39 protein-coding genes, 1 tRNA gene and 1 riboswitch (1 of these 41 only partly in view) are annotated in these 57671 nt (G+C 45.9%); of the genes, 23 read left to right on the top strand and 17 right to left on the bottom strand.

The genetic code is table 11. From position 1 onward, the window contains the following. The 7 genes from GA0116948_RS03830 to GA0116948_RS03800 all read left to right on the top strand — a co-directional run. A protein-coding gene (locus GA0116948_RS03830; protein WP_089709208.1) for a methylglyoxal synthase crosses the window boundary here: on the top strand, nt 1-108 show its 3' end. The gene continues 348 nt to the left of window position 1, outside the view; the window shows 108 of its 456 coding nt (coding positions 349-456); its start codon lies beyond the left edge, outside the window; its stop codon occupies nt 106-108. 182 nt (nt 109-290) lie between these two features. Continuing rightward, nucleotides 291-1829: a glycoside hydrolase family 10 protein gene (locus GA0116948_RS03825; protein ID WP_089709206.1), complete on the top strand. Its 1539-nt coding sequence runs from the start codon at nt 291-293 to the stop codon at nt 1827-1829. 380 nt (nt 1830-2209) lie between these two features. Beyond that, nucleotides 2210-6727, top strand: a complete 4518-nt coding sequence (gene gltB / locus GA0116948_RS03820) for a glutamate synthase large subunit (protein ID WP_089709205.1) — start codon at nt 2210-2212, stop codon at nt 6725-6727. A gap of 45 nt (nt 6728-6772) precedes the next feature. After that, on the top strand, nt 6773-8248 hold the full coding sequence (locus tag GA0116948_RS03815) for a glutamate synthase subunit beta (RefSeq protein ID WP_089709203.1): 1476 nt from the start codon (nt 6773-6775) through the stop codon (nt 8246-8248). Nucleotides 8249-8707: 459 nt separating this feature from the next. Beyond that, on the top strand, nt 8708-13792 hold the full coding sequence (locus GA0116948_RS03810) for a translocation/assembly module TamB domain-containing protein (protein WP_123891749.1): 5085 nt from the start codon (nt 8708-8710) through the stop codon (nt 13790-13792). 62 nt (nt 13793-13854) lie between these two features. Continuing rightward, entirely contained in the window at nt 13855-16155 is a 2301-nt protein-coding gene (tamL, locus tag GA0116948_RS03805) for a translocation and assembly module lipoprotein TamL (protein ID WP_089709200.1), read from the top strand. Nucleotides 16156-16604: 449 nt separating this feature from the next. After that, complete coding sequence (locus tag GA0116948_RS03800) at nt 16605-16988, top strand: septal ring lytic transglycosylase RlpA family protein (protein WP_089709559.1); 384 nt, start codon at nt 16605-16607, stop codon at nt 16986-16988. A gap of 137 nt (nt 16989-17125) precedes the next feature. Here the strand turns inward: GA0116948_RS03800 and GA0116948_RS03795 are convergent, their stop codons facing one another. Further along, nucleotides 17126-17683, bottom strand: a complete 558-nt coding sequence (locus GA0116948_RS03795) for a type 1 glutamine amidotransferase domain-containing protein (protein WP_089709198.1) — start codon at nt 17681-17683, stop codon at nt 17126-17128. 252 nt (nt 17684-17935) lie between these two features. Continuing rightward, nucleotides 17936-19195 (bottom strand): NAD(P)/FAD-dependent oxidoreductase, encoded by a 1260-nt coding sequence (locus GA0116948_RS03790; protein WP_089709197.1) that lies wholly within the window; start codon nt 19193-19195, stop codon nt 17936-17938. A gap of 274 nt (nt 19196-19469) precedes the next feature. Here GA0116948_RS03790 and corA point away from each other — a divergent pair, with 274 nt between their 5' ends. After that, nucleotides 19470-20561: a magnesium/cobalt transporter CorA gene (gene corA, locus GA0116948_RS03785; protein ID WP_089709195.1), complete on the top strand. Its 1092-nt coding sequence runs from the start codon at nt 19470-19472 to the stop codon at nt 20559-20561. A 138-nt stretch (nt 20562-20699) separates the two neighbouring features. Here corA and GA0116948_RS03780 read toward each other — a convergent pair whose 3' ends face one another. Together GA0116948_RS03780 and GA0116948_RS03775 are read right to left on the bottom strand one after the other, a co-directional pair. Next, entirely contained in the window at nt 20700-21203 is a 504-nt protein-coding gene (locus GA0116948_RS03780; protein ID WP_089709193.1) for a DUF2480 family protein, read from the bottom strand. A gap of 88 nt (nt 21204-21291) precedes the next feature. Next, on the bottom strand, nt 21292-23391 hold the full coding sequence (locus tag GA0116948_RS03775; protein ID WP_089709191.1) for a peptidylprolyl isomerase: 2100 nt from the start codon (nt 23389-23391) through the stop codon (nt 21292-21294). Nucleotides 23392-24156: 765 nt separating this feature from the next. On the opposite strand from GA0116948_RS03775, the gene nadA reads away from it, so the two are divergent. Then, nucleotides 24157-25164 (top strand): quinolinate synthase NadA, encoded by a 1008-nt coding sequence (gene nadA, locus GA0116948_RS03770; protein WP_089709189.1) that lies wholly within the window; start codon nt 24157-24159, stop codon nt 25162-25164. A 513-nt stretch (nt 25165-25677) separates the two neighbouring features. Here the strand turns inward: nadA and GA0116948_RS03765 are convergent. Beyond that, on the bottom strand, nt 25678-25914 hold the full coding sequence (locus GA0116948_RS03765; protein ID WP_089709187.1) for a FeoA family protein: 237 nt from the start codon (nt 25912-25914) through the stop codon (nt 25678-25680). A gap of 144 nt (nt 25915-26058) precedes the next feature. On the opposite strand from GA0116948_RS03765, the gene ybeY reads away from it, so the two are divergent. From ybeY to GA0116948_RS03750, 3 genes are all read left to right on the top strand, one after another. Further along, entirely contained in the window at nt 26059-26487 is a 429-nt protein-coding gene (gene ybeY, locus GA0116948_RS03760) for an rRNA maturation RNase YbeY (protein ID WP_089709185.1), read from the top strand. 1111 nt (nt 26488-27598) lie between these two features. Continuing rightward, nucleotides 27599-29467 (top strand): tRNA uridine-5-carboxymethylaminomethyl(34) synthesis enzyme MnmG, encoded by a 1869-nt coding sequence (mnmG, locus tag GA0116948_RS03755; RefSeq protein WP_089709183.1) that lies wholly within the window; start codon nt 27599-27601, stop codon nt 29465-29467. Nucleotides 29468-29946: 479 nt separating this feature from the next. Beyond that, complete coding sequence (locus tag GA0116948_RS03750) at nt 29947-30495, top strand: hypothetical protein (RefSeq protein ID WP_089709182.1); 549 nt, start codon at nt 29947-29949, stop codon at nt 30493-30495. 70 nt (nt 30496-30565) lie between these two features. Here GA0116948_RS03750 and cls read toward each other — a convergent pair whose 3' ends face one another. Beyond that, on the bottom strand, nt 30566-32047 hold the full coding sequence (cls, locus tag GA0116948_RS03745; RefSeq protein WP_123891748.1) for a cardiolipin synthase: 1482 nt from the start codon (nt 32045-32047) through the stop codon (nt 30566-30568). A gap of 93 nt (nt 32048-32140) precedes the next feature. Continuing rightward, nucleotides 32141-32209: riboswitch (Fluoride riboswitch) on the top strand. Between the two features lie 32 nt (nt 32210-32241). Here cls and GA0116948_RS03740 point away from each other — a divergent pair. Next, complete coding sequence (locus GA0116948_RS03740; RefSeq protein ID WP_089709178.1) at nt 32242-33576, top strand: voltage-gated chloride channel family protein; 1335 nt, start codon at nt 32242-32244, stop codon at nt 33574-33576. Nucleotides 33577-33628: 52 nt separating this feature from the next. On the opposite strand, the gene GA0116948_RS03735 is transcribed toward GA0116948_RS03740, so the two are convergent. After that, on the bottom strand, nt 33629-34921 hold the full coding sequence (locus tag GA0116948_RS03735) for an MFS transporter (protein WP_089709176.1): 1293 nt from the start codon (nt 34919-34921) through the stop codon (nt 33629-33631). A 178-nt stretch (nt 34922-35099) separates the two neighbouring features. Here GA0116948_RS03735 and GA0116948_RS03730 point away from each other — a divergent pair, with 178 nt between their 5' ends. The 3 genes from GA0116948_RS03730 to GA0116948_RS03720 all read left to right on the top strand — a co-directional run bounded on the left by GA0116948_RS03730 (nt 35100) and on the right by GA0116948_RS03720 (nt 38145). Beyond that, nucleotides 35100-36227: an acyltransferase family protein gene (locus GA0116948_RS03730; RefSeq protein ID WP_089709174.1), complete on the top strand. Its 1128-nt coding sequence runs from the start codon at nt 35100-35102 to the stop codon at nt 36225-36227. A gap of 68 nt (nt 36228-36295) precedes the next feature. Beyond that, a complete protein-coding gene (locus GA0116948_RS03725; protein WP_089709173.1) occupies nt 36296-37618 on the top strand; it encodes a hemolysin family protein in 1323 nt (440 codons plus the stop codon). 11 nt (nt 37619-37629) lie between these two features. Continuing rightward, the gene (locus GA0116948_RS03720) at nt 37630-38145 is read left to right on the top strand and encodes a DinB family protein (protein ID WP_089709171.1); all 516 of its coding nucleotides are present in this window, start codon (nt 37630-37632) and stop codon (nt 38143-38145) included. Between the two features lie 57 nt (nt 38146-38202). Here GA0116948_RS03720 and GA0116948_RS03715 read toward each other — a convergent pair whose 3' ends face one another. Continuing rightward, nucleotides 38203-38763: a methyltransferase family protein gene (locus GA0116948_RS03715; protein ID WP_089709170.1), complete on the bottom strand. Its 561-nt coding sequence runs from the start codon at nt 38761-38763 to the stop codon at nt 38203-38205. 102 nt (nt 38764-38865) lie between these two features. Here GA0116948_RS03715 and GA0116948_RS03710 point away from each other — a divergent pair, with 102 nt between their 5' ends. Further along, nucleotides 38866-39303: an ORF6N domain-containing protein gene (locus tag GA0116948_RS03710; protein WP_089709168.1), complete on the top strand. Its 438-nt coding sequence runs from the start codon at nt 38866-38868 to the stop codon at nt 39301-39303. 280 nt (nt 39304-39583) lie between these two features. On the opposite strand, the gene GA0116948_RS03705 is transcribed toward GA0116948_RS03710, so the two are convergent. Continuing rightward, a complete protein-coding gene (locus GA0116948_RS03705; protein WP_089709166.1) occupies nt 39584-40702 on the bottom strand; it encodes a serine hydrolase domain-containing protein in 1119 nt (372 codons plus the stop codon). 68 nt (nt 40703-40770) lie between these two features. Between GA0116948_RS03705 and GA0116948_RS20960 the strand changes: the two genes are divergently transcribed. After that, on the top strand, nt 40771-40950 hold the full coding sequence (locus tag GA0116948_RS20960) for a hypothetical protein (RefSeq protein WP_123891747.1): 180 nt from the start codon (nt 40771-40773) through the stop codon (nt 40948-40950). 102 nt (nt 40951-41052) lie between these two features. Here the strand turns inward: GA0116948_RS20960 and GA0116948_RS03700 are convergent, their stop codons facing one another. The 5 genes from GA0116948_RS03700 to recQ all read right to left on the bottom strand — a co-directional run bounded on the left by GA0116948_RS03700 (nt 41053) and on the right by recQ (nt 48780). Then, nucleotides 41053-44067 carry an AAA domain-containing protein gene (locus GA0116948_RS03700; RefSeq protein WP_089709164.1) on the bottom strand — a complete coding sequence of 1005 codons (3015 nt, stop codon included), beginning with the start codon at nt 44065-44067 and terminating at the stop codon, nt 41053-41055. Between the two features lie 399 nt (nt 44068-44466). Next, complete coding sequence (locus tag GA0116948_RS21745) at nt 44467-44673, bottom strand: Fic family protein (protein WP_205686096.1); 207 nt, start codon at nt 44671-44673, stop codon at nt 44467-44469. Between the two features lie 919 nt (nt 44674-45592). Further along, nucleotides 45593-45665 (bottom strand) — tRNA-Phe (locus GA0116948_RS03690). 74 nt (nt 45666-45739) lie between these two features. Further along, nucleotides 45740-46525, bottom strand: a complete 786-nt coding sequence (locus GA0116948_RS03685; protein WP_089709162.1) for a DUF3050 domain-containing protein — start codon at nt 46523-46525, stop codon at nt 45740-45742. A gap of 53 nt (nt 46526-46578) precedes the next feature. Continuing rightward, a complete protein-coding gene (recQ, locus tag GA0116948_RS03680) occupies nt 46579-48780 on the bottom strand; it encodes a DNA helicase RecQ (protein WP_089709160.1) in 2202 nt (733 codons plus the stop codon). Nucleotides 48781-48961: 181 nt separating this feature from the next. On the opposite strand from recQ, the gene GA0116948_RS03675 reads away from it, so the two are divergent. From GA0116948_RS03675 to GA0116948_RS03665, 3 genes are all read left to right on the top strand, one after another. Further along, the gene (locus GA0116948_RS03675) at nt 48962-49921 is read left to right on the top strand and encodes a KpsF/GutQ family sugar-phosphate isomerase (RefSeq protein ID WP_089709158.1); all 960 of its coding nucleotides are present in this window, start codon (nt 48962-48964) and stop codon (nt 49919-49921) included. Beyond that, nucleotides 49921-51012: a mannose-1-phosphate guanylyltransferase gene (locus GA0116948_RS03670; RefSeq protein WP_089709156.1), complete on the top strand. Its 1092-nt coding sequence runs from the start codon at nt 49921-49923 to the stop codon at nt 51010-51012. The genes GA0116948_RS03675 and GA0116948_RS03670 overlap by 1 nt, the downstream gene beginning before the upstream one ends. 89 nt (nt 51013-51101) lie before the next feature. Continuing rightward, nucleotides 51102-52250 (top strand): methionine aminotransferase, encoded by a 1149-nt coding sequence (locus GA0116948_RS03665; protein ID WP_089709154.1) that lies wholly within the window; start codon nt 51102-51104, stop codon nt 52248-52250. 134 nt (nt 52251-52384) lie between these two features. On the opposite strand, the gene GA0116948_RS03660 is transcribed toward GA0116948_RS03665, so the two are convergent. The 3 genes from GA0116948_RS03660 to GA0116948_RS03650 form a co-directional block, all read right to left on the bottom strand. After that, complete coding sequence (locus tag GA0116948_RS03660) at nt 52385-53056, bottom strand: carbonic anhydrase family protein (protein ID WP_089709152.1); 672 nt, start codon at nt 53054-53056, stop codon at nt 52385-52387. A 20-nt stretch (nt 53057-53076) separates the two neighbouring features. Continuing rightward, nucleotides 53077-54714, bottom strand: a complete 1638-nt coding sequence (locus tag GA0116948_RS03655) for a SulP family inorganic anion transporter (protein WP_089709150.1) — start codon at nt 54712-54714, stop codon at nt 53077-53079. 187 nt (nt 54715-54901) lie between these two features. Beyond that, nucleotides 54902-55186: a hypothetical protein gene (locus tag GA0116948_RS03650; protein ID WP_123891746.1), complete on the bottom strand. Its 285-nt coding sequence runs from the start codon at nt 55184-55186 to the stop codon at nt 54902-54904. A 349-nt stretch (nt 55187-55535) separates the two neighbouring features. On the opposite strand from GA0116948_RS03650, the gene GA0116948_RS03645 reads away from it, so the two are divergent. Then, nucleotides 55536-55868 carry a PadR family transcriptional regulator gene (locus tag GA0116948_RS03645; protein ID WP_089709145.1) on the top strand — a complete coding sequence of 111 codons (333 nt, stop codon included), beginning with the start codon at nt 55536-55538 and terminating at the stop codon, nt 55866-55868. Nucleotides 55869-55898: 30 nt separating this feature from the next. Beyond that, nucleotides 55899-57653: a PspC domain-containing protein gene (locus GA0116948_RS21655; protein WP_089709144.1), complete on the top strand. Its 1755-nt coding sequence runs from the start codon at nt 55899-55901 to the stop codon at nt 57651-57653. Nucleotides 57654-57671: the final 18 nt, after the last annotated feature.

Below are 57671 nucleotides of genomic sequence, written 5' to 3'. Positions count from 1 at the left end.
TGCAACCGTGCGACCGCCGACTTCCTGCTCACCTCCCCACTCATGCACGAGGCTTACGAGGTATTGCTGCCAGACTACTCGCAATATATTTCACGTAAACTTAAATAAGCGCAAGCCATGATGTAAGGAATATTGGTGCCAGATAGCACAGCAACCTCATTATTTATTCACGCACACTTTGCTTCAACTTGGGCAACGCCTTACTTTGCGTCTGCACAACCCGCTGAAAACTAAGCGCTATTTCCTATTTTCGCAGTTTTAGAAATGTTTACGGATTAAAGCATCGTTGAATGTTGAAGCAATTTCTGGCTATTGTAATATTCCTATGGATGAGTGTGGGTTTGGCTTGGGGGCAGGTTTCGCCCAAGCGGGAGCTAAGAGCGGTATGGATCGCCACAGTAGCTAATATTGATTGGCCTTCTTCTAAAAACCTTTCAAGTTATCAACAGCAGCAGGAATTTATTCGCCTCCTGGATCAGTTTAAAAGCAATGGTTTCAACGCCGTAGTGGTGCAGATACGCCCCGCAGCCGATGCGTTTTACGCCTCCCAACTGGAACCCTGGTCGGAATACCTGACCGGCGTGCAGGGAATGGCCCCCAATCCTTATTACGATCCCCTTTCCTTTATGATCGAGGAGACTCATAAACGCGGCATGGAATTCCATGCCTGGTTTAATCCTTACCGCGCCGCTATGAACGCCACGGGCAATGTATCACCTACTCACATAACCCGCCTGCACCCATCCTGGTTTATCACTTACGACGGCCGCAAGTATTTTGACCCCGGCATTCCCGAAACGCGAGTGTATGTTATGCAGGTAATCAGCGATGTGGTAAAACGCTACGATATAGACGCCGTACATTTCGACGATTATTTTTACCCATATCCTGTACCGGGGCGTGACTTTAATGACAACGCGAGCTACCGCCAGTTCGGCCATGGGCAGCCTCGAGATGAATGGCGCCGGGCAAATATTGATTCTCTCATTACCCGTGTGAGCGCCAGTATTAAGGCTATTAAGCCATATGTAAAATTTGGCATCAGCCCCTTTGGTGTATGGCGCAATCACGACCGCGATTTTGATGGTTCCTTCACTCACGGGGGCCAAACCAACTACGATGATCTTTACGCCGACGTGTTGTTATGGCTTAAAAAAGGTTGGATAGACTACGTGGCGCCCCAGTTATATTGGGAATTCAACCACCGCCTGGTGGCCTACGATGTGCTGGTGGCCTGGTGGGCACAGCATGGCTATGGCCGCCAGATATATATTGGCCACGGCGTGTACAAACTAGGCACTACCGCCCCTTGGAAAAATCCGAACGAACTGCCCATGCAGATCAAGGCCGCCCGTTCTCTCTCCACCGTGCAGGGCAGTATCTTTTACAGCGCGAAATCCTTTGCTGGCAACCCTTACGGCATACAGGACTCGCTGCGCACACACCTGTATAAATACCCGGCACTGCGCCCGGAAATGGCCTGGATAAAGTACCCCCTGCCCATTGCGCCTTATTTTAGTGACGCATTTGAAAAACCAGGTGGATTGGAAATACACTGGGCAGATAATGATACTTCCGGGCTCACCCAGCAATATGTGCTGTACCGTTTTGAAGAAAAAGAACCAGTCAATTTTAACGACGCTTCTAAAATTCTCGCCATTGTTCCGCAGATGCCTGACCCGGTTTGGATGGACGCCTCTTACGTGAAAGGAAAAAATTATACCTACTATGTTACAGCACTGAACCGCCTGGAAAATGAAAGCTCGCACGACCTGCCTCTGATGGTGACAGTGGATGCCAATGGCCGACGGAAATTCATCTTTGAGTAGCTCTTTCGCCTGGCGTAAAGGCCCCCCGACCAACTTTTCTCTAGATGCTTTTTCCCGGATTTTCTGCACTAAATCCAGTCTTCAGGATAATTTACAATAACACTCCTGGCAACTCTATTTTATCGCTTGGTCTAGCAACAATTTACAATACCATTTACCCTTGGCAATTTTGGTTACCCAATACCCCCTTGATTTTGGTATTCTTTAAAGAACTAGGCCATAATTTTATAACTTTTCTAAAGTTTTGACGTATAACCTCCGTTTATATAAAATTTACCACCTTTTATTAGTATCTTTAAAGCGTTCCCAGAACAACGATGGTAATTCCACCTGAGTGGCGCTAGCTGCCGGGAGTAGTGTAGGGTTAAAATCTAATCGAAATGCAGGAAGTGAGTCAAGGGCTTTACCGCCCAGAGTTTGAACATGACGCTTGTGGTACCGGTTTCACAGCCCATATTAAGGGCCGTAAATCACACCAGATTGTACGTGATGCACTTACCATGTTAGAAAACATGGAGCATCGCGGCGCTTGCGGATGCGAACTTACCACCGGCGATGGAGCTGGTATCCTATTCCAAATGCCCCACGAATTCCTTTATGATGAATGTCTGAAAATAGGTATTCGCCTGCCGGAATTTGGTAAATATGGAGTAGGGATGGTTTTTTTCCCGAAAGATCCACGCTGGCGCGAAGAGTGCCGCGAAATTCTTCAACGCGCAGCGGAAAAGTTAGGCCTCGAAATTTTAGGCTATCGCAAAGTGCCGGTGCGCCCCGATGGTATTGGTGAATCTGCCCTGGCTGTGGAGCCGGAAATAGAACAGGTGTTTGTTGCCGCTCCTTATCACATCAGCAGCCCGGACGCGTTTGAGCGCAAGCTGTTTGTGCTGCGCAATTACGTTTCCAAAACCGTACGCAACGCTATTCCCGGCGATAAGGCTTCTTTTTATATAGCGTCGCTTTCCTATAAAACAATCGTGTACAAAGGCCAGCTTACCACTTACCAGGTACGTCATTACTATCCTGATCTAAGCGATGAGAAACTGGTGTCTGCCTTTGCCCTGATTCATAGCCGCTTTGCCACCAACACTTTCCCTAGCTGGAAACTGGCCCACCCTTACCGCTATATTGCGCACAATGGGGAAATCAATACCCTGAAGGGAAACCTGAACTGGCTGCGCTCCGGGGAACGCGATTTTGTGTCCCAGTTCTTCTCCCCTGAAGAAATGGATATGCTATCACCCCTCGTGGCAGATGGGCAGTCGGATTCTGCGTCGCTTGATAATGTGATTGAACTGCTTACCCTCTGTGGTCGCTCCCTGCCTCATGTAATGATGATGCTCATCCCCGAAGCATGGGACGGCAACGAAACCATGGACCCACAGAAAAAAGCCTTTTACGAATACCACGCTGCCCTGATGGAACCCTGGGATGGCCCGGCTTCCATTTCTTTTACCGATGGAAAAATTATCGGCGCCACGCTAGACCGTAACGGGCTGCGTCCCAGCCGCTTCGTGGTAACCAAAGACGATCGGGTGATTATGGCATCTGAAGCAGGTGTACTGCCCATCGATCCCAAAAATGTAAAAGAAAAAGGCCGTCTCCAGCCTGGCAAAATGTTCATCGTAGACATGAGCGAAGGCCGTATTATTGGCGACGAAGAATTGAAAAAACAGATCACTTCCCAGCAGCCTTACAGCGAGTGGATCAATAAATACCAGATCCGCCTCGAAGAACTGCCGGAGCCGCGCGTTACTTTTTCCCACCTGGAACACGATCAAATATTTAAATACCAACGTGCCTTCGGTTATTCTACTGAAGACTTGGACACCATCATCGCGCCCATGGCCCTTGATGGCAAAGAGCCTATTGGTTCTATGGGTACAGATGTGCCACTGGCTGTACTGAGCGATCAGCCTCAGCACTTGAGCAGTTATTTTAAACAACTATTTGCTCAGGTAACCAACCCACCCATAGATCCTATCCGTGAACGGTTAGTGATGTCGCTGGCCACCTTCGTGGGCAACAATGGCAACCTGCTGGATGAAGATCCGCTGCACTGCCATAGCGTGGCGCTGCGCCATCCCATCCTCACGAACCATGAGCTGGAAAAAATCCGCAGCATCGATACCGGTATTTTCCAGGCCAAAACCCTGCACACTTATTTTAAGGCAGACGGTAAACCAGGTTCGCTGGAAAAAGGCCTTGCCCGCCTGTGCCGCTATGCTATAGATGCTGTAGAGGATGGTTTTGAAGTAATTATTCTTTCCGATCGTTCCATCGATTCCGAGCACGCTTCTATTCCTTCCCTGCTGGCCGCTTCCGCTGTACACCACCACCTTATCCGCAAAGGTTATCGTGGCCAGGTTGGGCTTATCGTAGAAGCGGGTGACGTATGGGAAGTACATCACTTTGCCTGTTTACTAGGCTTTGGCGTTACCGCCATTAATCCATACCTGGCCATCAGCACCATCCGCGACATGAAGTTGCAGGGTAAGCTAGGCACTGAACTGGATGTGGACACGCTGAAAAAGAATTACATCAAAGCCGTATGCGACGGCTTGCTGAAAGTATTTTCCAAGATGGGCATTTCCACCTTGCAATCTTACCAAGGTGCCCAGATTTTTGAAATACTTGGCATTAACCAGGCCGTCGTGGATAAATATTTTAATGGTGCCGTATCCCGCATTCAGGGTATTGGCCTGGACGAAATAGCCCGCGAAACCCTGGCTAAGCACTGGGTAGGTTATGGTCGCAAAGAGTCTCCTGTGCAGCGTTTGCAGGTAGGCGGCATTTACCAGTGGAAACGCAAAGGCGAGTTCCATTTGTTTAATCCGACCACCATTCACTTACTGCAATACGCTACTCGCCAAAACGATTACGCTACTTTCAAGAAATATTCCCGCAGCATTAACGACCAGGACGAACGTGCCTGCACGCTCCGCAGCCTGCTCACGTTTAAACGCACCCGCTCGTCTATCCCCATTGAAGAGGTAGAACCAGCCAGCGCTATCCTGAAACGTTTTGCCTCCGGTGCAATGAGTTTCGGCTCTATTTCTCACGAGGCCCACTCTACTATTGCCATCGCCATGAACCGCATTGGTGCCAAAAGCAATACTGGCGAAGGCGGTGAAGACGAGATCCGCTACCAGGAATTTGCCAACGGCGACTCCATGCGCTCTGCCATCAAACAAGTAGCCTCTGCCCGTTTTGGGGTAACTAGTTACTATCTTACCAACGCAGACGAATTGCAGATTAAAATGGCCCAGGGAGCCAAACCCGGCGAGGGTGGCCAGCTTCCCGGCCATAAAGTGGACGAGTGGATTGCCAAAGTACGGCACTCTACCCCCGGCGTAGGACTTATTTCGCCGCCTCCCCACCACGACATTTATTCGATTGAAGATCTGGCACAACTAATATATGATCTGAAGAATGCCAACCGTGCCGCCCGCATCAGCGTAAAATTGGTGAGCAAGGCCGGTGTAGGCACCATCGCCGCCGGTGTGGCCAAGGCCCACGCAGATGTGATCCTGGTATCAGGCTTCGATGGCGGCACCGGCGCTTCTCCGATCAGTTCTATTAAACACGCCGGCCTGCCCTGGGAGCTTGGCCTGGCCGAAACCCACCAAACCCTGGTACGCAACAAGCTCCGTGGCCGCGTAGTAGTACAGTCCGACGGGCAGCTCCGCACCGGACGCGATATCGCTATCGCCACTTTGCTAGGTGCTGAAGAATGGGGCATTGCCACCGCCGCACTCGTGGTGGAAGGTTGTATCATGATGCGCAAATGCCATGTGAACACCTGCCCTGTAGGCATTGCCACACAAGACCCCGAATTGCGCGCCCGTTTTAATGGCAACCCAGATCATATCGTAAACTTCTTCCACTTCATCGTGGAAGAGTTCCGCGAAATCATGGCAGAACTGGGCTTCCGCACGGTAAATGAAATGGTGGGCCAGGTAGGCAGCTTACAGGTACGCGAAGGCATTAATCACTGGAAATTTAAACACCTCGATCTTTCTCCTGTACTCTACCAGGAACCTGCTTCTGCGGTAACTGCTATGTACAAACAAGAAGAGCAAGATCATGGCATTTCCGAAGTCTTGGACTGGCAATTGCTCAAGCACGCCAAACCCGCGCTGGAAAAAGGCTCCCGCGTGTACCAAAGTTTTCCGGTGCGCAATACAGACCGCACCATCGGCACCATCCTATCTAACGAGATCTCTAAAAAATATAAGGGTGAAGGGCTTCCAGAAGATACTTTACACTTCCGTTTCACCGGCTCCGCCGGCCAGAGCTTTGGCGCCTTCAATACAAAGGGACTGACCCTGGAACTGGAAGGCGAAGCGAACGACTACTTCGGTAAAGGGCTGTCTGGCGCTAAGCTGATCCTGTACCCACCAACTGAAGCAGCTTTTAAAGCGGAAGAAAACATCATCGCGGGCAACGTGGCCCTTTATGGTGCTACCTCCGGCGAAGCCTACATTCGTGGTAAAGCAGGCGAACGTTTCTGCGTACGCAATTCCGGCGCCACTGTAGTAGTAGAAGGCGTAGGCGATCATGGCTGCGAATATATGACAGGTGGCCGTACGGTAATCCTGGGTGAAACTGGTCGCAACTTCGGCGCGGGCATGAGCGGTGGTATCGCTTATGTATACGATGTGAAACAATCCTTCGCCACCCTTTGTAATAAAGACATGATAGACTTGGATCCGCTAGACGAACAAGACGCCATCGCCCTGCACGATTTGATCACTAAACACCACGCCTACACGAATAGTGCAGTGGCCAAGTTTATCCTTAAAGACTGGGATAACCAATTACGCCACTTTACCAAGGTATTCCCGAAAGAATACAAGGCGGTGCTGAAAGCAGGAGAAAAACTGCTGGTAAAAGGCTAATAATAATAATACCACTTTTCAACTTACACGCTTTAACGATAAGAGATGGGTAAACCAACTGGATTCCTGGAGTTTACAAGAGAGTTGCCAGGCAAGGAAAGTCCGGCAGAGCGGATCAAAAATTATAACGAGTTTCAAAAACGCTACGATGCGCCTACCCTGAATCATCAGGCGGCACGTTGTATGAACTGCGGCGTACCCTTCTGCCACAGCGGATGCCCGCTTGGCAACGTAATCCCCGAGTTCAATGATGCCGTGTTCCGCAACGATTGGCAGGAAGCATATGAAATCCTGACCTCTACCAATAACTTCCCTGAATTTACAGGCCGTATTTGCCCTGCACCCTGTGAAAGCGCCTGCGTGCTTGGCATAAACCAACCCCCGGTTACGATTGAAGAAATAGAGAAACACATTATTGAAATAGCCTTCGACAAAGGCCTGGTGCATGCCAGGACACCTCGCGTACGCACTGGCAAAAAGATTGCCGTAGTTGGATCTGGCCCTGCAGGGCTGGCCGCCGCTGCACAACTGAATTCTGCCGGGCACCAAGTAACCGTATTTGAGCGCGACGACGCTCCCGGAGGCCTGCTGCGCTATGGTATCCCTGATTTTAAACTGGAAAAATGGGTGATAGACCGCCGCATTTCCCTGTTAGAAGAAGAAGGCGTAATATTTCAATGTAATACTAATATCGGAATAGACGCTTCGGTGAATGATCTGCTGCGAGAATTCCACGCCATTGTGCTGGCTGGCGGCTCCACTATTCCCCGCGATCTAACGATCCCGGGCCGTGAGCTTAAAGGTATTCACTTTGCCATGGACTTCCTAAAACAGCAGAACAAACGCATAAGTGGCCGCCCGGTATCAGGCGAAGACATACTCACTACAGGTAAGAACGTAATTGTAATCGGCGGTGGCGACACCGGCTCCGATTGTGTAGGCACCTCGAACCGCCAGGGCGCTATAAGCGTTACTCAGTTGGAACTACTACCCAAACCACCAGAAGGGCGTACCCAGTTTATGCCCTGGCCTACTTACCCCATGATCCTGAAAACATCTTCCTCACACGAAGAAGGCGCTAGTCGGCACTGGGCCATTGGCACCAAAGCCTTCATTGGCGATGCAAAAGGTAATCTCAAAGGCATTCAACTGGTGGACCTGGAATGGACGCACACCGACGACGGACGCCCGGCTCGCTTTGTAGAAGTAGCTGGCTCCGAACGTGAAATACCTTGCGAACGCGCCTTCCTGGCCATGGGCTTCCTACACCCCCAACACAAGGGCATGCTGGATAACCTGGGCGTAGAACGCGACGAAAGAGGCAATGTAAAAGCCGCCGAAAAGTCTTACCAAACCTCCATACCGAAAGTATTTGCTGCCGGCGATATGCGCCGCGGACAAAGCCTTGTAGTATGGGCCATCAGCGAAGGCCGCGAGTGCGCTCGTAAAGTGGATGAGTTCCTGATGGGCAATTCTCAACTGGAAAGCAAAGATGCTTCCTTACAGGCCATGGCCATCTAAAAGCACACGCGTGCAGCAATGCACTTCGTATAAAGAGCCTTAGCTTTCTCATAAGCAGGTTTAGATTTTGTTGTAACCTTCAGCCGGGCCGGGTCTTTACCCGGCCTTTTATTTTTTTATGAATACAGAATTCATTATTATCCATAACCCCTCAGCCCGGAGTAGTAATTTTATCACAAAGCGCAGCAACAATTGAATTATCATGCAAACACTCCTTGTCGATGAATCACTACAAACATTTTCGGCACAATAGCCATAATTCCCTAACTTCCTTTTGGGGAATCCATTGCACACTTTCACCGGTATGGAAAAATTCCTAAAAAGCCCCGGCGCCGGTAATGCATTGTACAACTTTTACATCCCACAGGTATGAATTTTGTTGTGCCAGCTAGCGGGAGTTTTTTTGCTTTTCTGTATTATTTAATCCTTTTCAATCACGCATTGTAAGTCTACGTTCTAGTGGCAGAAACAATTTTACAAGAACCCAAACGCCATTCCCGCTGGTGGAGATGGCTTTTATGGATACTCGCGTTTATACTCATCCTCCCGGTGATGGCCGTACTATTGCTCCAACTGGACAGCGTGCAGGACTACCTTCGCCGTCAGGGAGTGTCCTATTTAGAACGTAAGCTGCACACTAAAGTAAGCATTGGATATGTACACGCCCGGGGCTGGGACTACCTGGAATTGCGCCAGGTTTACATGGGAGATCAGGCCAGGCAAACACTTTTCTATACCGGCTCCCTCAAAGTACACTACAACCTGCTTTCTCTCCTGGCTAAAGAATTGCGCATTAATAAAGTAGAGTGGGATACCCTTCAGATCAATGTATACCGCCACAAAGGCGATGCTTCGTTCAACTACCAGTTTGCCGCAGACGCCTTTTCCAGTAAGGATACCACCACAGACACCTCTGGCGGAACTTCCATCACCTTCCACATCCGCGACATTTCGCTGCGCCATGCGCACCTGAGTATGATAGATGAAGAAGGCGGCCTTACGGCAAATGCAAATTGGGACACGCTCTACCTAAATCCGGACGACCTCTTACTAAACGATGGACTCTATACTTTCCGCAACATTACGATAGCGGGCCTGGGAGGCGTGTTTCAACAAACCTACCTTCCTAAAACTTCCACCACAGCAGGTACGCCGCCGCCCCCAACTTCCACGTCGGAAAAAGCGACCCCCTTTCACCTCATCATCAAAAATCTTAAAGTAAATAACAGTGGTTTCCATTATGGCGATGAAGGCAGCGGCATGGCCGTCTCGTTCAACCTGCATGCCTTGCGGATGGCCGATGCTAATATTGATGTCGCCGCCGCCAAAATATTACTCGGCACGATCTCCCTGGATAGCGCCCGCGCCGGCCTCGTAATGGATGTTCCCAAAGATACCCTCATCTCTAAAACTCCAGCCAGCAGCACCCCTACGGTAAACTGGCACGTGAATGTTTCAGAAGTGGGCATTACCCGCACCGGCCTTACCTACAACAATGGCAAACCCACCGAAGTAGTGGCGGGCGCAGACCCCAATTATAACCACCTGGACTTGAGCAGTCTGGATGCCAAAGTGATGAATATCCGTTATAGCGCCGATACTATTGCCGCCTTACTGCATCATTTGGCCGTACAGGACAAAAGTGGTTTTGCCGTGAAGAAAGCTAGCATGGACCTGCTCTTCACCCCCACTCAACTAAGCCTGCGCAATCTTTGGTTCCAAACCAACCAATCGCTACTACGGAAATACATCGTCGTAACCGTGCCTTCCTGGGCTACACTCAGTAAGGATATAAACAAGCTGCAACTGGAAGCCCTGATCGATTCTAGTCACATTGCCCTGGGCGAATGGCTGCCCTTTGTTCCGGATGCAAGAAAAAATAAAAGCATGCAGCCCCTGTTCCGCAAGCAATTGGACCTGCATGCTACCCTGAAAGGTAGCATGGATCATCTTATTATTAGTTCCCTGTATGCAGCAGACAACGATGGTAACATGTTAAAAGCCGCCGGCAGCGCAGACCATATCACCGATACAAAAAATATAAGCGCTGCCTTACCCATGCTGTACGCCCACACTGGCAACAAAGGCATTCGTAGTTGGTTACCGCCGCATACCATCCCCGACTCCATTCGCCTGCCGGAAAACATGCTCATTACCGGCAATTTCTTTGGCGGCCTGGAAGACCTTCAAACAAAACTTTCCGTGACCAGTGATATTGCCATTGCCAGCCTGAACGCCCATCTGGTGCATATCCTGGACTCTATCCGTGCAGTGTACGATGTGCAGGTACCCCATTTTCATGTAAACCCCGGCATTATGATTTACAGCCCCACCATCGGCTGGATAGATGGTAATTTGTTGGCCTCCGGCCAGGGCTACGTAATGGCCAGAATGCAAGCCAAAGCTGCCCTACAGATAAATGAAGCCACTTTTAATAACTACACCTATCACGATGTTTCCCTGAAAGGTGATATCGCCAAAGGTCTTTTCAATGCTGGGGGCCTGAGCAATGATAGCGCTATGCAATTGGACTTTACCACCTCCGGCCAGCTCTCCGATACTGCCCTGAGCGCCTTACAGGCAGCATTTCATATTACACATGCTGACCTATTTACCACCCACCTGTATAGTGACACCTTGCTCCTAAAAGGAAATTTGAACGCAGATTTCAGCAACATTAACGCTTCCCAGTTGGAAGGTAAGGCCTTACTTACCGGCTGGCAGTTGGGCATCCATAATAAGATTTATCCCATAGACACGGTACTGCTAACAGCTCATTATACCGATCAGCAACAGCTTGCGTTGGAAGGACCTTTTGGATTCCTGCATGCCTGGGGTACAGTAGATTATCGAAATTTTGGCAAGCTGGGACAAATGGTACAACGGCCCCTCTTGGCCCGCAATACTTCCAGCAAATTTATTCCTCCCCGTGGTCAGTTCCTCGGTTGGGATGCTGCACTCACCATCCCCCACAGCTTGCAACCATTACTGCCCACCCTGCACATACCCAATCCCGTACAGGTGAGTGGACGCCTGAATTCCGATAGTAGCTTGCTGGCCCTGCGCATATTCCTGCAGTCCCTGCGGTACGATTCCCTGACAGTAGACAGCCTGCAGTTGGTGGCCAATGAGCAAGACACCACGCTCGATGCCACCGTAACACTGGCAAGCCTGCAAAGCAGTATTACACCACTATATCATTCAGAAATCAATGCCCACGCCGCTGGCGGTACTATAGACTGGCGCGTGCGCCTGAATGATATTACCCAAAAACCCCGCTACGACCTGGCCGGAGAAGTACGCTTCCTGTCGGATAGCATTACCGAACTCTCTATTAAACCAGACCTTTTACTGAACCGCCTGCAATGGCGGGTAGACGAAAATAATGTAGCCCGCCTTAAAGCCGGCAAACCCGATAGCATTAACCTGAAGCTGAGCCAGGGCGCACAGTCTATAGCCGTGGAGACTCAACAGGAAGCTAACAGTAACGTTCCTGCCTTGAACGCCACGATCAAAGATTTTCAGTTAGCCACCATTACCGGCATGGTGTCTAACGATACCCTGCTGGCCGCCGGCGTACTCAATGCCAATGCTCTTATCAGCCAGTGGGATAAATCCCCAAAGGTGAGCGCTCAATTAAAAATAGACAGTCTTGCCGTATTAAATACGCCCGTAGGCAACGTAAACGCCACTGTGGAAACCCCACAGCCCGATCAATATAAACTGGCAGCCACCGTAAAGGGTAATGAGAATGATATAAAACTAGCCGGCACTTACGATAGCACGATCAACGCTGCTCTGGATGTCAATAACCTGAATTTAAAATCGCTGGAGCCTTTCACCATGGGCAACGTAGCCCGTATGCACGGCAACGCCAAAGGCCACTTCGACATTACCGGCACTACAGCAGCGCCAAAAATTTTGGGCAACTTACATTTTAACAACGCCGGCGGCGTTATCACTTACACCGGTACCCCGCTTACGCTTCCGGATGAAGATATCGTGATCGATGAAAAAGGAATTCAATTCAATAAATTGGTCATCCAGGACAGCCTTATGAGTGAGCTGGTAGTAGACGGGCGAATTAATACCACAGACTTCCTGAAGTATCGTTTTAACCTGACCATCGATGCCAATAAATTTATGATATTAGGTAAGCAGCAAAATCCTAATCAATTATATTACGGTCCTGCTTACATTGATAGCCACATAAACCTGCGCGGCGACATGAACCTGCCGCGGGTAGATATGACCTTAAAGCTGCTGGAAAATTCTTTGGTAAACGCTACACTTCCTACTAGCCAAGTGTCTGCAAGCAACCGCGAAGGGGTAATTGAATTTATAGATAAAGACAACCCCATAGATTCTTCCCTGCTAGCCAGCAAAGACTCTACGAAAACCCCCAGCTTTAAAGGCGTGATTTTTAACGGCGTGCTGGAAATAGATCCTAAAGCATCTATCAAAATCGTGATAGATCCACAGAACGGCGACTATGTTTCCGTGAAAGGCGACGCTTCCCTCAATGCCAGCATGACACCCTCAAATGATATCAGCGTTACCGGCCGTTATGAAATCAGCGAGGGCAAATATGAAATGTCTTTAAACCAACTTATAAAACGCTCTTTCGATATTCAGAAAGGAAGCTTTCTTAATTTTAGCGGAGATCCTATGAATGCTGATCTCGATATTACGGCAAAATATACTGTCAATACTTCCGCTATTAACATTCTCGAAGATCAAATTGGCGGAGCCACCGGCGCGGCCCGCAATCAATACTTGCAAAAACTTCCTATAGAAGTATACCTAGAAATAAAAGGTGATCTTAAACGCCCCCAAATTTCTTTCCGCCTGGATATGCCAGCCAAAGACCAGGGCGCATTCAGCGGAATGGTGTATGCTCGTTTAAAACAGATCAATACCGTAGAATCAGACCTGAATAAACAGGTGATGGCGCTACTTGTTCTCAATACTTTCCTGGCAGACGACCCACTTTCCTCACTGGACAACTCTAGCGGTGGCGGCGTAGATCAGATGGCTCGCCAAAGCGCCAGCAAGCTCATTTCCCAACAGCTTAATAATTTTGCGGGCAATCTTATCAAAGGCGTAGATATCAATTTCGACTTGCAAAGTTCACAGGACTACCACTCCGGATCTGCCCAGGACAATACAAACCTCAATGTGGGCGTTTCCAAAAAACTTTTCAACGACCGGCTGAAGGTTTCTGCAGGTTCTAACATACTGCTGGAAGGCGATCAGCAAAACGCCAGCTCCCTGATTGGCGATCTTTCTGTAGAATACCAGATCACTAAAGATGGTCGCTACCGCATTCGTGTATATCAAACCAACCTAAATGACGTAACCATTCAGGGTCAGGTAGTAGAAACGGGCGTAGCCTTTGTACTGGTGGTAGACTATAACCAGTTTAAGGAAATATTCCAACGCGCCGCTAAGGAAAAAGAAGCAAAACGTCTGCGTAAACAACAACAGGCAGACCAAAAGCTGATAGAAAAAGAATCGCAGCAACCAACAACACCGCAGCCCTAACAGGAAGGCTGTTCAAGACCAATTGATTTATTACACCTCATTATAAAAGCCATCGATTTTTGATGTTAACGTATTACCGAAATATTTTTCTATTTATATGCTCCTGCCTACTTTGTTATGCATGTAGCAGCACCAAATCCGTTCCCGAGGGAGACCGCTTGTACACCGGCGCCGCCGTCAAATGGAAAAGCGATAAAAAAAATAAAAAGCCTTCCGACTTTAGCTCGTTGTCCGACGGGATGAATAACGTAATACGTCCCAAGCCCAACAAAAAATTCTTAGGCATGCCCATTCGCCTATGGTTATACAACCTGGGCCACGAACCAAGGGGTAAAGGTCTTAATTACCTGCTGCGTAAGAAATGGGGCGAAGCGCCCGTGCTGGTAAGCTCCGTGAAAACACAAATCACCTCAGACCTGTTACAACATTATCTTGAAGACAATGGCTACTTTCAAAATGAATGGAGCGCCGCCATTAAAAATTCCGGTCGGAAAAAAGCATCCGCCATTTATACCGTGCAACCCAACATTCGCTACCACATTAAAAGCGTTCGGTGGGAAACAGATACCTCCACTAAAGTAGGCCGCGACTTTGCCCGCACGAACAACAAGCGCCGTACCCTGCTCAAAATTCACGATCCTTACAGTTTTGATATCATTAAACAGGAACGGGAGCGCATTCAATCGCAGATGCGGAATAATGGTTACTTTTTTTTCACAGCAGACAATATCCTGGTACAAGTAGATAGTACTAATAATGGGGAGGTAGACCTCTTTGTGAAAATTAAAGATAATACTAACAAACTGGCTACCAGGGCCTATTACATGCACGACATTACTATCTATCCCGATTATTCGCTGACGGATAGTACGCAATCGAAAGGGCCTGTAACCTTGTATAAAAACTTTCGCATTATTGATCCAAACAAGGAATTTAAACCCATCGTCTTCGATCGCACCATGGTACTGCTTCCGGATAGCTTGTACCGTTTGCGCAAACATGATGCTACTTTACAGCGGCTCGTAAGTCTGGGAACCTTTAAATTTATCAAAGCGCAATTCAGGCCTTTTTCCCGCGATAGCTCGCTACTGAATGCCTCTTTTTACCTGACACCTTATCCAAAACATTCCCTGCAATTTGAATTAAGGGGTACTTCAAAATCAAACAACTTTGTCGGCTCCGAAATTGCCGTAAGCGCCAAAAACCGCAACTGGTTGCACTCCGCTACTTTGTTGGAACTAAACTTGTCTGCGGGCTTTGAAGTGCAGAATGGTGGACAAAGCATTGGTAAAAACTCTTACACACTGAAAGGGGAGGTGGCGGCTACTTTCCCTCGGTTCATCACCCCCTTCCGCATTAACCCGCCCACACCTTATGTTCCCCGTACGAGGCTTAGCACTTCTTACGAATTATGGAGTCAGCAAGACCTGTACAAACTGAATTCGTTCACCTTGCAGGCTCAATATCTGTGGAAACAAACGCGTAACGTTTCGCATGTTTTTTCACCTATCTCTATCACCTTTGTGCTACCAACAGATACCACTTCAGCATACGATAGCATCATCCATTACGACCCATCCCAAAAAGCTGCATTGGAAAAACAATTTATCCTAGGAAGCAATTATACTATCACGTTCAATAACCAGAGCGATAAACGTGTGCATGGTTTTTATATTAGCGCCAATGCAGATGTAGCCGGTAACCTGGCAGGACTGTTTCTGAAAAAAAATCAGGGCGATACTGCCAAAGCCTTGTTGGGCGTACCTATTGCACAATACATACGTTTCCAGCTAGATGGCCGCTATTACTGGAAATTATCCAAAGGTATTACTTGGGTAAACAGGGTTTTTGCTGGTTATGGTTTGCCCTACGGCAATTCTCAGCAACTGCCTTTCGTGAAACAATATTTTACAGGCGGAGCCAATAGTTTGCGCGCATTTCGTGCTCGTACATTAGGTCCCGGCGCTTACAGGCTGCCGGACTCCGTAAGCCGTTATATTGCGAACGAATCAGGAGATATAAAGCTGGAGCTGAATTCTGAATTACGCATGCACCTGGTAAGCGTAGTAAATGCCGCGCTGTTTGTAGATGCCGGCAATATCTGGACACAAAAATACATTGCTGACCAGCCAGGCAGCCAATTTCATTTTAGCAATTTTGGCTCACAAATGGCCGTTGGCACCGGGATAGGGCTGCGGGTAGACGCTTCCATCGTAGTAGTACGCCTCGATCTGGGTATCCCACTCCGTAAACCCTGGCTAGATCCAGGACAGCGATGGGTCATTAATAAAATAAATTTTGGAGATTCCGATTGGAGAAAGGAAAATATGGTCCTAAATATCGCTATTGGTTATCCATTCTAAACTGTAAAACTTAAAAAAACTTTTTTTAACTAAAAGCCCGCTGTAATTGAGTTACAGCAGGCTTTTAGTCAAAAAATAATCAAGAAGTATAAATATATTAATCAATTTATATATTTAAATCAAAACTTTCATTATCTTTGTTTCCATATGCAATAAGCCCATACAACAGGGCGTTGCCAAAGACCCATTTTAGTCAGAGCGAATGATGAGTGACTATTGAGACCCAGATTCTGTGTAGTGAGCAATTTTACTTCCGCAATTAACATACTTAGTTTATATACTTCATTTTATTACCTATTATACCTAAACATGGCATTTTTTTTTGCCACATTTATCCCTATGCTAGCCATTAACGGCACTTATAAAAGTGCCGTTTTCTTTTTTAATAAATTACCCGAATCAGTCTGGCATTGCGGGTTTTTAACCTTAATTTTAAGAAAGAGCTCATCATGACACCCATTGCTTTTCGGCGTATCCACTCATTTTTTTTGTTACTCATTTGCTGTTGTACCAGCTTTGCTTGTAGTCCCCGTTTACAGCAAGAGGGCCAAGCCTCGTTTTATAGCGAAAAGCTGGAAGGCCACCACACCGCCAGCGGAAGCATCTACCACGGTAACGCTCTTACCGCAGCTCATCCAACCTTACCATTTGGCACCAAAGTAAAAGTAGTGAACCAGGCCAATGGGCAGTCTGTTACTGTACACGTTACCGATCGAGGTCCCTCCGCCAGCACAGGCCGCATAATAGATCTCTCTCACAAAGCGGCAAAAAAACTGGGAATGCTTACAACAGGAGTGGCACATGTGGAACTTTATTATAAAAAGAAAATATAACGTTAACGAACATACGATTTTATATAACGGAACCGCCTGCACGATTATCATGCTCAAAAAAGAGCAGAAGAATTTTTATCGATCTTTTTTATTTTATGCAAATCCCTTCTAGAAAAATTATAATAATTACCTCGGCCCTATGCAGGATGATGAACGCCTTCTGCAATCTCTTCTACCATTTTCTTACAAAATGCCGGTAAGTCTTCCGGTTTGCGGCTGGTTACCAAACCATGGTCGGTAACTACTTCTTGATCTACCCATTGTGCTCCGGCATTTTGTAAATCTGTTTTAAGGCTAGGCCAGGAGGTTACAGTACGGCCCTTTAGCTCCCCAGTTTCCAACAAGGTCCATGGTCCATGGCAGATAGCAGCAATGGGCTTACCTGCATTGAAGAAACCACCCACGAAAGCCACTACTGCCGGTATAACCCGCAGCTTGTCCGGATTCATTACTCCTCCCGGTAGCACCAGGGCATCGTAATCTTGTGCATTCACTGCATCAATGGTTTTATCCACTGCATACTCGCCGCCCCAATTGGTGCTGGCCCATGCCTTTACCTTGCCCGCTTTAGGGGCAATAACATGTACCTGCGCACCGGCATCTTCCAATGCTTGCTTCGGTGCTGTAAATTCTACCTCCTCAAAGCCATCCGTTATCACAATGGCTACTTTTTTGTTACTTAATTGCTTTTCCATAAAATTGTTCTTAAAAGGTGTATAATTTGTTCGTACGAGATGAATTGATATACAATGTTTTCGAAAAACAATGCCATTTTGTTGACTAAGTCAAATGTTTGTTTATTGACTCTATCAATAACATTACACATCAATTATTTTTAATGCCATGACATGGGTAGTTCCACCTATTTCTAAACTGTTCCTTATCTGGCTCATGCGAATAATTCCGGAAGCATGCTACAAATTTTCTTATTAAAACCTTCAACCTGATTATCCATGATTTGAATTTTTTTTCCTGGATGGATTATAGAGCGATGCCCACCTGTTTTCTTTTTGCATGATGAGGTCTGGTATGAGCAAAGCTGCTATGGTCCCATGTGTTAACCCATTTCCTGCATCGCCGGTAACAATAAATACATTGTCCTTGTCTCCCGGATTACGACCTATGAAGGCCAGCCCATCCATCGGTTCCATCACCTGCCCAAACCAACGGTAAATCACTTCCGCTGCCATAGGAAAATGCGTACGTGTCCTTGCCTCTAGTGCCGCATACCTATCATCCCCAAACTCCCGGTTTTCAAAGGCCAAACCGGTGGGGTGATCTTCTCCACCCACAAGCAGGAGATCATAAGTATTATTATACGTGGCGGTGCGTACATAATGATAAGGGGATAGCAAGCTTTTTGCATGTTGGTCGCCGGTATCCCACCACAACGCTTGTGGCAAGCTGTCTTTTGGAATGCGCAGACCAATGACGTAAGTGCGATAGGCAAACTGCTTTCCGTGCATCATATTTCGGTCATTCACCGGATTATTGGTTGCTATTACCACATAGCGCGCCTCTACCCGGAAGCCCTGTTGGGTGCTGATGCCTCCAGTGTAAATATTATCTGCTTGAGTACGGGTGAATATCTGCGCCCCCTTTTCCGCAGCAGCATTGGCCAATCCTGTAATATATTTCAGGGGTTGAAACTGGGCCTGGTGCATAAACTCAATGCCCTCTTGGTGTCCATGCCTGATGCCCGGAATGAGATCCAACCATTTCACCGGCAAACCTGCATCCATGGCAGCTTCGTATTCTTTGTGCAGGTTATAAGGCTGATCGCTGCTATGAAGTAATAAATAACCCGGTACCCGCAGGAACTCGGCATCTATATTTTCCGTTTTACATACTAATTCTATGAAATCAATAGCTGCGCGATGACTATCTGCCGTCATGCGGGAAAAGTCCTTTCCAAAAATCTTTTCTATTTTATAATAACGGCTGTCTAGTGCAGTAGACAGATGAGCGGTGCTGTGCACCGTTTCGCCACTGCCCAAATCGCCTTTCTCTACAAGTACCACTTTCAGGCCCAGCGTCACCAGGCTATAGGCAATGCTTATCCCTGCTATACCACCCCCTACAATTACTACATCCGCTCGAAGATCTTCCTTCAGGGGAAGACCCTGGAAATAGGGCACAGTATGCTTCCATACACTTTCCTGAACACTATAAAATTTATTCTCTATCGGTGTTTCAGCCTGATCCATAATTTTAAGTGATTTCAATCGGCCTAATACAAAAACAATTCCTCTACGCGAAAACCCTTTATTACCAATGACTGTAAGTAAACAAAGCGGTGGCCGTCACGGGCATTTTGTTGCTCACGTTGAGGATAAAAGCAAGCTTCCAGTTAGCTCCCACACAAAATTAGGGGGGCTACCCTTCATCAAAAGTTTTGTATTTATAATGATAAACTAATCATGGTATTCAAATTGCATGACCGTTTACATTTATCTTTACTGTGTTTTTTCAACGGAATATATGAGCATACATCCCGTTCTTCCTGGCGCTATGAACCCTTTCCGGCACCGCCGCCAGCGAAACATTAGCTATAACCCGGTGACCAGCTCCGCTACCCGGCAGGAGCCAAACGTGGTTAAGATTACCGTTTATGATTTTAACCAGGCGGATTGCAAAATTTTGCAACTGGAACATATAGAAGATACTTTCCCGTATAAGGACAGTTCTACGGTAAGCTGGATTAATATAGACGGTCTTCGCCGGGAGGATATTAAAAAGCTCTGCGACTATTTTGGCGTACACTTCCTGCTAGCAGACGATATTCTGAGCGTGGGACAGCGCGCTAAGATGGACGAGATAGGCGATTATCTTTTTGCACTCCTGCCTATGCTATACTTTAATTACCAGTCTCACACCGTGGAACAGGAACAGGTAAGCATTCTGCTGGGCAAGAACATCGTTATATCTTTTCAAGATGATCCGGAAAAAGACGTATTCAATTCTGTCAGGGAGAAATTAAATATTCATAATTCAAAGCTTCGCAACGGTTCTGCGGATTTCCTGGCCTACTCCCTACTGGACGCTATTGTAGATAGCTACTTCCACGTGGTGGATAAACTGGCAGAACGCATTGAATTTGTAGAAGACCTGGTTCAACGCGACGCCAGCAAACGCACCCTGGGCCGCATTAATTTCCTGCGGCATGAAATGCTGACCTTCCGCCGCGCCATCTCTCCCGTGCGCGATGTGATCAATGGCTTCCTCAAAAGCGATAGCGAATTATTACACGACACCGTTGAAAAATTTTTCAAAGATGTTTTCGATCACATCATTCAGGCCAACGACACGGCCGAAAACTACAGGGAAATGGTACTAAACCTGCAGGAAATGTATCTTACCCAGGTAAATCTGAAGATGAACGAGGTTATGAAAGTACTGGCAGTAGTAACCACCCTCATTGCTCCACCTACGCTTATAGCCGGCATTTACGGCATGAATTTCAAAAACATGCCAGAGCTGGAAACCAAAAACGGCTACTACGTAGTGCTTGCCATTATGGTAGTGATTTTCGTTAGTATGATTGCTGTATTCAAAAAAAGGGGTTGGTTTTAGTAGACAGTGCCAGCTAGCAGGTACAATAATATTCTATTTAATACTTTGCAGATAAAAGTATAAACCATATAAAAAAGCGTATATCTTAGGAATATACACTTTTTTCAACATTCCTTGCCATATTCAGGCTATCCTGCTTTATTTCCTTTTATATACTGGTACAGTACTGCATGGTTCTCCATACATAATACTTTTTACAACTGGTTTTAGCAGTCGCGTAATTTCTGTGTAGGCAAGTGCCCCAATAGGTAGGTCTCCACAACCTTTTATGACCACTCGCTTATCCACAAAATTTGCTATCGGCAGGGTTTGCAGACGTTGTAGAAACTGTACGGCATGTAATAGCTCAATGCTACCCGCCAATGCAAAGCTAGCAACAGGCTCCAGATAAGTCATTACCAGCATATAAGCCCAGGAAGGGATAATGGCATCGACCGAGCAAAGAATCGCTACATTTTTATCCTGGAAGGGCGTCCAGTCCAACTCCTGTAAGGCTGCCCTGAAATCTTTTTCCTTCAGAATCATTCCCATAAAAAGGTGATCCTTCATATCAAAAACAAGGGTTTCACCCTGCGGAAAATAATCCTCCAGGTTAATGGTTTCCAGGCCACTGGCAGCTACTTTATTCACAATTTCTTCCATAAACCGGTTTTATACTATTACAAATTTACTAAAAACAACAAAGCCACGCTTGCGGCGTGGCTTTGTAAAATATCCGTTTATAAAACGACTACATAAATTTAGAGCGGGTGTCTTTCACATCGGCTTTGTCTTTCAATACTTCAAACAGGCTGTTGCTCAAGGTACCTTGAATACCCTGTTCGTAAGATGCTTTCACATTATTGATATCCTGGCCATTCTGGGCAGGCACATAAGCATTTACTTTGATCACATATACACCAGCGTTGCCCGGGATAGGAATGGAGGCTTTGGCAGTACCCCATGCTTTGTTAAAAGCGGCACCCACTACTTTTGGTTCAAAACCAAGTGAGGCAACAAAAGGAGTGGCAAAGTTTACTCCTTCTGCCTGCATTACTGGCTGATTGGTAGCAGTAGCAGCAGCTTCTACAGAAGACGCATTACCTAGTTTGGCAGTAATTTGCGCTGCCTTCTTTATTCTTTTTACTTCTGCTTCTACCAATGGTTTTACTGCAGCAAGTTTTGCAGTACCGGCTTCGCGTGCTTCGGTAAGAACAGCTACGGCATATTTGTCTTCCAGGGTGAAAACGCTGCTCACGTCGCCCACTTTAGCGTCGTAGGCCCATTTCACTAATTCACGGCTGGAACCTAATCCATTTATAACAAAATCCATTGGGCGGATATTATCTGCCACCCGTTTGGTGCCCTTTTCCTGAGCGCTTTTGTTAAAAGCTGCTTGTGTACGATTGTTAGCAGCAAAACTACTGGCTTCGCTAAAGGCGGCACTGTTTGTTTCCTGGCTAGCTTCTACAGTTTTAGACAGGTAAGCCACTTTTATAGCCGGTCCTATATTTTTAACCTCGATGATCTTTACGATGGAATAACCAACGGGTGTTTTAATCACTTTTAAAGATCCTGCCGGATTACTCAGCACATAATCGTTCAGTTCCTTTAGTTGCTCAGGAAACGTTTGCATGGGCGTAATATCATACTCACCGCCATTTTGTTTAGAACCCGGGTCGTCTGAAAGTTGCATGGCCAGGGTTTTAAAATCGGCGCCACCATGGATGGCTTCCATAATACTGTCTGCACGTTTTTTAGCAATAGAGTCCGACTGCGTTTGAAGGCTGATCAGAATGTGACCAAATTTTACGCTATCCGGCATTTGTTTACGATCTACTAACTTTGCATATACAATTTCATTGTTATCATAGTAAGGCCCGAAAATCTGACCAATACCCAGGTGTATAATGGAATCTTTCTGCGGCACCATGATTTTACTTTCGGGGGCAAAAGCATCGAAAAATTTCTGATCAGAGTTGCGATTAATTAAACCTGCAACATCCTTAGTGGTATCCATTTCCTCTTTTAGTTCTACCAGAGCTTTCAGGGCAGCAGCAGTGTCGGCAGGAGAAGGAGTGGCGTCAAAAACCATATATTCAACCTTGCGGGCTTCTTCTGTTTTGAACAATGCTTTATGGTTATCTATATAAGCCTGTAATTCGCCATCGGATACTTTTACCGTAGAATCGGCAATGCTCGTGTAAGGCACATTTACATAGGTAATATTAGCATTGGTGCTATTATCTTTTAACTGCTGGGTGGCCAGCCAGTTGGGGAGATACACCGCTTGTTTCACCAGGCTGAAATATTTCTGGCGGAGTTGGGACTTGATAATATCATCCTCTATCTGCATTAGTTCAGCTGTACCCTGACCGGTTTTATCATTTTTAATATTAGCAAGGGCGGCGTCTGCCTGAGCGCGGTTAAACTGACCCGTCTGCGGATCCGTAAAATACTGCATCCAAATAGGGCTAACATTTTTACCCGTCAGCAAGTCACCCAATTCATCATTGGTTACTTCAATACCCAGGGCTTTATATTGGGCACTCAGTATTCTTTCACTCAGGAGTTGGTTCCAGGCATCTTCCCGCAGTTGCTGGCGTTGCTGCTCATTCAACGCTATACCACCCATCTGGCGGCGATACTGCGTTTCATTTTTCTGGATAAGGTCATTGTACTCGGTATAATCAATCTCCTGACCGTTCACCTTACCGGCGGCGGTGGATTTTCCCATTAATGACCCTCTTCCAAAGAATGCTTCCTGCAAAAGAAACCCAACAATAGACAAGCAGATAATCACAATGATCGCCACTGCATACTTGTCCCTGATTTTCTGAATAACTGACATATTATATTATAGGTATAAATTTGAAAGGTAGCAAAAATAGAATAAAATAACTGTAACTGCAAAATTGGGTTTCATAGCTTCAAATGCCCTATGGTAAAGGGTCTCCGGCTATTTAAGGCTTTCATGCTTTTTAGATCAATGCACAGGTTATCCACAGTTTTATTCTTACAGCTATGTAAGATGTGTAAAAAGTTCGACTTTTAAAAGCTAATACCAGTAAGGATTTGAATTATTTTTAACTGCACAGTCTGCTAATAGCTTTTTACACATTTTATAAACGTTACCAGCACTATCCACCACAGGTTGTGCATAACCAAGGCCTGCTTTTTAAAATATTTAATGAAATTCATCCTTACCACAAGACAGGTAAAAACAGCTAATTTATCCACATTATGCGTGCACAACCAGGAGGGAATCTCCAAAAATCGGGGGAAACAACCCCTCCAAATGCCGCATAACTAAATTTGTTTTCGGTTTTTAAAAGGTGTAGCCGTGTTAGGGCTGTGCAATTCACCTACTTCATGCACAACTTCTTCCTATTATACCCCTGGAAAGATACCCACGCTCCAGGATATTCACCAGTGTGGATGAAGTAGGTGAAATGTAGTGCCAGCGCGGAAAAGGGTATGTTAATTTCTTGGGGATTACGGCAGGCAAAAGAATAACAACTAACTTTGTATCAGGTCAAAAAATATCTTTCCCACATATCCACCCCCCTAATAGTAGTGGGTTTTTATTTATTTAAAGAAAGAAAAGTTATTACTTATGATTACAGATTTTGCATCCGCAAAGAAAAATTTGCAAAAGAATGGATTTTTAGATATAGCCGTGGATGTGCGCCTGGATCTGTTCGCGGAAATCAAAAGGTTGAAAAAGGAAAAAAACGCCATCCTGCTAGCGCATTACTACCAGGAGCCGGATATTCAGGATGTGGCAGATTTTATTGGTGATAGCCTGGGCCTGGCCCAACAGGCTGCTAAGACAGATGCAGATATCATCGTTTTTGCAGGCGTTCACTTTATGGCCGAAACTGCTAAGATCCTTAATCCCCATAAAAAGGTGCTACTGCCAGACCTAAAAGCTGGTTGCTCCCTGGCAGACAGTGCACCGCCGGAGCTGTTCAAAAAATTCAAAGATCAATATCCGGACCACCTCGTGGTTTCCTACATTAACTGCAGCGCCGGTATCAAAGCACTTAGTGATATCATTTGCACGTCTTCTAATGCCGAAAAGATCATTGAAAGTATTCCGGCAGACCAACCCATCATCTTTGCGCCCGATCGCAACCTGGGGGCTTATTTAGCGAAGAAAACGGGTAGGGACATGGTGCTGTGGAATGGCGCCTGTATGGTGCATGAAATATTTTCCCTTGAAAAAATTACCCGCCTTAAGGCCTTGCACCCAGGTGCCAAGGTAATTGCACACCCAGAATGCGAAGCGTCTGTGCTGGAAGTGGCCGATTACATTGGATCTACTACGGGCTTGCTGAAGTTTAGCCGGCGCGACGATGCGCAGGAATATATCGTGGTGACTGAAACGGGTATCCTCCACCAAATGCAAAAAGATAATCCATTAAAAACATTCATTCCCGCACCACCTAATAATGCATGTGCGTGCAATGATTGTCCACATATGAAGTTGAATACCCTGGAGAAGCTTTACCTGTGTATGGAATACGAAACACCTGAAATTACTATGGAGGAAAACCTCCGCCTAGCTGCCAAAAAACCTATTGATCGTATGCTCGAGATCAGCGCACACTATGGTTTATAATAAATTAATTAATTGATTATCAATAATATAAAATATATTATTATTACACTAGTTTTTTATTATTTAGAATCATTGAGCATTAACCACATCGGTTTAAGTAAGAAGAATATTGATTATTCAATTCTATAGGCGTTCATGATATTAATAATGTAAGTATTGTTATGCACAATGTTATTGTCTTTATACACATTTAAAACACATTTTTAAGGCAGTTAAAAAATGCTAGTGTGCATTTCTTCCGAAGACTTACCTAGTAATTTTTTTGCTAAATTTCATTCATCCTTTGGGCCGTTATTGTAGGTATGCACGGAAGCAGCTAATCTTAGCATATAAGTTTCCTGACATTTTAAATGGCTAAAGCTCTTTTATAAGGGATAGGGGTAAAGTAAATAGTTGTTAAGGAGCTGATTTCTCCGCCTAGGTAGGAGCTACACTAAGCAAGATATTATTTATTAATTATGCTCTTGGTATTTTTACAAGGGCCGATTGACTAGTAATAAAAAGAGGTATGTTTTATACCTCTTCTACCCAAATATGTTCTGCTTCTGTTTTACGAAGCGATAAATTGTAACCTGCCACCAAAATGGAGATGGGATCTCCTAGGGGGGCAATCTTTTCAACTTTTACCATTTCTCCGGGCACGCAACCCATTTCCATGAGTTTTATGTGTATTTCGTCTGATTCAAAAGAAATGATAGTTGCCTTTTTTCCTTCGCTTAAACGGGATAGCCTGATCTTATCTTTTTCCATACATATCATCTCTTAAATAATGATATTGTAAAGGTAGCTGGACTCAACCAATATGCAAAAAGCAGACGAAGGATTACGAGTTTTTTAGCATTAATTTTACACTCGCATCTTATTGTTTATCAATAAAACCCTTATGCAAATTATATGGCTATACTTTTTTCTGAACAAACTGTGAAGGCCCGGCTTACCAACAAACTTAGATTAAAATCATTTATTAAAAATTTATTTCAACGGGAGGGACAGGGGGTCCGTCATTTACAATACGTGTTTTGTACGGATGCCTTTTTGCTGGAGATTAACAAGCAATTCTTGCAACATGATACTTATACAGATATTGTAACCTTTGAACTTTCGGATGATCCTTTGGAAACGGAGGGAGAAATATATATTAGTGTAGATAGGGTAAAAGAAAACGCAGATCAATACAATACCTCTTACGAAAGAGAGCTGCACAGGGTAATTTTTCATGGGGCTTTGCATTTGTGTGGTTTTGGAGACAAATCTGAGGAGGAGTCCAATATCATGCGTGAGAAGGAAGAGGAATATTTGAATTTATATTTTCCAGTATCATGACCTTGATCTTTTATATAGCCTTGTTAGTTATTAGAATCAACATTTGGATTATACTTTTTTGTAGTGGAAGAATTTTTTTATACCTGAATTTGCAATAATATACTTGGCACTCTTTACATAACCTTACGTCCTTACATTTATAATAAGTGTGCTTTAATATTGGCTTTTCTTGGTCTAAACTTAACTTATACTTACTTTAATAATGCTGTATCAATTTTGTATTAAGGAGAGGTGAAAGTCTTTTATCCCTGGAGCGAGTGTTGGATTTTACAAAATTTACCCTTCCTAGAAATATGTTTACATATTGCGCACTGCATTTTAATTAGTTGCTGCAAGACTCAACCATTCCAAAGAAGAATACGGGAAATGCAATTAAAAATGCTAGGTGTGGCTATAAGTATTAAAAAGGGTATATGTCTGTAAGAAGTGAAGCAAATACTTATAGTGAATTTGTTTTATTATTCAAGTATTAAATAAAGGTACCAGGTATGGATAATTATAAAAAAGAGGTTCAACTTTCGTTTTATTACACAGCGGAAAGATTGCATACAATACGGGATACTGCGTCAGGTATTTTCAAAGCTGTTTATTACATGTAATTACATTTTTTTCAGACCGTCGCTCGTTTCGGGGTAGGATGTTTCACGTGGAACATTAATATTAAAATTCATAATAACTAACTACGGAGGCTGTAAAGGGAATGTAAAATAAACTGTGTCATTTAATAATTCGTCGATAATCTGATCTCGTTAGGAAGTGATATTTTTTCTGATAAGGGACTGTAAAATAAACTGTGTTATTTCATAATTCAGTGATAATCTCTTCTCGTTGGGAAGTGATATTTTTTCTGATAATGCTGGGTTATATTCTGCCGCTGCAAAAAATGTCACTTTCTAATAAGCCTTCGGAGGTCCTAAAAAAATATCATTTTTTATAAAACATTTTAATTAAAATACCTTCCTAATTCCTCCGCATTGCTTTGGTAATTAGATAATCTTTTTTATTGGATGGTTACATTATAAGCCTATTCATAATTAATGTTCCACGTGGAACATCTCTTCATTCTTACACCTATAAAAATACCCTTACCTTTGCAACCTATCTTAAAAGTATGTTTTCATTATACGATGTTATTGTTGTAGGAGCGGGGCACGCGGGCTGTGAGGCTGCTGCTGCTGCTGCTAATATGGGTTCCAAGGTACTGTTGGTAACCATGAATATGCAAACCATTGCTCAAATGAGTTGCAACCCCGCTATGGGGGGGATTGCCAAAGGGCAAATAGTGCGGGAGATAGATGCCTTGGGAGGTTATTCCGGCATCGTCACAGATCTTTCGCTTATCCAGTTCCGGATGTTAAACCGATCTAAAGGACCTGCCATGTGGAGTCCCCGTGCACAAAGCGATCGTATGCTTTTTGCCGCCAAGTGGAGGGAAATGTTGGAACAAACACCAAATATTGATTTTTACCAGGATATGGTGAAGGGTCTGCTTATTAAAGATGGGCGTTGCCAAGGAGTGGTTACTGGATTAGGACACGAAATAAAATCTAAAACAGTGGTACTCACTAACGGGACATTCCTCAATGGGGTGATTCATATTGGGGATAAACAATTTGGTGGAGGCCGGGTAGCGGAGAAAGCGGCAACTGGTATTACAGAACAACTTATTTCTCTGGGTTTTGAAAGCGACCGGCTGAAAACAGGAACACCCCCACGGGTAGATGGCCGCAGCCTAGACTATACTAAGATGGAAGAACAGCAAGGAGATGATACCATCACCGGCTTTTCTTATATGAATGTACCTACCATTAAGGCCAGCGAACAAAGGAGTTGCTACATCACCTACACCAGTGAGGCTGTTCATGAAATGCTGAAAACAGGCTTCGACCGGTCGCCCATGTTTCAAGGGCGCATTAGTGGTACCGGGCCCAGGTATTGTCCAAGTATCGAGGATAAGATAAACAGATTTGCTGAAAGAGAAAGACACCAGCTTTTCGTAGAACCGGAAGGATTTAATACTGTGGAGATCTATGTAAATGGATTTTCTACTTCATTGCCGGAAGAGGTACAATATAAAGCCCTCCGGCTGGTTCCCGGGTTCGAAAATGTACGCATGTTTCGCCCAGGGTATGCTATTGAGTACGATTTTTTTCCACCTACACAACTACAATTTTCCTTAGAAACAAAACAAATACCCAACCTTTTCTTTGCCGGGCAGATAAACGGTACCACCGGTTATGAGGAGGCAGCCTGCCAGGGATTAATGGCAGGAATAAATGCTGCATTGAAATCGTCGGACAAAGCCCCCTTTGTACTGAAGAGGAGCGATGCTTATATTGGAGTTTTGATAGACGATCTAATCAATAAGGGGACGGAAGAGCCATACCGCATGTTTACCAGCAGGGCCGAGTTTCGCACCCTGCTTCGTCAGGACAATGCAGACCTTCGCCTCACCCAAAGAGGATACGATTTGGGCCTGGCCAAACAAGACCGGCTGGACAAAATGCTAGCTAAGAAAACAGGGGTGGAGCAAGTAAAGACAATACTAAAAGAACAATCAGTAGAGCCAGCAGAAGCCAATATTTTTCTGGAGGCCCGCCATTCTGCTGCCCTTACCCAAAAACAACGATTGAACCAGGTATTGCTTAGGCCGGGTATTGATATTCTTGCCTTGTGCGAAAACCTGCCTACAGTTAAAAATGCCCTGCAAGCTTTCGATCAGGAAACCCTAGAAGAAGCAGAAATACAGGTGAAGTATGATGTATATATAGAAAAGGAAAATGAACTGGTGAATAAAATGAGCCAGTTGGAAAACCTGGTCATTCCGGATAGCTTCGATTATTCTAAATTGGTGTCACTCTCCAATGAGGCTCGGCAGAAGTTTAATAAAATCCGGCCTCATACCCTGGGGCAGGCAAGCCGTATCAGCGGCGTCAATCCGAGTGATGTCCAAATATTAATGGTGTATATGGGAAGATAACGTTTTGAATCAATGATACCTGAAGGGGGATGCGGTGATAAACCACATCCCTTTTTTGTTGGCAGGCCTGGAAGAAATGCTGTATCTTCAATATAACCCGTGTTGCCCTTTTTAAACTAGTAAATAATCTGGCGGTTTAAAAAAATATTTATAGAAATAAGGAGAATTAGCAGGCAAGCGCTCTGTTTACTATTTATGCCGAAATAAATGCATCAATTTGCTAAAAAAAGACCTAATTTATATAAATAGTTAATTTTCAATGAATTAAATTGATCTCATTATCTCCTTAAATTTAAACGATCGCTAAACGTTGCTTATCATTTATTGAAAAACGGTTTGCAACGCCAGAAAGGGCTAAAAAGCTTAATTTAAGCGATGAGACTGTTTATTCTTTCATTTATATGCTATTTACTTGGGATTTGTAAGTCCGGTAGTTTATCCGGCACAAAGTCTGTAGATAATTATTAAACCTTTCTATTATGATACAAGCTGGCGACAACAAAAAACCTAATGATAAAAAATCGGGCGAAGAACAATTTCCTGGTTATCCACATTATGCTTCCAAAGAAGATGTTTTCAGTAAAGACAATGCCGGCAAACAGGTAGATGCTGATTTAGAGAACATAACCCGCAAAACCCATGTGTCGGATAAAGACCTTACGCCAAAGAGTAAAACCGAGACAGATGCTGCGCCGGTAGCCGGGGAAGACCTGGGTATTGTAAAAGGCAACGAAGCGGATGTAACGGAAGACGACCTGCTTGGTTTGGAAGCCATAGACCGGGAAATGAATGATGAAGACGAACTAGATGCAGATAGCCTGGACGATCTGAATGATATTGATGATGTGGACGCGCAGGAAAGTGATTGGAAGAAAGATAAAACCGGTCGCGACTTGGATATACCTGGCCAAGAGCTGGACGATGAAGCGGAAGATGTAGGTGCAGAAGATGAAGAGAACAATGGTTATAGCCTAGGTGGCGACCGGCAGGATAGCCTGGAAGAAGACCGTGATGACGACGGAAATTAAAAGGCTACGTGTATAAATAATTATGGTTAATTGGTACGGTTACTCGCCATAAAGGTTATCTATTTATTTTTTAGAGCAATGGGGCCAGCAACCGGCAACAGCCGTCTATAAAACGTTTCCAGATTGTGCGGTTGTAAAAACGTTCCCCGGAAACGAGGGTGGCATATTTCAGGTCGTCTTCAAATGTATCGTTGAGCTGTTGCGCCAGGTCTTTGTCGTACAGCAGGCAGGCAATTTCGAAGTTGAGAAAAAAGCTGCGGTTGTCCAGGTTGGCAGAACCAACCCATGCAAGGTTATCATCGATCACCATAGTTTTGGCATGTATAAAACCTTGTTCATAAAAGTAAATGACTACTCCTGCCTCCATAAGCGGTTTCAAAAAAGAGTAAGTGGCGTGTTGTACAAAAAAAGAATCGCCCCTGGCAGGAATTAGTATTTCCACCTGCTTACCGGCCAGGGCGGCTATTTGCAGGGCAGTCATGAGCTGATCATTGGGTATGAGGTAGGGATTGGTAATGCGTATGCGCCGCCGCGCTACCTGTAGGGCCATCAACATACTTTGCAGAACTGCCGGCCATTCAGAATCGGGTCCGCTGGTCACGATGTCGGTAAAGCAGGTATGGGTAACATGGTGGGGCATGCCGAAATAAGGATCGCCCAAGTGAAATGTTTTTTTGCTACAGTAGCGGTAACTCAAGAGAAATTGCAACTGGAGGAGGTTCATAGATTCCCCTTCTATTTTTAAATGTGTATCTCTCCAATAGGTAGTGTGTTTCCCATTATTTACATAGCGCTCGTCTAAATTAATTCCTCCGATGAAACCCACCTTTCCATCGATCACGATCACCTTGCGGTGGTCGCGGTAATTGGCATTGAGGTAAAAATTGATAAGTACGGGCGAGAAAGCATATACTTCTGCGCCGGCAGCTCTTAAGCGTTTTGGGATATCGCCGATACGGCTAGAGCCAAGATCGTCATAGATAACGCGCACTTCTATCCCTTCTTTTAATTTTTCTAACAGCACATCGGTTACGGCCTGTCCCACACTATCGTTGGTAATCATGTAATACTCGATATGGATGTGGTGGGTGGCTGCTTTGAGGGCTTCCAGCACCACGGGTATTTTCCGTTCTCCATTAATTAGCAGTTGCACCCGGTTATGTTTAGTAACCATAGATTGCCGGGTATTCAGCAACATAGCGGATACTTCCTGCTTTTCCCCTTCCAATAAGCGGAGGGCTATTTGGCGTTGTTCAATGCGGGAGCGTTGTAATTCCCAGAAGCCAGCGTACAGGGCTTCATCCTTGCTGCCTTTAAGGGTAAATAGTTTCTTCTTTTTCAGGTCGCGCCCCAGGTAGTAGTATACTATCATGCCGGCTATGGGCAAATATACCAGCAGGAGTATGTAAGCGAGGGCTTTGATAGGATTGCGGTTTTCCAGTACAATAGACCCTGCGATACCGATGGTGGTGAGTATCATCAATACAATGCTGATGATCTTTACGTAGGCAGGCCAGCCAGTGCTGGAGAAATACTGAAACAGATAATACAAGGGCAGTGCGTTTGGATAGGTAAAGATAAATATTGCTGCCTGTGTACGGTGAGTAAAAAATAAGTAAGAAGCCGGCAAATTGAATAACTTTGCTGCATAAAAGGAAATGGTGTCTTCCTTCCCAAGAACCGCTCGCTACGGGCTGATGGCGCCTACAAATAGCTAATAATGAAACGTACAAAACTATTTGTAGGATGAAAATTGCTTTTCGCAAACATGACCAGGTTTCCATCGCATTTCAATTATTAAAATGGACTTTTCTCGTACTGCCGGTGGCGATGACCACGGGTGTATTGGTGGCTTTTTTCCTATGGGCATTAGAAAAGTGTACCACCTTACGCCAGGAACATGCCTGCTTGCTTTATGCCTTGCCCCTGGCGGGTATGGGCATTTGGTACCTGTACTATAAGGCAGGGAAAAAAGTCGCTGCTGGTAGTAACCTGATCCTGGACGCCATTCACCAGCCGGGAGGAGGGATACCGGCGCGCATGGCACCGCTGGTACTTATCACCACCCTGATCACGCATTTGTTTGGTGGATCGGCAGGGCGGGAAGGTACTGCAGTACAGATGGGCGGCAGCATAGCCCAGTGGTATGCCCGTTGGTTCCGCCTTACTGAAGAAGAGGTGCAGGTGATGCTTACTGCCGGGATGGCGGCGGGTTTTGGTGCCGTATTCGGCACACCGGTTACGGGGGCGGTATTTGCGCTGGAGGTATTGGCCATTGGCGTGGTGCGTTACAAAGCACTGATGCCCTGCCTAATTGCGGCAGTGGTAGCAGACCTCACCTGCGTCAGCCTGGGTATTCATCATACTATATATCACATCGCAACGGAAGATCCGGTGCCTGCATTGCCATTTTTACACATGGATGTGTTGCTGCTGGCCAAAGTTATCTTCAGCGGCGTGATCTTTGGGCTGGCGGGCTATCTATTTTCGATGTTGTTGCATGGCATAAAAAAATATGCAGCAGCCTATATCCGGCAGCCCTGGCTGGTGCCGGTGGTAGGCGGCATTATCGTGATTGTGTTATGCTGGGTGCTGGATACCCGCGATTACATTGGCCTGGGGGTAACCGGTCAATATCCGGATAGCGTAAGTATTGTAAACGCTTTTCATGCTGGCGGCGCCGGTGTGTGGAGCTGGTGGTGGAAAATAGTCTTTACAGCCGTAACGCTGGGTATGGGTTTTAAAGGGGGAGAAGTAACGCCCTTATTTTTTATTGGCGCTACTTTAGGCAATGGGCTGGCCGTAATGCTGGGCGTACCCGTGGATCTGCTGGCAGGGCTGGGTTTCATCGCGGTATTTGGGTCGGCTGCCAATACGCCGCTGGCCTGTACGCTCATGGGTGTGGAGTTGTTTGGTGCGCACCATGTAGTGTATTATGCAGTGGCCTGTTTTACAGCTTATTATTTTAGCGGGCATACAGGTATTTACGGATCGCAGCGGATAGGTATAAATAAAATGGCTACCGATAACCCTTCCGGGCTTACACTGCAACAATGGTTGGATAAAAAAAACACGGAATAAAATGGGGGCATTTTACGGTGAAGACGCCCCCGTTTTCGTTTATAGGAAACCGTTAGTCCTTATCAATATAGGAATGTTGTTTACTGTCTTTAACGCACACATACACGATCAGCGAAATAAAAATGGCCAGCGTTACATACCAGTAAAACCACGATTCATGGCCTATCTTCTTTACATATAGCGCGATCGATTCTGCAGAGCCGCCAAAAACCGCTACGGCAATGGCATAGGGAAAACCTACGCCCAGGGCGCGAACATTGGCCGGAAACATTTCTGCTTTCACAATACCACACACCGAGGTGTAGCAACTTACAATGGTGAGAGCGGCCAGTATTAGCCAGAAGGCGGAGGCCTCGCTGTGGGTGTGGCTTAGCGCGGTAAGAATGGGAACCGTGGTGAGGGTGCCGAGAACGCCGAAAATAATAAGCAACGGTTTTCTTCCTACCTGGTCGGAGAGCCATCCAAACAGTGGGTGCATGACAGCATAAAGTAGCATGAGCCAGAAGGTAAGTACGGTAGAACGGTCTATCGTAAAATGCAGGGTATTGACCAGGAATTTTTGCATGTAAGTGGTAAAAGTGTAAAACGCCAGCGTGCCGCCCATGGTGAGGCCCACCACCGTAATCACTGCGCGGGGATGTAATTTACACAGCAATAGCAGGGAGCTGCGGGGAGCAGGAGAGGCAGGGGCCAGGTGCATGCTTTCTTCCATATGACGGCGTATGATAAAGGCCACCAGTGCCAGTAAGGCCCCTATTACAAAAGGAATACGCCAGCCCCAGGCTGCCAGTTGTGCGGGAGAGAGCCACACCTTTTGTAAAAATAATTGCACGCCCAGGGCGCATAACTGGCCGCCTATAAGCGTAACATATTGGAAGCTGGAGAAAAAGCCGCGCCGCTGCGGGCTGGCTATTTCACTGAGGTAAGTGGCGACTGTACCGTACTCCCCGCCCACACTCAGGCCTTGCAGCAGGCGGGCCAGGAACAGCAGCAGCGGCGCCAGTACGCCAATCTGATCATACCCAGGTGTAAAAGCAATCACCAGCGATCCGAAAGATATGAGTAATACAGAAATGGTCATAGATGCCTTACGGCCCCGCCGGTCTGCAATGGCGCCAAATAACCATCCTCCGATGGGGCGCATTAGAAAACCTACGGCAAAGATAGCTGCGGTGTTCAGCAATTGGGCTGTGGCGCTAAGTTTCGGGAAGAAAGCGGGCGCAAAGTATAGCGAAAAAGCGGCGTAGATATACCAATCATACCACTCCACCAGGTTGCCCACCGCACCGGTGAGGATGGCCAACAGGGGGTGGCGAACGGAAGAAGCGGAAGCAGTCGCAGACATAACGGGAAAGGGTTGTTTGACGAAAAAAATAACTGCTATCTCTTACAAGTACAGATAGGCAGGCGCATATTATGAAAAAATAAATAATTGGACTATTTTTAGAACTACCTTTTACTGCAAAACGTCGCTTATTCCCTCAACCAGATTATGGCCGCATTGCGGCTTTCAAAATGTTTCTATGTCTACTAAATCAAGTGTGCAACGTTTTTTACCGCTGGATGTGTTCCGGGGAATTACTGTTTGTTTTATGATCATTGTAAATACGCCGGGGTCCGGGGTGAGTTATGCTCCGCTGGAACATGCCGCCTGGCATGGGTTTACGCCCACCGACCTGGTGTTTCCCTCCTTCCTATTTGCGGTGGGCAATGCCATGAGCTTTGCCATGAAGAAGTTTGAAACCATGCGCACGCAAGACGTGTTACAGAAAATCTTTAAACGCACCCTCATCATATTCCTGCTGGGATATATTGTATCGTGGATAGCACATATTCATATTGTAGATGGGCATGTAGACCTTCAGCCATTCTCGCAAACCCGTATTTTGGGCGTGCTGGAGCGCATTGCATTGTGTTACTGTATCGCTTCTTTGCTGATCATGTATTGTTCTACCAGCGTAGTGTGGATTATATCCATCGCGCTACTATTTATCTATTGGGGTCTCATGCATTTTTTTGGCGATCCCGGTGATTTTTATACCCTGCATGGCAATGCAGAACTGAAGTTAGACTTGCTGGTCATGGGCCCTGACCACCTGTACCATGGGGAGGGCGTACCCTTTGACCCGGAAGGGATACTTAGTACCTTGCCAGCCATCGTAAACGTGGTGGCGGGTTATTACACCGGCCTGTACGTACAAAAATACCGTAACGATAATAAGCGCCTGTGGCAACTGGCGGCCATCGGGATTTTGCTGATCGTGCTAGCCATCTGCTGGAACCCGTTTTTTCCCATCAACAAAAAACTCTGGACATCGTCTTTTGTATTGCACACCGTGGGGATAGACCTACTCATTTTATCTTTCCTGATATTCGTAATCGATAAGCTTGGATTTACCAGTTGGACAGGCTTCTTCACTGTATTTGGAAGGAACCCGTTATTCCTTTACTTGCTTTCGGAACTATTATTGATTCTACTATGGATGATACCCGTGGGTGGGGGCAATCCGATATCTTGGGTAAATGAACACCTCTTCCAGCGCTATTGGCCGGGTGCATTTGGATCTCTGTTATTTGCCGTGAGTTATATGTTACTATGCTGGGCTGTAGGAAAGCTATTGGACTGGCGCAAGATATATGTACGAGTATAATAATATATAATGGGGTGCAAATGCAACAATGATAAATTGTGTAATTTCGAATCCCATTCACGAATAACATGACCTTACAGATTTTCCTGACTTTATTCCTGGTATTATTAAACGGTTTTTTTGTGGCGGCCGAATTTGCCATTGTAAAGGTGCGATCTACCCAAATCAGCGGGATGAAAGGCCCGAAGAAAGTATTGTTGGCGGCCCGCGCCGTGACCAATAACCTGGATGGATATTTGGCGGCTACCCAGTTGGGCATTACGCTAGCATCCCTGGGCTTGGGTTGGGTAGGAGAGGAAGTGATGACAGATATTATCCTGAACGTAATGGGAGCTCTGCACTTACACCTGGATGTGCAGATGGCGCATAAAATCTCGGTGCCAATTGCTTTTGCGGGCATCACCATGTTACATATTGTATTCGGGGAACTGGCGCCCAAGTCTATAGCCATCCGCAAGGCAGCCAATACTACACTTATCATCGCCGTGCCGCTGCGGGTATTTTATTTTGTATTTAAACCTTTCATTTGGGTACTAAACACACTCGCCAATGTAGTATTGCGGGTCATTGGCATTCCGCCCATGAAAGAGGCCGAGATACATTCCGAAGAAGAACTTAAACTTATTATATCTGAAAGCCAGGAGGGTGGTGCTATTGAGGAAACCGAGCGGGAACTTATTCACAATGTGTTTGATTTTGACGACCGACGGGTGAAAGAAATCCTGCGGCATCGCAAGGATATAGTATGTCTGAAATTGGAATCGCCCTTTGAAGAATTATATGATACAGCCATTGAGGATGGCTATTCTCGCTACCCGGTGTGCCAGCACAATTCTATTGATGAACTGGTGGGGGTATTGTACACAAAAGACCTGGTAAGGGCCCATCACGAAAAAAGTACCACTGAGATCAAAGACCTGCTGCGCCCCATTTTTTATGTGCCGGAAAGCATGAAGATCAAAGACCTGCTACGCAATTTCCAGAGTAAACGCCAGCAGTTGGCCATCGTGATCAATGAGTTTGGCGATACCGTAGGACTGGTATCCATGGAGGATATTCTGGAAGAGCTGGTGGGTGATATTCAGGATGAGCATGACCAGGAACAACCCATCGTGGTAGAACAGGAAGATCATACCTACCTTGTAAATGCTCATGAACATATACAGGACATCAATAAACATTTGCCTAACTCACTGCCGGAAAGTGAAGACTATGAAACGCTGGCAGGATTAATTGCCTATCACCACGGCTCCATACCCACAGAGGGAGAAGTTTTTCATTTTGAGGGCTACGAGATCACCATTAAAAAAATGTTTAAAAGCTCCGTGGAAAAAGCCATCCTCCGCTGGATGAATGGTGTCGCTGCCGATGCAGACGATACCAATTCTTAATAACACCCATCATGAACAAAGATCCTTTGCAGCACCTGCTTCCGGGCACCTACCCGGTTTATATAGACCTGACGGCCAATATTCCTTTGGATATCTATTTTAAGCAAAGCATTGCGGATCTGGCACAACTGGAAACTTTTCGCCCGCTGGCCAACAAAGCCTATGCGGCAGATAAGTGGACGGTAAACGACGTGATCTTGCATATGGCAGACACAGAAAGGATTTTTCAATACCGTGCGCTGGTATTTGCGCGCAATGATAAAATAGTATTGCCGGCTTTTGATCAGGAAGAGTATGCCGGGTCAGCAAAAGCCAACCAGCGCAGTTTTGATAGCATACTCCAGGAGTTTTTGCTCGTAAAACAAAACACGCAATCACTGTTCAGTACTTTCGACGACGAAGCATTGCTACGCAGTAGTAAGTTCTCGAAATATGTGCTTCCTGTGCTGGCCATTGGTTACACCATTGTGGGCCATCAGCAGCACCATTTAAATATACTGGAAGCGCGTTATAAGCCCCTGCTGTAAGCATCTTCAACAAGAAAATAATATGGCGGCCCTACGAAAATCGTAGGGCCGTTTTGTTTAGTATATGCCGGGAAGGAGGCGTTTGGTGCGGCGTTGGTAAGCGGTATAGGCGTCCGGAAAAGCTGTTTTCAGGATGGCTTCTTCCACTTGTATGCGATAGCCGAGTAGTAGCAGGAAAGGGATAACAATCAGTAGTAAGCAGATCCAATTACTCATCGTAAGTGCCAGGCCGGTCATGATCATCAGCAGGCCGGTGTAGCTGGGATGGCGCACTACGCTGTACAAACCATCTGTCTTCAACGCGTGATGTTCGGTAATAGCAACATCTACGGTGAATAAACTGCCAAGCTGGTAAATGGCTATCCAGCGCAATAACAGGCCGGATATAGCCAGGAGCAGGCCTATGATAAAACAGGGTTTGTGGGGCAGGGCGCCCACACGCAGGTACCTGCGTAGTACACTGGCGACAGATACCACTATGGGGATGAAAATCCAAAAAAGAGCCAGAGAGCCCTTATCGTTGCGGGTTCGGGAGGTTTGTTTATTGGAGCGTTTCAGGAAGGAAAGAAGCAGTTCGGAGCAGCAGAAAATGAGGGACACAATACCGGTGGCGTACATAAGCTGTATTTAATTAAAGATAGCTAAAAACGACATTAACAGGGTTTTCACCAATGGAAAGGAGGGAATAGGTAATATGCCGGAAATATAAACTTTTCGTGTATGGACCTGATCCGTATCCGGGATAAAATTTTTCACTTGCGTGGGCGCAACGTGATATTGGATATAGACCTGGCACCGCTTTATGGCATGAATACCCGCCAGGTAAAAAATATGGTGCTACGCAACTCCCAACGTTTCCCGGAAGACTGTTCCTTTATACTTACCCATGCGGAGTGGCTTCCCATGCGGAAGATATTGCTGCATATGAATATCCGGACACATCCTTTTCCTAAGCAGCCGCCACAGGCTTTTACAGATATGGGGCTAATAATGCTGGCCGGGTTGCTGGGAAGTTCCCGCGCTATAGAAATGAACATCGCCATCGTGCGATCTTTTGTGATATTACATGCATCTTCCGGAGGCAATGTGAGCCTGCGGCATCTGATGAAATACGACGAGCTACAGGAGACCATGCAGGCGTTGATAGCCACACCATAGTATAACCCCAGCGTTTATATTGGCATCCCGAAAAAGTGAGGATTGGCCTTCAAAAGCGGCATGGTGCTAGAAGGCTGGTTTATGCCCATCCGGCGAAGCGGCGGAATGAGAAACGTGCAATTGTTGTATACGGAGAAGGGTGATGGGGGAAGGATCGCCATACGCATGGGGTTTTAATGCAGGTATGTACGAAATTAAAGCGGGGTATTAACAACCTTATGTTTGTAGCCTGGCCTGACGGGTGGTGGCACCCCGCCAAACAATAAACCAGGCTATAAAATTACAGGGCGTTATAGATTTCTTGTGCAGCCGCTTCCTGCGCTTGCTGCGTGGAGTGATCCGATTCATTGGAAAGTAATACTATGCTGATTTCCTGTTCGGGATACATTACCAAGTAACTGCTGAAGCCGAAGGTGGCGCTGCTTTGCCAGATCTTCCGGCAGCCACTTTCTGTTTTGGTGATCTGCCAGTATTGGCCCATGTTGGAAGTAGTGCTATCGCCAAAAACCGGTTGATGGGTGAGGGATATCACCGGATTTTTTTCGTTCAGCTGATAATGCGCGTAGCGCACCATGTCTTCCACGGAAGCATAAATGCCGGCAGCGGCTGTCCAGGTAGATGGATTGTAAGGAGTGGCTACGCCCAGCTGGCTATATCCTACGGCCAGGCCAGGTATTCCCGGGTGAACAACCGTTACCGTACGCTGCATGTGCAATGGCGTGGTGATATACTTTTTCAGCAATTGGTCGTAGGACTGGTGATAGATGTCTTCCAGCAGGAAGCCCGCTAACTGCGCGGCTGTATTGGAATAACGAATGCGATAACCAGGCACTGTGTCTATCGTTACCTGGTGCAGATCGCGCAGGAAATTTGCCTTCGTATATCCTTGCTGGCTACGGGTCATGCGTGCTATGGCAGTATCTTCCGGGAGGGTAAGCTGGTCTGGAATGGCGGGCAGTAAATAGGGCAGGCCGGAAACCTGGCTTAACAGGAATTTTACCTGGATAGGGTGGCCCTGATAGGCGAGGTTAGGATAAGCACCGTGCAGGTACTTGCGGATATCGTCGCTCCATTTTATCCGGTGCTCCAAGACGGCCTGTGCCAGCAGGGCACCGGTAAAGGTTTGAGAGATAGTGCCGATCTCGTACAAGGTGTACTTATTGGGAAGATTGGCCGCATCGCCTTGGCAATAATTGTAAATGAAGGTTTGCCCATGTAGGAAGATACCGGCAGATACCCCCTGACGACCCGTGTCGCTGATAAATTGTTGCAAGGCGGCTTGTACCGCACTATCCAGCTTAGTAATCAAAGGATTGTCTGACGCACTGCGTTGAATGTCTTGGGCCTGGAGGCCGGTAAACAGGAACAGACAACCCGAGAGGAGAAGGCTATTTTTCATGGAGGGACATTTTACAGAAAAATAATACAAAGAAGGATACCGGAGAATGGGATATTGGTTGTATAACCTTGTTTATTTTAACGCTTCCCTTCTTTTATCTCAATGCCCTGCACTCCACCGGCCCTACCCGCATACAACGGGTTTCCTCCTGGTGGATGAAGGAAACGCGGGTTACTAAAGTACGAAAATTAGAAACATTTAAAAACTCGGAGAAGGCTATCTGGTGGCCGGTATTGGTAATCCCCTGATGCTGCTGGCCGGAATGGTTTCCGGCATGTTTCTGAAGGATATTATTTTTTGTCCCGGCCTAACCCCGAAGCAGGTTGCGCATATTTTCCAGGAAAATAAAATCACGGGCGCATAATGGTTACGGCTTTTATGTAATTATATAGTTGCATACCGGGCATATTTCCTACCCGATTAAAAATAACGCCATTTCCAAATAATATAAATGCATCCTTTGCGCGGGATACGGCTACATTCAGCATATTCACACTTCTATTAAAGAAATAGCTTTTGTCTGCATCATTTATACCATAGGTGGCTGAAAATAATACGATAGGGCGTTCGGCACCTTGCAGGGCATGTACCGTACCGATGGTTAGGCCGGCTACAGAAATACCGTTGCTTTTGCAGGCTTTTATGAGCTCATATTTTTGCCCGGTAAAGGGTGTAACAATACCAATTATATCAGCGAGCTGCAGTTTCCTGGGGGTTGTGTTATCCTTGGCAGCCGCGGTGTTCTCTATTGATTGATAGTGTCTGATTAATTGCTGCTGGTAGGTAAGTATCCATTGTGCAATGCATATGGCCTCTTCCGGGTTAGCCCTGCTTTTACCAGCGGTGGTAGCAATACTTTTGCTATCTACAAAGTGCATAGGCGGAAACAGTATCCTGGCAGCAGTACCTTTTTTGGGTTCCAAAAATCCATTATATGCAAGCATATTACAAAACCCGATAATTTCATCATAACATCTGCGATGCTCTATCAGCATCATACCCCGTTCCATAGAAGGATATAAATGGTATGGCGATGCTTTTTGCGCCATTTTCATGATACTGCCCGAGCTACTCAAAAATCCTTTTATTTCAAGATCGTCTAGCAAGTCCACCTCTTCCAGGCTATTCGCCACACCGCAACGGATAAGATTAGCATAATCTACTTTGGCAGGTACATTCCACACAGGTTCTATCTGTAAAGTATCGCCTACTATGAGGGCCTTCTTTGCCAGCGCAAAGGTGGCTGCGCCTACTTCTGGGGATACCTGTCCGGCTTCATCTACGATGAGTACATCTATAAAATCGAGCAGTGGCGGCGTTTCCCAAACACTTTTTGTGTTACTGCTCTTACGAAGCGTTGAATAGGTAAAAAATTTGGGTGCCATGTAAAAGGTCGATACAAAACAGGGAGTTAGCATGGCAAATCGTTGCCAGCGCTGCTGCGCATCCGCCCGTCCATTTTTACGGGTACGGTCTTCCTGTATAAGTTGCTGCGTGGCCAATAGCCAGCGGCCTTCCCAATAGTGGGTAGCCAGGTAGAACAAGTCGTACTTTAATCCCATTTCCAGCTCATCATAAAAGAAAGAGAGTTTATTGCGATCGGCCGCTTTAAATGCCACATCATCCAATGGCGGGTTAGATTGTACATGGTTATTTATTTTCCAATTATTCCAGGCTTCACTACAGGTTTTGATTTGGCGGATCAGTTGTAGCTTTTCATCGAAAAACTGGCTGATGGTTGGAAGTTGGTGAAAATCTATCGACGAGTATGCTTTAGGGCAATCACGGAAAATTTGCTTTAACCGGACCGCTCTTATTTCTTTTATAAATCGGAAAAAGGAAAATAATTTTATCCATATAGATTCGGTATCCAGGTAGTCACTTACCTGGTGCTCCAACATTTTTATCGTAGTTTCTACCTGGATCAGTTTATTATCATCTAGCAGTTGTTGATTGAATAAGGTTGTTTCGGTAACAGGAGATAGCTTTTGGAGCAGCTTGTATATGCCCTTGTATTGCTTCCATAATTGTATTCCTTCCTGAAGGCTTGCTTGTTTTTCTAAGAGATGTAAACGTAGGTGGTCGGTAACTGCTGAAATGCTGGATGCTTTTTCGCCTCCGTATTCTTCATAACACGAAAGAAACAGTTTTTCGGCAATTGCCAGGTAAGCGTTGTTTTCTTTTTCCGTGTGCGCCCCGGAAAGGATACCGCCTGATCGCCTTAGGTGAGGAATGTCTTGTGACACTGTCTTAGTTTGTGCAGGCAGGTACAAACCAAAACCTTTTAACGCTGGCAGCCAGCGTTTATATAATAGTCCAGGCTTTTGCTTCACGCTGGAAAAACTATCGATAATATTCGTAACCGCCTGGTTATTGGTAGAACAGGCCAATATCACCGCCGGGTCTCCACCGTTGATGGCGCTTTGTACCACTTCGTTTGCTACCACACTTTGCAATAAGGTGGTTTTGCCGGTTCCTGGAGGGCCATTTACGGCCAGCGATTCACCGTGTTTTAGTGTCAAAAAGTGATACAGGGTTTTACGTTGGGAGATGGACAAAGGAAATTCATACGCCATTTGTCCCAAATGAGCAGTAGACTGTTGTTCAAACGCTTCGTTGGTTAGCAAGGAACGAAGCGGACTATAATTCTTTGAAATAAAATTATTTAGCAGCGGTAGCGGCTCTTTTTCAGTGTGCAGGTAGTCATATAATCCAATGATGGCATCTGCAGCACCGGTAAGGTTATCGCTTATTACAACGGTATTGGCATACTTAGCCGTATGGCTTCCGGATGAAAACTCAAACAAATCTGTCCCGGTAATATTTTTAAAACATTGCTGAATATATTTCCAGTAGGCAGTCCAGCTATTATCTCCCGCAAAAGGCTTTGCAAAAGCGGCATCTACCTTATCTACATCAACGAAAATAAAATTTACGTCGTCATTTACCTGGGGTTCCAGGTGGATGCGGGGTATGTAGGGAAAGGTATCTTCATAAGGAGTAATTTTTCCGGTTCTGTTTAAAACGGCCCTTACCCAGAATGGATAAAATAGGCCTGTTTCACCTGAATATTTACTGTATTCCGGGTTGGGGCTAATGCTAAAGGGGGCAATAAGAATACTTGCCGTATAAATGTGTTCCCAATCAGGATCTTTTGGATCTGATCTACCTTTTTTTTCATTCGACCGCTTTTCTTCTGCGTCTAGCAATTGGGAAGCGTTCTTTTCATTCATTGTGCCACGGGTATAATCTACCGGTACCTGGTATTGATGAATAAATTTGTCTACAATTATTTCTACCCGCGACGCATCCGCCAATGTATTGCGCCAATATTTTAATAAGTTCTTATCGTCACTTTGTAGCACAGTAAATGGTTATGGTGTACACTAATTTTGTTCTGTTCCTATATTTACACTTATATTCCTTCAGGCTTACATGGATTAAACAATGGTGTTTTCCAGGATGTCATTATAGGGGGATTTTAATTGCTTGATTGATAAGACATATACGACAGGCTATACTAAAGAGATTTTTCGATTTATGCTGTGGGTTAATGTATGAAATTAAAGACCCATCCTTCCAGCATTATTAGCTTTATGTAATTTAATTAAATACGGAGGATTTTTATAACAAATAGTAAGAGCGATCGGTTGTGTTGGAAATTTGGGGGCTGGTAGAAAAAGAACAGTACAATCTGTTTTATCCTTAAAAGGCTGCAAATAGGGCAATCGAACCATGATGCCGCCTATGACCTGGCAAACTTTTTAATTTCCCTTGTTTGCCGCTGTAAGGGCTTGCAGATAGCTTGACCGAAATTCGCCAGGAGCGATTAAATTGGCGGCTCCCCAGGTGAACACATCTTGCCCGAAGATCTTTTCTACAATGATATCGGCCATGAGACGGGAATGCCGCCCGTTGCCATTGGCAAAGCAATGGATTAATACTATCCGATGCTTAAAGCGAACAGCAATTTCATCGGGGGCGAATGTTTTTTTCTATCCAAAATATGCAATCATCCAAGAGCGTACGGAGTTCGATAGCGATTTGGTATTTATCAACGCCAATGTTCTAGTTCGATTTATGAAAGCGGCCCGCCCATTCCCAAACATCACCAAACATTCTATGGTGTACTCCTTGAACAAACTTTTCCGTCACAAATTCGGTGGGTTTAAATTTTCTCTTGCGTTCTATTGTCCAGCGGATTGCTTCTTAGATATTGCGTTGCTCAACTTCGTCCAGCTCCCCTCTCGTCGTGACGGAAGGTATTAGCAAACCATCTTTCTCGTCTTCATCAAGCGGGGTTTGCCCTTCTTCATAATGTAATGCTATTAATCCCATAAGCTACCCGGCATTTTTCTTTTGATTTCCTCCGTTAATTCGGCTATGGCCTGCTTTATTTGGTCTTGCGTGTTTTCTTGATCTTAAAGCTTCACTGTCATCGAGGTACGGGGCTTACGATTTGTTTTGCCTTCTCGCTCGCTTTTTGGGCGATCATTTTTTCCAAAGAGTCTTCTTTTGGGAAGAAGCCGTTTAGATAGTTGGACATGACCTGGTTATTGGCGCATATATGATTTTACAGCCGCTGCATTTGCCGGTAAGAGTAGAAAATAATCATCTCTTACAACTGACATTGTTTAAGCCGTAGGACGAACGTATACCACTTTCTTTGCAGCCATCAATTTGCACTTATCAGCATGATCAGCAAAAATATCAAGGGTAAGCCGGATATTGTTTGAGGAAGGAACAAAATGTTCCTGGCGACACAGCACCATCCTTCACGCAAGGATAAATTTTTCTCAAAATATCCAACTTTTCGTTTTGTACCCTAAATATGGTTGTAGTAAAAGAAAAGGCTTCGAAGCACATTGCCTCAAAGCCTTTACTATTCTGTGGTGTGAGCCGGGATCGAACCGGCGACACAAGGATTTTCAGTCCTTTGCTCTACCAACTGAGCTACCGCACCATCCTTTTTTTGTATCCTTCTTGTTAGAGGGAGTGCAAAGATAGGAATTCAATATTAACTACCAAATATTTGCCTTAATTTTTCAGAGCACCTTTCTTTATGCTGTCCAGGATGCCGTTCCAGAGCGACAAGCGCATGGATAGTGCTTCACGTGATGCTACAGCTGCGGCTTCCCATTTAGTATCGTCATTTCCACATAATTCCTGCACCATTTCCATGCCCAAATGACTGTGGTGATCGCCGTCTACTTCAATATGGCGCTCCAGGTAATATTTAAAAATACTTACCTGTCCGGGGAATTGAGCGTCCAGGTCGCGCACCAGGGAAATAAACATATCGGGGATGAGGTCTTCCCGGCCAAAGGTAAACACGGCTGCCTGTACATGAACGGGAGCGGTAGCAATGAGCTGAAAAGTGTATTGTAAAAAAGAGCGGGCTGCTGTGGGAATGTTAGCTTGTTCTAAGGCCGTTTCGATGGGCGTGCCTTTGGCTAATAAAGCCAGGAGGTCTGCCATAGGGGTGGCAGTGGCGCCGGCTTGTTGCATAGCCTGAAGGTACAATTCAAAATGGCTTACCCGCTGGCCAGCTTCGTCCACATCGCTTTCCTCGCCGGTCACAATTTCATTGATCAGGTAACGGGTGGCGGCGGAGCCTTTGGGTACCCATGGAGTAGTGGTGCAGGTAAGTTGCTGTTGTAAAGATTTAAGCAAAGACATAAAATCCCATACAGCAAACACGTGATGTTGCATGAAAAGCCTTACATCCTGGAGGCTTTGTAATTCATTGTATAAAGCATGATCTACGATCTGCTGACGTACCGGCGCTATCTGCGCCTTGATCCGGGCTATACCTGCTGTCATAAAAAAAATGCTTGCGGCTTTTTATGTGGGTGGAAAAAAAGGTTACACAAAATTTAGTTCCCATACACCACCAGGAATTTAATACGCATAAGCTTCAACTGGTCCAGCGAATAATCGCCGTCGGCCAGTTCTTCCTTGGCAAGTGCCAAGCTGGAGGTTTCGCAGTTTTTGAAATAGTCCAGAATTTCGTCCTGTGCGTAATCATCCAGTTCTTCGTCTATGCAATAATCCAGGTTTAGCTTAGTGCCACTGGCAACGATTGTTTCCATTTCGCTGAGCAGTTGCTGTATGGTTAGTTCTTTGTTTTTGGCGATTGTTTCCAGCGGTATTTTTTTGTCGATGTTCTGGATGATGAACACCTTCATGCCGCTCTTATTCACCACGCTTTTCATTACGAAATCGTCTGGCTTCACGATATCGTTTTCCGTCACATATTTGGAGATCACATCTACGAATTGTTTGCCGTAGCGTATGGCTTTGCCTTTACTTACCCCCTGAATTTTTTCCAGTTCCTGAACTGTGGTGGGGTACTGGGTGGCCATATCTTCTAGCGAGCTTTCGAGGAAGATCACGAAGGGGGGCAGGTTTTTTTCCTTGGCTACTTTTTTACGCAGATCTTTCAGCATTTCAAACAGCACGGGATCGGCAGAAATTTGGGCTTCGGCGTTGGCATCTTCCTCTTCATCGTTGCCATCTGTTTCGAACTGGTGATTGAGAACTACGTAAATAGCAAACGGTTTTTTAAGGAATTGACGGGCCTTGTCCGTTAGTTTTAGCAGGCCATACTCCTCAATATCTTTTTCTACCAGGCCTTCCAGCATCATTTGGCGTAGCAGGGAGTTCCAGAAATGAGCGTCGCTATCTTTGCCTTCGCCAAATTCGGCTAGTTGATCATGGCGGTAGGTGGCTATCTGTGGAGTTACCTTGCCGGTAATCACGTTTACCACGTAATCGCTACCAAAGCGTTCCTGCAGGGCCAGGATGGCGCGCAGGGCAATGCTCACGCGGTTTTTTACCTCTATCTTTTCCTTCGGGTGCAGGCAATTGTCGCACTTGCCACAGTTTTCCACATCAGAATGTTCGCCAAAATAGTGGAGGATCACTTTGCGGCGGCATACGGCGCTTTCTGCGTAGGCCACGGTTTCATTGATGAGCTGAGCGCCCATTTCCCGTTCGCTGAGCGACTTGTCGCGCATGAGGTGTTCCAGCTTCTGCACGTCCTGGTGAGAGTAAAAGCAAATGCAATTGCCCTCCAGTCCATCCCTACCGGCGCGACCGGTTTCCTGGTAATAATTTTCCAGGCTTTTGGGAATATTATAGTGGATCACAAAACGAACGTCGGGCTTGTCGATACCCATGCCAAAGGCAATAGTGGCAACGATCACCTCTACATCTTCGTGCAGGAACTGATCTTGTCGATTGGCGCGGGTATTAGCGTCCAGGCCGGCGTGGTAAGCCACGGCTTTAATATTATTGGCCACCAGCATGTCGGCCAGTTCCTCCGTGGTTTTACGGTTGAGGGTATAAATGATACCGCTTTTGCCTTTGTGCTGGTGAATGTACTTAACGATTTCTTTGATCGTAACATCCTTTTTGCGTTTTGGCCGGATCTCGTAATAGAGGTTAGTCCGGTTAAAAGAGGACATAAAGGTATTAGGATCGCGGAGGTCCAGGTTCTTAACGATGTCGCTTTGCACTTTGGGCGTAGCGGTGGCGGTAAGGGCAATAATGGGCAGCTTGTCGCTGATCTGGTCGATCATTTCTTTGAGGCGGCGATATTCTGGCCGGAAATCATGTCCCCATTCTGAAATACAGTGGGCCTCATCTACGGCCACAAACGAAATGTCCAATTCCCGGAAAAAATCCAGGTTTTCTTGTTTGGTAAGCGTTTCCGGGGCCACATAGAGCAGCTTGGTTTTGCCGGACTGAAGGTCTGTCCTTACCTTTTTAATTTGGGTTTTGGACAGGGTAGAATTGAGAAAATGCGCCACATTGTCTTTGCTGCTGTAGGAACGCACCAGGTCCACCTGGTTTTTCATCAGTGCGATGAGGGGGGAAACGATCAGTGCGCAACCCGGGCTGATGAGCGCGGGCAGTTGGTAACAGAGCGATTTCCCACCGCCGGTGGGCATGATGACAAATGTATCATTACCTGCGAGGATGCTATTAATGATTGCTTCCTGGTTGCCCTTGAAGGCAGTGAAGCCAAAATTTTCCTGTAATGCATCCATCAAACTTTCCTTTACAACCGCCATTGCATTCTGGTTTTAATTTAAAGGCTAAAAAGCCGATGTCAAATATAAAAAAATATAATGTATTTTTTAGGGGACACGAAACTAACGAAAAAAGCGGTCTCCAGCAACATAAATTACACGAGGGGCGGGCCTTGGGTAAAATATAATACCTTTGCTTCGTTTTTCATGAAACAGTTAAAAAGTGATCAATATTAAGCAAGTAGCGCTGGGTACTTTGCAGCAAGAGGCCGCCGCCATAGATGGTTTGAAAGCTTTTATCGACGACACTTTTGAAGCGGTGGTTCAGTTGATGGGCGCCTGTGCCGGCAGGGTAGTGGTAACGGGTATTGGTAAAAGTGCTATTATTGCGCAGAAAATTGTGGCCACGTTCAATTCTACCGGTACGCCAGCATTGTTTATGCATGCAGCCGATGCCATTCATGGCGACCTGGGCATGATCCAGGAGCAAGATATTGTCCTGTGCATTTCTAAAAGCGGAGATTCCCCGGAAATAAAAATACTGGTTCCGCTGGTCCGCAATTTTGGTAACCCGCTGATCGCCATGGTAGGGAATGTTAACTCTTACCTCGCACAGTCTGCGGATTATGTTTTAAATACATCTGTAATCAAAGAGGCTTGTCCTAATAACCTGGCGCCCACCACAAGCACCACTGCCCAACTGGCAATGGGTGACGCGCTGGCAGTATGTTTGATAGAAGTACATGGATTTACAGCCGAAGACTTTGCCAGATTTCACCCTGGTGGTATCTTAGGCAAGAAACTTTACATGCGAGTGGGCGATCTCAGCAAGCAGCATGCGGTACCCAAAGTGTTGCCAAACAGCAACCTCCATACTGTGATTGTGGAAATCTCTTCCAAAATGCTCGGTATAACGGCTGTAGTAGACGCCGCTGGTAACCTTCAGGGTGCTATTACAGACGGCGATCTCCGCCGCATGTTGGAAAAAGATGTTTCGACAGCCCAGGTAGTAGCCTCCGATATTATGTCGGCCAGGCCTAAATGTATCCAGGAGCAAGAACTGGCAGTAAATGCATTGGAAAAAATGCAACAGTACGACATCACGCAATTGCTGGTGTTGGACGGCGAAATATACAAAGGCATTATTCATTTACACGACTTAATCAGGGAAGGAATTATCTAATGACACATATTAATAAGCATTATTACGTAGCGATCATGGCCGGGGGAATTGGTAGCCGTTTCTGGCCCTATAGCCGGACAGATCTTCCCAAGCAGTTCCTGGATATGCTTAATACAGGAAAAACTCTTTTGCAGTGGACTTACGAGCGTTTTTTGACCCTCATTCCCGCAGAAAATATTTTTGTCGTTACCCATGAACAGTATGCAGATTTGGTGGCCCAGCAATTGCCTGTTCTGCCTGCTGAAAATATCGTAGCGGAGCCATCCCGTAAAAATACAGCGCCCTGCGTGGCTTACATTTCGCATAAAATTCACAAATTAGATCCTAAAGCCAGTATTATATGCGCACCCGCCGACCACCTCATCCTGGACCCGGTAGCTTTTGTGAATTCCTGCCTGATAGGGTTACAGTTCGTAGAAAACCACAGTGCCCTGGTAACACTGGGCATACAGCCCACCCGTCCTGATACCGGCTATGGCTACATCCAGTTTGAGACACAGCAAGTAGCGGATAATGTGTATCCTGTAAAAACGTTCACGGAAAAGCCCAGCCTTGATATAGCCCGTACATTCCTGGAGAGTGGCGATTTTTTGTGGAATGCCGGTATTTTTGTTTGGCAGTCTAAAACCATCCTGGCGGCATTGAAAAAATATTTGCCCGAAGTAGACGAGCTGTTTGTGGCCGAGGAAGAAGCCTTGAACACCCCGCAGGAGCAGAATGTTATTGAAATGATCTATGCACAATGCACCAATATCTCCATCGACTACGGTATTATGGAAAAAGCGGACAATGTGTATGTGATCCCTTCCAATTTTGGCTGGAGCGACCTGGGTACCTGGGCATCTGCTTACGACAACCTGGAAAAAGACTACCTGGGCAATGCTGTGCAAGGCAAAAACGTGATGGTCATTGACGCTACCAATAGTATGGTGAAAGCCCCACACGACAAACTAGTACTACTACAAGGCCTGGACGATTTTATTATCATTGATACGCCCGATGTATTACTCATCTGCAAAAAAGACAAAGAACAACAGATCAAGGAATATGTAGCCGAAGTAAAAAGACATAAGGGCGACAGGTTTCTTTAAAAGCCTAAAATATTATAAAAGGGCTGGTAAACTTTACCGGCCCTTTTGTATTTTTAGATGCCACCAATGCAACGCCTAAATGATTGTGCATGATTTTCCCTTTCTCTTCCAAGCTGCCCGACGTGGGTACCACTATTTTCTCCGTGATGAGTGCCCTGGCGGCACAGCACCAGGCTATTAATCTTTCGCAGGGCTTTCCAGATTTCGATACCAGCGAGGAGCTCAAAGATCTCGTGAATGTGGCTATGCAAAAGGGATTTAATCAATATGCCCCCATGCCCGGCCTTGCTGCGCTACGGGAAACGATTGCGGCCAAAGTACAAAGCCTGTATGGCACCACCGTAGATGCGGATACGGAGATCACCATCACGCCCGGCGGCACTTATGCCATCTTTACAGCTATTGCCACCTGCATAGGTATGGGCGATGAAGTGATCATCTTTGAACCGGCGTACGATAGTTATATTCCCAACGTGTTAGTGAATGGAGGCGTGCCTGTACTCATTCCACTGGCCTACCCGGATTATCACATAGACTGGGCCCTGGTGAAGAGCAAGATCACCACGCGTACTAAGATGATCATCATCAACTCCCCGCACAATCCTACCGGCACCATCCTAAAGGTCCGTGATCTGCAGCAACTGGAGCATATTGCCGAACTGCATAACCTCCTGGTGCTATCTGATGAAGTGTATGAACACCTTGTTTTTGATGGGGTGCGGCATGAAAGTGTATTACGATATCCCAACCTGTTGAAGCGCAGTTTTGTAGTGTTTTCTTTTGGAAAGGTTTTTCATATTACTGGGTGGAAAATGGGCTACTGCATAGCGCCTGCCCATCTGATGGCAGAATACCGCAAGGTACACCAGTACCTGTGTTTTTCGGTGAATACCCCTATGCAGCATGGGTTGGCCGCATTTCTTCAAAACCCTGCACATTATGAAGCGCTGGGCCGTTTTTTCCAGCAGAAACGGGATCTGTTTTTATCGCTTATGCAGGACGCACGTTTTACGCCGCTGCCCAGCCAGGGCAGCTACTTCCAGCTTATGAAGTACGACCAGATATCCGATGAAGGCGATAAAGATTTTGCCGTGCGGGTAACCCAGGAAATAGGTGTAGCCACCATTCCTGTATCGGCTTTTTACCAGGATGGGAAAGACGATCATGTTATTCGTTTTTGCTTTGCCAAAAAAGACAATACGTTGGAGCGGGCGGCGGAGCGTTTAAGAAAACTCTAAAAAAATTAAATGCAGTGAGAAGTTATTATCCTTTCGCTGCAATAGTTTATAAATAATACGAGCGCCATAAAAAGGCCAGCCCTATAAAAGGCTGGCCGCTAGCTAAGAACTGTATAATGCGCAACTAAAAAAGGTTAAGCAGCAGTGGTGGCGCTATCGCTAGTATTGTTTAAATAACAGGCATTTTCCAAGAAAGTAACTTGCCCGTTTTCTACGTTATAATGTGCTCCAACAATACCAATCTCCCCTTGCAGGATCATGCTGCGCAGAATGTTGCTTTGCTCCATCACCGCCTGTACGGAACGTTCGGTGTGCTGATGGGTGACCGCTTCTACAAACTTGTGGTTGCTGGAATTACGGTTTTCATGGATGGAACGTTCCTGGTGAACAATTGGGGTGATCTTGTTGAGCAAGGCTGTAAGGTTGCCCAGTTCCACGGCATCGCAGGCGCCTTTTACGGCACCACAGTGCGAGTGGCCCATTATTACGATCAGCTTTGCGCCGGCTACTTTACAGGCGTATTCCAGGCTTCCCAGCACGTTATCGGTAATCACTGCGCCAGCTAAGCGTATGCTGAAGATATCGCCTAGTCCCTGGTCGAAGATTAACTCCGCAGCGGTGCGCGAATCCATACAGCTTACAATGGCGGCCACTGGCCACTGGCCTCCGGCGGTTTCGGTCATTTGCTGGTAGAAATTGCGGGCTAGCTGACGGTTTTCAACGAAGCGGGCATTACCTGCCTTCAACGATTCCAGTACTTGTAAGGAGGTGGTATGTTTTTGTGTGATAGCGGTCTGTGTGTGCATGGCAAAAAGTTTTTGATTGGTTAATTCATTTGTAATTCCTTAATCAATTGTTCGTGGTTGCCCAGGGCTATGACCTGAACATTGCTTTCCACGCTGTGGATGGTTTCCTGCGGGTGATTCACAATTTTATATACAGGCTTAAAGCCGGTAAGCAGCACATTAATGTTTTTTGAGAGCGCCTTTACGTTGGTAAATTCTCTGATGATTTCCAGCACGTCATAATCAATGTAGGCCGTTTTACTGGCGTCGATGATCACAGTAGTATTAGCGGGCAGGTGATCCAGGGTGAGCAGGATACTGGCCTTGTTTAAGAAAGAAACCTCCTGGGCCAGTTCCAATCGTATGCCCTGGCCTTCCCTGTAACGGCTTTTGGAGAAGTAGTAACTGCTTTTAATATTACCACGCAGCAACGAAAGCACACTTACAGCCATGCCCACGCTAATGCCAATAAGGAGGTCGGTGGCTACGATAGTGACCACCGTAACCAGGAATGGCACCCATTGATACTTGCCGTTCAGGAACATTTCCTTGAATACGGCCGGTTTGCAAAGCTTAAATCCGGTAACCAACAACACCGCTGCCAGAGTAGCCAAGGGTATTTTGTTAAGAAAAACAGGGATAAAAGCTGCGCATACCAGCAGTAGCGCCCCATGTATGATGGAGGCCATACGGGTACGGGCGCCGGCGTCTATATTGGCAGAAGAGCGCACAATCACCGATGTTACGGGCAGGCCGCCCAGCATACCACTCACAATGTTGCCAATGCCCTGGGCCTTCAGCTCCTGGTTGGGGGAGGAGTAGCGTTTCTGTTTGTCCAGTTTGTCAGCGGCTTCCAGGTTAAGCAACGTTTCTATGGAGGCAATTATCGCGATAGTAACACCAGTTACCCACACCTCCTTATTACCCAGTGCACTAAAGCGGGGAAAGGTAAACTGGCCGATGAAATCCTGAACACTGGAGGGTACTGGGAGGCTTACCAGGTGCTTGGGCGAGAGCGCAAAAGAACCACCTATGCGACTAAACATTAATTGTAAACCTATACCCGCGATCACCGCGGCAAGTGCAGCTGGTATGACCTTAAGGCCTGGAATCTTTTTCCAATATAAAATAATGAGCAGTGAAATCACCGTGATAATAGTGGCCCCGATATGCACATATTTTAGAGTAGAAATCATATTTACAAACATATTGCTGGTATCGTCGTCTTCGAATGCCGAGTCTGCGGCGGCTGGGCGGAAATAGCCGAAAGCATTGGGTAATTGCTTCAGGATAATAATAATACCGATGGCAGCCAGCATACCCTTGATAACGTTTGATGGAAAATAATTGGCGATGGTACCGGCTTTTACAAAGCCAAGGAGTAGCTGGATGCAACCGCCAATTACCACGGAGGCCAGCAATATATCGAATGCCCCTAACGAGCCAATGGCAGTAAGCAGGATAGCTGTAAGCCCTGCTGCCGGGCCACTTACGCTCACATGAGAGCCGGAAAGCGCACCCACTACGAGGCCGCCGGCCATCCCGGCAATAAGCCCGGAGAACAAGGGAGCTCCCGAAGCCAGGGCAATGCCTAGGCAAAGGGGTACAGCAATAAGAAACACCACCAGGCCAGCGGCTGCATCTTCTTTGATATAGGCAAATAATTTAGTGCGTTGCATTATGTCACATTTTTGCATGCACAGCCATGCGCATTCACCACCCGCTTTCGCACCCGCGCGAAAGCATACGTGGAAAATCCTTGCTGGCAGAGCATACCAACTGTTGAAATGATAAAAAGGGAAATGAGATTTGTGTATAGGAAATTATATCCATACACGCGGCAGAGTGCCGGAAGAGGGAGAATACTTAGCAGTTAGGCGGAGGGGTACTTACTTCCATGGAGTGATTAGGAGGAAGCTGCTCGTGATAATGAGAAAATAATTCCTGGATAAAAATCTCAATAGCCAGGTAATTCACATGACCGTGGACGGGATGAAATTTTATTTCTTTGAAAGCTTTGCCACTTTCCCCGTCTTCATGTACATGTTCTTCTACGATCTGATTATTAAACAGCATTTTACCCAGCGCCCGGATAGGGAGGAACTGTGTGCACATGATGGCCAGAAGTAATATGCTGAGAATTCTTTTCACAATAATAAAAATGCTACAAAAATGAGGATGTTACAAAAATAGGGACTGCAATCGGTAATTGTACCCCGCAGCAAAAAAATAAATGTTAAATAGTTGTACAAACTTCTTCAACCATTTATCCCTGTATTTTGCCGGCTATAATTATATGTACTGTGCATTGCAAGGTACCATTTACGGCATATTTCCGCTACCATGGCTATTTTGATTTTTATTATGCTATTGTTTTAAGCAAGTTATTTTGTCTTAAAAGGTATTGTGCATTGCACAGTACTATAATTTTATGTATCTTTGAATTGTCAAAAGAGAAAATGACTAGTAGAATATATAAAGCAATTAAAGCTCACTTGCCATGAATATCGATAATACACAATCACAGATGCGGAAGGGGGTGCTGGAATTTTGCATTCTCTCCGTCATCAAGCAAGGCGAGGCTTACCCTTCAGACATTATTGAGAAAATGAAAGAGGCGAAGCTCGGTATCCTGGAGGGCACATTGTACCCCTTGCTCACCAGGCTTAAAAATGCGGAATTGCTTACCTATCGTTGGGTAGAAAGCAGCTCGGGCCCCCCGCGTAAGTATTTTTCCATGACCGAAAAGGGTCTGGGGGTTTACACAGAGCTGGAGGCCACCTGGAATGAATTGGCCAATGCTGTACATGCTCTTACTAATAACGAACGCTAATCCTCCTACCACCTAAAAGTGACATTTTTTATGAAAAAGATTATCAACATCAACCTTTCCGCAAGACTTATCCCGATAGAGGATAGTGCTTACGAGATACTTCGCCAGTACCTCGAGAGTTTGCGCAGGCATTTTTCAAAGGAAGAAGGGGCAGAAGAGATACAGAGTGATATAGAAAGCCGCATTGCAGAACTGTTTCACGATAAACTTAAAAACGGCGCCCATTGCATTACCGATGAGGATGTGCAGACCGTGATTACCTCCATAGGCCGCCCCGAACAGTTTGAAGGTAGTGATGAAAGCAGTGGGCAAACTCCGCCGGCCGACGATCTGTATAGCCGCCGTCCGCGTAAACGCTTGTACCGCGATCCAGACACCAAGGTGCTGGGGGGCGTGTGCGGAGGCCTGGGTAACTATTTTAGTGTAGACCCCGTGATCTTCCGTATTATTTTTGCCTTACTGGCCATTGGTGGGTTTGGTACGGGCGTGCTGGTGTATTTTATCCTTTGGGTAGCTACGCCGGAAGCCAATACTGCCGCAGAAAAGTTGGAAATGCGGGGAGAACGCGTAGATCTCAATAACATTAAAACCACTATCCAGGAAGAAATCAGCCAGATCAAAGGCAATGTGGGTAAAGTGGGGGACGATATCAAAAATTTTACGTACGGTCGCGGAAGACAGGTAGGAAATGGCATAGAACGCTTTTTTCATAGCCTGGTGGATATATTAGGTAAAACATTAATATTGGTCACGAAAGGCATCTTCTTTTTCCTGGCTGTTGTGATCTTGTTCTGCCTGATCATTGCTGCTGTGGCCATCGCAGCATCCTCCGCGGCCATCTTTCCTTTTAAAGAAGTAATGCTGGAACCCGGCCTGCAAACGGCCCTCATCTGGCCGGTTTTTGCCCTGCTGCTGGGTATTCCCATTGTAGCGCTGGTGATATTTATTGTAAGAAAAATCACGGGCATTAAACAGAGCAACCGCTTTGTAGGTGCCAGCTTAGGCATTCTTTGGCTAATAGGGGTGGTATGCACCATTTGCCTGGCCGTATCGATTGTGAAAGATTTCCGTGCTTTTGACCGGGAAAAGGAAAATATTACCCTGAAAATGCCGAGCCAAGGTAAACTAATTGTAAAACAGCAAGGCTGGCAGGACGACGAGAACATGCATTTTATGATGGGCGACCTGATCGTGGACGAAGACACGGTGGTACTGCAGGATGCCGTGGAGGTGCGTACCGAAAGCAGCCGCACCGGCAATTTTGAAGTGGAGGTACAACGCAGCTCCCGTGGCCATAATTTGAGCGAAGCACGCCGGCTGGCACAGGAAATAGCGGTGAATTTACGCCAGGAAGATTCCATCCTGTACATTCCCCGCAACATCTCCATCCCAAAAGGATCGCACTTCCGGGTGCAGGATGTGAAGGTGATCATATATGTACCGGAGGGTAAATCTGTGGACCTGCAAGATACCAATAACCACTACCATCATATTCGTATTAACGACGAAAATGATAACGATGACAACGACGACGATACGGATGTGAATATTGATAGCGATGGTAATGGTGGGGTGAAAATTGAAACCCATCACCATGGCAACTCGGACTCGCTGCACGAAAATTTCCGCTACCATAGCAAACCGGCAGCGCCGAAAGAAGAAATAGACAGCGATACTGATAAACAACGTACACCGGTAGACAATAGCAAAGGCACAAGCTCCACCCCGCAAATAAAAGTTACCTCTGTAATGTTGTACGGACTTTATAACTTATTCAGACCTTAGTAATTATTATTATAACAC

Source organism: Chitinophaga costaii (assembly GCF_900094705.1).
In the GTDB taxonomy this organism is placed as follows: Bacteria; Bacteroidota; Bacteroidia; order Chitinophagales; family Chitinophagaceae; genus Chitinophaga; species Chitinophaga costaii.
Note: the sequence above shows the minus strand (reverse complement) of the source record. Positions and strands in the feature narration are given on the sequence as shown.

What these genes read in the sequence shown, in the direction of transcription:
- GA0116948_RS03825 (WP_089709206.1), top strand. Translation starts at nt 291, where the DNA reads ATGTTGAAGCAATTTCTGGCTATTGTAATATTCCTATGGATGAGTGTG.
- gltB (WP_089709205.1), top strand. Translation starts at nt 2,210, where the DNA reads ATGCAGGAAGTGAGTCAAGGGCTTTACCGCCCAGAGTTTGAACATGAC.
- GA0116948_RS03815 (WP_089709203.1), top strand. Translation starts at nt 6,773, where the DNA reads ATGGGTAAACCAACTGGATTCCTGGAGTTTACAAGAGAGTTGCCAGGC.
- tamL (WP_089709200.1), top strand. Translation starts at nt 13,855, where the DNA reads ATGTTAACGTATTACCGAAATATTTTTCTATTTATATGCTCCTGCCTA.
- GA0116948_RS03800 (WP_089709559.1), top strand. Translation starts at nt 16,605, where the DNA reads ATGACACCCATTGCTTTTCGGCGTATCCACTCATTTTTTTTGTTACTC.
- GA0116948_RS03795 (WP_089709198.1), bottom strand. Translation starts at nt 17,683, where the DNA reads ATGGAAAAGCAATTAAGTAACAAAAAAGTAGCCATTGTGATAACGGAT.
- GA0116948_RS03790 (WP_089709197.1), bottom strand. Translation starts at nt 19,195, where the DNA reads ATGGATCAGGCTGAAACACCGATAGAGAATAAATTTTATAGTGTTCAG.
- corA (WP_089709195.1), top strand. Translation starts at nt 19,470, where the DNA reads ATGAGCATACATCCCGTTCTTCCTGGCGCTATGAACCCTTTCCGGCAC.
- GA0116948_RS03780 (WP_089709193.1), bottom strand. Translation starts at nt 21,203, where the DNA reads ATGGAAGAAATTGTGAATAAAGTAGCTGCCAGTGGCCTGGAAACCATT.
- GA0116948_RS03775 (WP_089709191.1), bottom strand. Translation starts at nt 23,391, where the DNA reads ATGTCAGTTATTCAGAAAATCAGGGACAAGTATGCAGTGGCGATCATT.
- nadA (WP_089709189.1), top strand. Translation starts at nt 24,157, where the DNA reads ATGATTACAGATTTTGCATCCGCAAAGAAAAATTTGCAAAAGAATGGA.
- GA0116948_RS03765 (WP_089709187.1), bottom strand. Translation starts at nt 25,914, where the DNA reads ATGGAAAAAGATAAGATCAGGCTATCCCGTTTAAGCGAAGGAAAAAAG.
- ybeY (WP_089709185.1), top strand. Translation starts at nt 26,059, where the DNA reads ATGGCTATACTTTTTTCTGAACAAACTGTGAAGGCCCGGCTTACCAAC.
- mnmG (WP_089709183.1), top strand. Translation starts at nt 27,599, where the DNA reads ATGTTTTCATTATACGATGTTATTGTTGTAGGAGCGGGGCACGCGGGC.
- GA0116948_RS03750 (WP_089709182.1), top strand. Translation starts at nt 29,947, where the DNA reads ATGATACAAGCTGGCGACAACAAAAAACCTAATGATAAAAAATCGGGC.
- GA0116948_RS03740 (WP_089709178.1), top strand. Translation starts at nt 32,242, where the DNA reads ATGAAAATTGCTTTTCGCAAACATGACCAGGTTTCCATCGCATTTCAA.
- GA0116948_RS03735 (WP_089709176.1), bottom strand. Translation starts at nt 34,921, where the DNA reads ATGTCTGCGACTGCTTCCGCTTCTTCCGTTCGCCACCCCCTGTTGGCC.
- GA0116948_RS03730 (WP_089709174.1), top strand. Translation starts at nt 35,100, where the DNA reads ATGTCTACTAAATCAAGTGTGCAACGTTTTTTACCGCTGGATGTGTTC.
- GA0116948_RS03725 (WP_089709173.1), top strand. Translation starts at nt 36,296, where the DNA reads ATGACCTTACAGATTTTCCTGACTTTATTCCTGGTATTATTAAACGGT.
- GA0116948_RS03720 (WP_089709171.1), top strand. Translation starts at nt 37,630, where the DNA reads ATGAACAAAGATCCTTTGCAGCACCTGCTTCCGGGCACCTACCCGGTT.
- GA0116948_RS03715 (WP_089709170.1), bottom strand. Translation starts at nt 38,763, where the DNA reads ATGTACGCCACCGGTATTGTGTCCCTCATTTTCTGCTGCTCCGAACTG.
- GA0116948_RS03710 (WP_089709168.1), top strand. Translation starts at nt 38,866, where the DNA reads ATGGACCTGATCCGTATCCGGGATAAAATTTTTCACTTGCGTGGGCGC.
- GA0116948_RS03705 (WP_089709166.1), bottom strand. Translation starts at nt 40,702, where the DNA reads ATGAAAAATAGCCTTCTCCTCTCGGGTTGTCTGTTCCTGTTTACCGGC.
- GA0116948_RS03685 (WP_089709162.1), bottom strand. Translation starts at nt 46,525, where the DNA reads ATGACAGCAGGTATAGCCCGGATCAAGGCGCAGATAGCGCCGGTACGT.
- recQ (WP_089709160.1), bottom strand. Translation starts at nt 48,780, where the DNA reads ATGGCGGTTGTAAAGGAAAGTTTGATGGATGCATTACAGGAAAATTTT.
- GA0116948_RS03670 (WP_089709156.1), top strand. Translation starts at nt 49,921, where the DNA reads ATGACACATATTAATAAGCATTATTACGTAGCGATCATGGCCGGGGGA.
- GA0116948_RS03665 (WP_089709154.1), top strand. Translation starts at nt 51,102, where the DNA reads ATGATTTTCCCTTTCTCTTCCAAGCTGCCCGACGTGGGTACCACTATT.
- GA0116948_RS03660 (WP_089709152.1), bottom strand. Translation starts at nt 53,056, where the DNA reads ATGCACACACAGACCGCTATCACACAAAAACATACCACCTCCTTACAA.
- GA0116948_RS03655 (WP_089709150.1), bottom strand. Translation starts at nt 54,714, where the DNA reads ATGCAACGCACTAAATTATTTGCCTATATCAAAGAAGATGCAGCCGCT.
- GA0116948_RS03645 (WP_089709145.1), top strand. Translation starts at nt 55,536, where the DNA reads ATGAATATCGATAATACACAATCACAGATGCGGAAGGGGGTGCTGGAA.
- GA0116948_RS21655 (WP_089709144.1), top strand. Translation starts at nt 55,899, where the DNA reads ATGAAAAAGATTATCAACATCAACCTTTCCGCAAGACTTATCCCGATA.